Source organism: Streptomyces gottesmaniae (genome assembly GCF_031845845.1).
Taxonomy (GTDB): Bacteria; Actinomycetota; Actinomycetes; order Streptomycetales; family Streptomycetaceae; genus Streptomyces; species Streptomyces akebiae.
This window is the reverse complement of sequence record NZ_JAVRFJ010000033.1, coordinates 1-56443: the sequence shown is the minus strand read 5'-3', so window position 1 is coordinate 56443 and position 56443 is coordinate 1. Positions and strand designations below refer to the sequence as shown.

The 56443-nt window shown below is 69.8% G+C and carries 50 protein-coding genes, 1 tRNA gene and 5 pseudogenes (1 of these 56 cut by a window edge); 29 read left to right on the top strand and 27 right to left on the bottom strand.

Annotated features, from left to right (window positions below; all coding sequences use genetic code 11):
* A protein-coding gene (locus tag RM704_RS31350) for an SDR family NAD(P)-dependent oxidoreductase (protein WP_033530366.1) crosses the window boundary here: on the top strand, positions 1–490 show its 3' portion. Its footprint begins 269 nt before the window's first position; the window shows 490 of its 759 coding nt (coding positions 270–759); the start codon falls outside the window, past its left edge; its stop codon occupies positions 488–490.
* Between the two features lie 107 nt (positions 491–597).
* Here RM704_RS31350 and RM704_RS31345 read toward each other — a convergent pair whose 3' ends face one another.
* Positions 598–948: a hypothetical protein gene (locus tag RM704_RS31345; protein ID WP_033530365.1), complete on the bottom strand. Its 351-nt coding sequence runs from the start codon at positions 946–948 to the stop codon at positions 598–600.
* A 241-nt stretch (positions 949–1189) separates the two neighbouring features.
* Here RM704_RS31345 and RM704_RS31340 point away from each other — a divergent pair, with 241 nt between their 5' ends.
* On the top strand, positions 1190–1675 hold the full coding sequence (locus RM704_RS31340) for a VOC family protein (RefSeq protein ID WP_157856767.1): 486 nt from the start codon (positions 1190–1192) through the stop codon (positions 1673–1675).
* Here the strand turns inward: RM704_RS31340 and RM704_RS31335 are convergent.
* Complete coding sequence (locus tag RM704_RS31335; protein WP_033530736.1) at positions 1609–3090, bottom strand: MFS transporter; 1482 nt, start codon at positions 3088–3090, stop codon at positions 1609–1611. The genes RM704_RS31340 and RM704_RS31335 overlap by 67 nt on opposite strands.
* Before the next feature lie 61 nt (positions 3091–3151).
* Here RM704_RS31335 and RM704_RS31330 point away from each other — a divergent pair, with 61 nt between their 5' ends.
* Positions 3152–4123, top strand: coding sequence for a helix-turn-helix transcriptional regulator (locus RM704_RS31330; RefSeq protein WP_033530364.1), 972 nt, complete (start codon positions 3152–3154; stop codon positions 4121–4123).
* On the opposite strand, the pseudogene RM704_RS31325 reads toward RM704_RS31330, so the two are convergent.
* From RM704_RS31325 to RM704_RS31315, 3 genes and pseudogenes are all read right to left on the bottom strand, one after another.
* Positions 4116–4581: pseudogene (locus RM704_RS31325) on the bottom strand (PIN domain-containing protein). The gene RM704_RS31330 and the pseudogene RM704_RS31325 overlap by 8 nt on opposite strands.
* A 273-nt stretch (positions 4582–4854) precedes the next feature.
* Positions 4855–6678: a sensor histidine kinase gene (locus RM704_RS31320; RefSeq protein WP_033530363.1), complete on the bottom strand. Its 1824-nt coding sequence runs from the start codon at positions 6676–6678 to the stop codon at positions 4855–4857.
* Positions 6675–7364, bottom strand: coding sequence for a response regulator (locus RM704_RS31315; RefSeq protein WP_033530362.1), 690 nt, complete (start codon positions 7362–7364; stop codon positions 6675–6677). Before RM704_RS31315 ends, RM704_RS31320 begins: the two co-directional genes overlap by 4 nt.
* Positions 7365–7596: 232 nt before the next feature.
* Here RM704_RS31315 and RM704_RS31310 point away from each other — a divergent pair, with 232 nt between their 5' ends.
* From RM704_RS31310 to RM704_RS31300, 3 genes are all read left to right on the top strand, one after another.
* Positions 7597–8802 carry a L,D-transpeptidase gene (locus RM704_RS31310; RefSeq protein ID WP_033530361.1) on the top strand — a complete coding sequence of 402 codons (1206 nt, stop codon included), beginning with the start codon at positions 7597–7599 and terminating at the stop codon, positions 8800–8802.
* Between the two features lie 145 nt (positions 8803–8947).
* A complete protein-coding gene (locus tag RM704_RS31305) occupies positions 8948–9856 on the top strand; it encodes a L,D-transpeptidase family protein (RefSeq protein WP_311591490.1) in 909 nt (302 codons plus the stop codon).
* A 78-nt stretch (positions 9857–9934) separates the two neighbouring features.
* Complete coding sequence (locus RM704_RS31300) at positions 9935–12697, top strand: alpha/beta hydrolase (protein WP_033530360.1); 2763 nt, start codon at positions 9935–9937, stop codon at positions 12695–12697.
* A gap of 180 nt (positions 12698–12877) precedes the next feature.
* Here the strand turns inward: RM704_RS31300 and RM704_RS31295 are convergent, their stop codons facing one another.
* From RM704_RS31295 to RM704_RS31275, 5 genes are read right to left on the bottom strand one after another with little or no spacing between them, the layout of a single operon-like run.
* Positions 12878–13453: a hypothetical protein gene (locus RM704_RS31295; protein WP_033530359.1), complete on the bottom strand. Its 576-nt coding sequence runs from the start codon at positions 13451–13453 to the stop codon at positions 12878–12880.
* On the bottom strand, positions 13450–14847 hold the full coding sequence (locus tag RM704_RS31290; RefSeq protein WP_033530358.1) for a hypothetical protein: 1398 nt from the start codon (positions 14845–14847) through the stop codon (positions 13450–13452). Before RM704_RS31290 ends, RM704_RS31295 begins: the two co-directional genes overlap by 4 nt.
* Positions 14844–15677 carry an ABC transporter ATP-binding protein gene (locus tag RM704_RS31285; RefSeq protein ID WP_033530357.1) on the bottom strand — a complete coding sequence of 278 codons (834 nt, stop codon included), beginning with the start codon at positions 15675–15677 and terminating at the stop codon, positions 14844–14846. Before RM704_RS31285 ends, RM704_RS31290 begins: the two co-directional genes overlap by 4 nt.
* Positions 15674–16510, bottom strand: a complete 837-nt coding sequence (locus tag RM704_RS31280; protein WP_033530356.1) for a zf-HC2 domain-containing protein — start codon at positions 16508–16510, stop codon at positions 15674–15676. Before RM704_RS31280 ends, RM704_RS31285 begins: the two co-directional genes overlap by 4 nt.
* 2 nt (positions 16511–16512) lie before the next feature.
* Positions 16513–17073, bottom strand: a complete 561-nt coding sequence (locus RM704_RS31275; RefSeq protein WP_033530355.1) for an RNA polymerase sigma factor — start codon at positions 17071–17073, stop codon at positions 16513–16515.
* A 332-nt stretch (positions 17074–17405) separates the two neighbouring features.
* On the opposite strand from RM704_RS31275, the pseudogene RM704_RS31270 reads away from it, so the two are divergent.
* Positions 17406–17609, top strand: a pseudogene (locus tag RM704_RS31270) (DUF2191 domain-containing protein); the annotation flags it as partial.
* A gap of 510 nt (positions 17610–18119) precedes the next feature.
* On the opposite strand, the gene RM704_RS31265 reads toward RM704_RS31270, so the two are convergent.
* The 4 genes and pseudogenes from RM704_RS31265 to RM704_RS31250 form a co-directional block, all read right to left on the bottom strand.
* Positions 18120–20774: an RICIN domain-containing protein gene (locus tag RM704_RS31265; protein WP_033530354.1), complete on the bottom strand. Its 2655-nt coding sequence runs from the start codon at positions 20772–20774 to the stop codon at positions 18120–18122.
* A 50-nt stretch (positions 20775–20824) separates the two neighbouring features.
* Positions 20825–23218, bottom strand: a complete 2394-nt coding sequence (locus RM704_RS31260) for a non-reducing end alpha-L-arabinofuranosidase family hydrolase (RefSeq protein WP_033530353.1) — start codon at positions 23216–23218, stop codon at positions 20825–20827.
* 420 nt (positions 23219–23638) lie between these two features.
* Positions 23639–25189 carry a sigma-70 family RNA polymerase sigma factor gene (locus tag RM704_RS31255; protein ID WP_033530733.1) on the bottom strand — a complete coding sequence of 517 codons (1551 nt, stop codon included), beginning with the start codon at positions 25187–25189 and terminating at the stop codon, positions 23639–23641.
* A 289-nt stretch (positions 25190–25478) separates the two neighbouring features.
* A pseudogene (locus tag RM704_RS31250) lies at positions 25479–25911 on the bottom strand (RICIN domain-containing protein); the annotation flags it as partial.
* Between the two features lie 428 nt (positions 25912–26339).
* Between RM704_RS31250 and RM704_RS45650 the strand changes: the two are divergent.
* The 3 genes and pseudogenes from RM704_RS45650 to RM704_RS31235 all read left to right on the top strand — a co-directional run.
* Positions 26340–26560, top strand: a pseudogene (locus tag RM704_RS45650) (IS30 family transposase); the annotation flags it as partial.
* Positions 26559–26964, top strand: a pseudogene (locus RM704_RS31240) (polymorphic toxin-type HINT domain-containing protein); the annotation flags it as partial. The pseudogenes RM704_RS45650 and RM704_RS31240, both read left to right, overlap by 2 nt.
* Positions 26965–27226: 262 nt before the next feature.
* A complete protein-coding gene (locus tag RM704_RS31235; protein ID WP_033530350.1) occupies positions 27227–27568 on the top strand; it encodes a hypothetical protein in 342 nt (113 codons plus the stop codon).
* Positions 27569–28216: 648 nt separating this feature from the next.
* On the opposite strand, the gene RM704_RS31230 is transcribed toward RM704_RS31235, so the two are convergent.
* Positions 28217–29140 carry an AraC family transcriptional regulator gene (locus RM704_RS31230; protein ID WP_033530349.1) on the bottom strand — a complete coding sequence of 308 codons (924 nt, stop codon included), beginning with the start codon at positions 29138–29140 and terminating at the stop codon, positions 28217–28219.
* 80 nt (positions 29141–29220) lie between these two features.
* On the opposite strand from RM704_RS31230, the gene RM704_RS31225 reads away from it, so the two are divergent.
* Complete coding sequence (locus RM704_RS31225) at positions 29221–30060, top strand: NAD(P)H-binding protein (protein WP_033530348.1); 840 nt, start codon at positions 29221–29223, stop codon at positions 30058–30060.
* Positions 30061–30209: 149 nt separating this feature from the next.
* Here RM704_RS31225 and RM704_RS31220 read toward each other — a convergent pair whose 3' ends face one another.
* On the bottom strand, positions 30210–30884 hold the full coding sequence (locus RM704_RS31220) for an ISAs1 family transposase (RefSeq protein ID WP_311591524.1): 675 nt from the start codon (positions 30882–30884) through the stop codon (positions 30210–30212).
* On the opposite strand from RM704_RS31220, the gene RM704_RS45220 reads away from it, so the two are divergent.
* Together RM704_RS45220 and RM704_RS45215 are read left to right on the top strand one after the other, a co-directional pair.
* Positions 30774–31451, top strand: coding sequence for a hypothetical protein (locus RM704_RS45220; protein ID WP_498076441.1), 678 nt, complete (start codon positions 30774–30776; stop codon positions 31449–31451). The genes RM704_RS31220 and RM704_RS45220 overlap by 111 nt on opposite strands.
* 2 nt (positions 31452–31453) lie before the next feature.
* Positions 31454–32047 carry a site-specific integrase gene (locus RM704_RS45215; RefSeq protein WP_369015709.1) on the top strand — a complete coding sequence of 198 codons (594 nt, stop codon included), beginning with the start codon at positions 31454–31456 and terminating at the stop codon, positions 32045–32047.
* A gap of 902 nt (positions 32048–32949) precedes the next feature.
* Here RM704_RS45215 and RM704_RS31210 read toward each other — a convergent pair.
* From RM704_RS31210 to RM704_RS31195, 4 genes are all read right to left on the bottom strand, one after another.
* A complete protein-coding gene (locus RM704_RS31210) occupies positions 32950–33381 on the bottom strand; it encodes a hypothetical protein (protein ID WP_157856766.1) in 432 nt (143 codons plus the stop codon).
* A gap of 281 nt (positions 33382–33662) precedes the next feature.
* On the bottom strand, positions 33663–34334 hold the full coding sequence (locus RM704_RS31205) for a helix-turn-helix domain-containing protein (protein ID WP_157856764.1): 672 nt from the start codon (positions 34332–34334) through the stop codon (positions 33663–33665).
* Complete coding sequence (locus RM704_RS31200; protein ID WP_157856763.1) at positions 34334–35137, bottom strand: TIGR04255 family protein; 804 nt, start codon at positions 35135–35137, stop codon at positions 34334–34336. Before RM704_RS31200 ends, RM704_RS31205 begins: the two co-directional genes overlap by 1 nt.
* 538 nt (positions 35138–35675) lie before the next feature.
* Positions 35676–36719, bottom strand: coding sequence for a DUF1152 domain-containing protein (locus RM704_RS31195; RefSeq protein WP_033530346.1), 1044 nt, complete (start codon positions 36717–36719; stop codon positions 35676–35678).
* Between the two features lie 144 nt (positions 36720–36863).
* Here RM704_RS31195 and RM704_RS31190 point away from each other — a divergent pair, with 144 nt between their 5' ends.
* The 13 genes from RM704_RS31190 to RM704_RS31130 all read left to right on the top strand — a co-directional run bounded on the left by RM704_RS31190 (position 36864) and on the right by RM704_RS31130 (position 45496).
* Positions 36864–37604, top strand: coding sequence for a GntR family transcriptional regulator (locus tag RM704_RS31190; protein WP_033530345.1), 741 nt, complete (start codon positions 36864–36866; stop codon positions 37602–37604).
* A 279-nt stretch (positions 37605–37883) separates the two neighbouring features.
* Positions 37884–38348 (top strand): ATP-binding protein, encoded by a 465-nt coding sequence (locus tag RM704_RS31185; RefSeq protein WP_033530344.1) that lies wholly within the window; start codon positions 37884–37886, stop codon positions 38346–38348.
* Positions 38349–38413: 65 nt separating this feature from the next.
* Positions 38414–39142: a GntR family transcriptional regulator gene (locus RM704_RS31180; RefSeq protein WP_033530343.1), complete on the top strand. Its 729-nt coding sequence runs from the start codon at positions 38414–38416 to the stop codon at positions 39140–39142.
* A gap of 122 nt (positions 39143–39264) precedes the next feature.
* Positions 39265–39615, top strand: a complete 351-nt coding sequence (locus tag RM704_RS31175; protein ID WP_033530342.1) for an SCO3933 family regulatory protein — start codon at positions 39265–39267, stop codon at positions 39613–39615.
* A gap of 5 nt (positions 39616–39620) precedes the next feature.
* Positions 39621–41000, top strand: coding sequence for an FtsK/SpoIIIE domain-containing protein (locus RM704_RS31170; RefSeq protein ID WP_033530341.1), 1380 nt, complete (start codon positions 39621–39623; stop codon positions 40998–41000).
* Between the two features lie 83 nt (positions 41001–41083).
* On the top strand, positions 41084–41743 hold the full coding sequence (locus tag RM704_RS31165) for a DUF2637 domain-containing protein (RefSeq protein WP_033530340.1): 660 nt from the start codon (positions 41084–41086) through the stop codon (positions 41741–41743).
* A gap of 19 nt (positions 41744–41762) precedes the next feature.
* Positions 41763–41963: a hypothetical protein gene (locus tag RM704_RS31160; RefSeq protein WP_033530339.1), complete on the top strand. Its 201-nt coding sequence runs from the start codon at positions 41763–41765 to the stop codon at positions 41961–41963.
* The gene (locus tag RM704_RS31155; protein ID WP_033530338.1) at positions 41963–42154 is read left to right on the top strand and encodes a mobile element transfer protein; all 192 of its coding nucleotides are present in this window, start codon (positions 41963–41965) and stop codon (positions 42152–42154) included. Before RM704_RS31160 ends, RM704_RS31155 begins: the two co-directional genes overlap by 1 nt.
* A gap of 40 nt (positions 42155–42194) precedes the next feature.
* The gene (locus RM704_RS31150; protein ID WP_033530337.1) at positions 42195–42389 is read left to right on the top strand and encodes a hypothetical protein; all 195 of its coding nucleotides are present in this window, start codon (positions 42195–42197) and stop codon (positions 42387–42389) included.
* A 35-nt stretch (positions 42390–42424) separates the two neighbouring features.
* On the top strand, positions 42425–42688 hold the full coding sequence (locus RM704_RS31145; RefSeq protein WP_033530336.1) for a hypothetical protein: 264 nt from the start codon (positions 42425–42427) through the stop codon (positions 42686–42688).
* Between the two features lie 131 nt (positions 42689–42819).
* Complete coding sequence (locus tag RM704_RS31140; protein WP_033530335.1) at positions 42820–44121, top strand: replication initiator; 1302 nt, start codon at positions 42820–42822, stop codon at positions 44119–44121.
* Positions 44118–44330, top strand: coding sequence for an excisionase family DNA-binding protein (locus tag RM704_RS31135; protein ID WP_033530334.1), 213 nt, complete (start codon positions 44118–44120; stop codon positions 44328–44330). Before RM704_RS31140 ends, RM704_RS31135 begins: the two co-directional genes overlap by 4 nt.
* Positions 44330–45496, top strand: coding sequence for a tyrosine-type recombinase/integrase (locus tag RM704_RS31130; RefSeq protein WP_078937337.1), 1167 nt, complete (start codon positions 44330–44332; stop codon positions 45494–45496). The genes RM704_RS31135 and RM704_RS31130 overlap by 1 nt, the downstream gene beginning before the upstream one ends.
* Before the next feature lie 90 nt (positions 45497–45586).
* Here the strand turns inward: RM704_RS31130 and RM704_RS31125 are convergent.
* Positions 45587–45660: transfer RNA gene (locus RM704_RS31125), tRNA-Gly, on the bottom strand.
* Between the two features lie 594 nt (positions 45661–46254).
* On the opposite strand from RM704_RS31125, the gene dcd reads away from it, so the two are divergent.
* Together dcd and RM704_RS31115 are read left to right on the top strand one after the other, a co-directional pair.
* A complete protein-coding gene (dcd, locus tag RM704_RS31120; RefSeq protein ID WP_033530332.1) occupies positions 46255–46830 on the top strand; it encodes a dCTP deaminase in 576 nt (191 codons plus the stop codon).
* A gap of 2 nt (positions 46831–46832) precedes the next feature.
* Entirely contained in the window at positions 46833–47351 is a 519-nt protein-coding gene (locus tag RM704_RS31115; RefSeq protein ID WP_033530331.1) for a phosphoribosyltransferase, read from the top strand.
* 103 nt (positions 47352–47454) lie between these two features.
* Here RM704_RS31115 and RM704_RS31110 read toward each other — a convergent pair whose 3' ends face one another.
* From RM704_RS31110 to RM704_RS31085, 6 genes are all read right to left on the bottom strand, one after another.
* Positions 47455–48552, bottom strand: coding sequence for a hypothetical protein (locus tag RM704_RS31110; RefSeq protein ID WP_033530330.1), 1098 nt, complete (start codon positions 48550–48552; stop codon positions 47455–47457).
* A 248-nt stretch (positions 48553–48800) separates the two neighbouring features.
* Positions 48801–49835, bottom strand: coding sequence for a Yip1 family protein (locus tag RM704_RS31105; RefSeq protein ID WP_107072403.1), 1035 nt, complete (start codon positions 49833–49835; stop codon positions 48801–48803).
* Positions 49836–49916: 81 nt separating this feature from the next.
* Positions 49917–51416, bottom strand: a complete 1500-nt coding sequence (locus RM704_RS31100; RefSeq protein WP_033530328.1) for an FG-GAP-like repeat-containing protein — start codon at positions 51414–51416, stop codon at positions 49917–49919.
* A 205-nt stretch (positions 51417–51621) separates the two neighbouring features.
* Entirely contained in the window at positions 51622–52017 is a 396-nt protein-coding gene (locus RM704_RS31095) for a nuclear transport factor 2 family protein (RefSeq protein ID WP_033530327.1), read from the bottom strand.
* 98 nt (positions 52018–52115) lie between these two features.
* Positions 52116–53510, bottom strand: a complete 1395-nt coding sequence (locus tag RM704_RS31090; protein WP_033530326.1) for an FG-GAP and VCBS repeat-containing protein — start codon at positions 53508–53510, stop codon at positions 52116–52118.
* A gap of 91 nt (positions 53511–53601) precedes the next feature.
* Entirely contained in the window at positions 53602–55077 is a 1476-nt protein-coding gene (locus RM704_RS31085; protein WP_033530325.1) for an FG-GAP and VCBS repeat-containing protein, read from the bottom strand.
* 319 nt (positions 55078–55396) lie between these two features.
* Here RM704_RS31085 and RM704_RS31080 point away from each other — a divergent pair, with 319 nt between their 5' ends.
* Complete coding sequence (locus RM704_RS31080) at positions 55397–56209, top strand: DUF6281 family protein (RefSeq protein WP_311591468.1); 813 nt, start codon at positions 55397–55399, stop codon at positions 56207–56209.
* The last annotated feature ends 234 nt before the right edge of the window (positions 56210–56443 follow it).

Below are 56443 nucleotides of genomic sequence, written 5' to 3'. Positions count from 1 at the left end.
CGCGGGGATACTCCGCGGCACCGTACCCGTCGGCGAGGTGAGCGAGGAGGACTGGGACGCGGTGCTGCGGACCAATGTCACCGGCGTCTGGCTGGCGATGAAGCACCAGATCGCGCACATGAAAGAGCACGGCGGTGGCGCCATCGTGAATATCTCCTCCAACCTGGGCGCACACCTGCGGATCCCGAACGCCGCCGCGTACATCACCTCGAAGGCAGCGGTCTCCGCGCTGACCCGTGCCGCCGCCCTGGACCACATCCACCAGGGCATCCGTATCAACGCGGTCAGCCCGGGCGCCTCCGCCGCCCCGATGTCGCTGCGGCCCGGCGAGACCGAGGCCGACCGCGCCGAGCGGGTGAAGACGGAGAACCCGCTGGGCCGGGTCGCGGAGGCCGAAGAAGTGGCGGCCGGGGTGCTCTACCTCGCCTCGCCCTCGGCCGGCGCGGTGGTCGGCACCGACCTGGTCGTCGACAGCGGATCATCGGCCTGAGGGTTCGTAGGCTGGGGCGAAACCGCAGTTGATCGCGTTTCCCCGCTCTGAAGGGCACGCTGAGAGATCACGTCTCCAGGAAAGACTTGATGCGGATCCGGGTTCTGTCAGTGCTCGTGGACGCGGAGCGAGCCGCAGATCACGAAACCGTCATCCGACCCGTCCGAGACGAGCAGCGCGGTGAATCTGGCCCGATGCCTGTCAGGGATGTCCACGAACTCGTCGATGCCGGTGCCGGCCGTGTCGAGGGCGGGGGAGATCAGGAGTTCGGGGTACTGGGACTTCAGCTTCATGCCCAGGACGTTCAGAAACTCGATCTCCACCGTCCCGTCCACCCCGTTTCCCGGGTGTGCCCGCAGCAGGAGGCGGCGATGGGACGCCTGGTAGGACCAGAGCAGGAAGGGCCGCTTGAAGCGGAGAGGGAGTTCCCGGTCCCGGCCCACGATGTGAGGTTGCATAGCGTCACCCTACGAACGGGCGATTCCTGCGGCGTCGTCGACGCAAAAGGGACCAGGTCTTTGACCTGGGCCTTCTTCGTGCAGCGGGTGACGAGAATCGAACTCGCGCTCAGCTTGGGAAGCGACGGCGCTTGCGCGGCCGGTCCGACTCTGAACTGGGCGTATGCGCTCCGGTCTGACGTGCCGGAATGCCGGAGTCACACCGTCATTCACCGTGGTCAACCGGTCTCAAGGGCACGCTATGGGCACAGAGTCGGCTGGGCGGCGCGAGGGCTTCTCCTGGCGGCTGCCGGACCATCCAGCTCTGGAACCGAGCGGCCCGGCGAACTTCTTTGCGGAACTCCCCGGTTGGCACATCGGACACGAGGAGCCTGGAACGGCCGTCGTCGCAGCCTCCCCGCAAGGGCCGTTCTTCGCGTTCCAGCAGGCGGACGGCTGTCAAGCTCCCGTGTGGCCACCGACCGACGGCGAACAGCGCCCTGTGCTGCACTTCGACTTCCAGGCCGGCGATCTGGACTCGACGGTCGTCGATGCGGTCGCCCTGGCCGCCGCGTTCCAGCCGCAGCAGAACGTCCGGGTGCTGTTCGACCCCGCCGGGCCCCTCTGCCTGTGCTTCGACGAGGCAGTGACCGGCCGGGGCCGACTGATCAGAGCCCTGTCTCACTGGTCGCTGTGCTGGGCCCCGGCGTTGGGGAGCGCGAGCATCACGAGTGCCGCCACGACGTAGAGCACGGCGGAGACGACGAGGACGATGCCGAGTGCGTGGCCGTAGTCGGCAGGTCCCGGTGTGCCGGTCGTCGATCGGGTGACGGCGGTGAAGAAGACCGTGCCGATAACGGCGATGCCGATCGCGCCGCCGATCTGGTTGACGGTGGAGAGCACACCGCCCACGGCGCCCGCATTGCGTCCGGGGACGCCGGCCAGGACGACGTTGACGAGGACGGGGGCGGCGAGACCTAGCCCGAGTCCGCCGATGAAGAGGGCGAGGGCAAGGGGCCAGTATCCGGGGTCGTCGCCTTCCCTGAGGATCGCCCACAGGACGAGCTGGGAGGCCGCGATGGTGAGCGAGCCGGTGATCAGCAGAGCCCTCCCGGCCCTGGCGGCGAGGGCGACACCGGCTCCTGACGTGATCACCGAGCCGAGCGCGTAGGGCAGGAACACCAGGCCGGTCTCCCACGCGGTGCGGCCGGTGCCGTTCTGGAGGTGGACCGACAGGGTGAGGAAGAACGCCCCGATGCCGCCGAAGAAGAGCAGGGACGCGCTCAGGCCGATCGCGAAGGCGCGGATGCGCAGCAGAGCCGGGTCGAAAACGGGTTCCTCCCCACGTCCGGTGAGGCGGCGCTCGTAGGCGAGGAAGACCGCCAGCAGGATGGTTCCGGCGGCGAGAAGGGCGTAACTGGCCCAGGTCCAGCCCCAGTTCTCTGTCTGGGTGATCGGCAGGAGCAGAAGCAGGATGCCCGAGGCCGCGAGCAGCGCGCCCAGGAGGTCCGGTCGCGCGGTCGAGGCGGAGCGGGACTCCGGCAGCACCTTCGCGCCGATGATCAGCGCAAGGATCGAGACAGGGACGTTGATCCAGAAGATGGTGCGCCATCCGAGACCGAACAGGTCGGCGCCGACGAGGAGCCCGCCCAGCAGCGGGCCGGCGACCGACGCGAGCCCTTGGACGGCCCCATAGGCGCCGAACGCCTTGGCACGCTCCCCCGGAGCGAACGACGCCCGGATGATCCCGAACACCTGCGGGACCATGATCCCCGCAGTCAGTCCCTGCGCGGCGCGCATGCCGATGAGCATCCCCGGACCGGCGGCCAGCGCGCAGAGCGCGGAGGTGACCATGAACCCGGCCACCCCGATCATGAACAGGCGCTTGCGGCCGTACTGGTCACCGAGCCGTCCCCCGGTGATCAGGCCCGCGCCCAGGGCGAGGACGTAGGCGGCGATCGTCCACTGGATCTGAGCGTCGCCGGCCCCCAGGTCCTGGGCCACCGCCGGGGCCGCGACGGTGACGATCGTCGCGTCGAGGAGGTCCATGAAGGAAGCGAAGAGCACCACCAGGAGCGCTGCGTTCGCGCCCGCGCCGGAGACGAGCGCCGAGGAGGCGGGGGGTGCGTGGGTGCCCTCGTGAGGGCGTTGCAGAGCGGTCATGCCGGCCAAGATGACAGATATTGTGGCCACGGAGTGTCCGCTTCACGAGAGGGGATGAGCGATGGCTGCCACCTCCGCGCGTACGCTCAAGCTGCTGTCGATCTTCGGGATCGGCGCGACTCTGACCGCCGGGGAACTCGCCACCAGGCTCGGGACGTCTGTGAGGACCGTGCGGCGCGACATCGACACGCTCAGAGAGCTCGGGTACGAGATCGAGGCCGTACGCGGGGCGGGCGGAGGCTACCGGCTCGGCCGCGCCAGCCGGTTGCCGCCGATCGTCTTCGACGAGGATCAGGCGGTCGCCGCGGCCGTCGCGCTCCAGACGGTACCCACGATCCTGTCCGACATCCGCGAGAACTCAGCCCGCGCCCTCGCCACGCTGCGGCAGGCGATGCCCGCCCGCAGCCGTGCCCACGCCGAAGCCTTCACCGTCTCCGCGGCGCGCAACTACTGGGAGTTCCCCGCGGCGCCCATCGATGCCGAGATCATCCGCGTCATCGGGGGCGCGATCCACCGGCAGCACATCATCCGCGCGGACTACACGGGCGAGGACGAACCGACGACGCTCACGCTGGAACCGCACGACCTCGTCGTGTGGGCGGCACGGTGGTACCTCGTCGCGTTCGAACCGGATGCGGACCGATGGCGCGCGATGCGGGTCGACCGCCTCGAACCACGCATGCCGATGGGCAGAACCTTCGACCGCCGTGACCTCCCACACGGCGATCCGGTCGCGTTCGTCATGAGCACGCACGACCGTGGCGACACCCCGGCGGACTGGCCGTGCCGCGGCTCGGCGCTCATCGCCCTGCCCGCACCCGTCGTCGCCCGGTTCGCCCCCGGCGGATCGACGGTCGAGCACCACACCGACTCCAGCTGCCGGCTCACGCTGGGCGCGTGGTCATGGGCAGGGCTGGGAGGACTGCTCCTGACTTTCGACGCCGACGTCACGGACATCGAACCGGCAGAACTGAGGCAGGCCCTGCGCTCCTTGCGCACCCGTATCGACGAAGGGCTCACGCACGCTACGTGAGCCGGCCGGCACATGCCGGCGCTGGTGAGCGGTGCAGCAGAGTGAGCCCCTGCAACTCGGCCGTGGCGGCCACCACCAGATCGACGGCCCCGGCGCTGCGGTGGTGTGCGCGTTGAGTGTTGAGTGAGGAGCTCCTGGACCTGCCAGGCGCGGTCATGGGCGCGGTCGTCGACCGGTACCCAGCCGAAGAGCAGACGCAGGTCCTCGATACCTCGGGCGCGGTCTTCGGCGGAGCGTGCGCTGTAGAAGAACTCCAGCTCGGTGATGGGACAGGTGGCGACGACGGCCTGGCCGTGCGGCGAGCGTACGACGTTGGCGGCCAGCTCCCGCAGGATGAGCCCGGCGGCCGCCGCCTGGTCCCAGCCGTACTGCTCGGCGCCGCCGCGCAGCAGCCGGGCCAACGCGCTGGTGTCGATCAGAAACTGCGCGGCGCGCCCACACGACGTTGTAGGAGGCACCCCAGTTGTCGGCCACCTGACCCGCGCCCCGAAGCCGCCGGTCGACCACCCTGCTACGGCACAGGCCCAGGCTCCCGGACCAACGCGCCTTCCGTGAACGCGACTTCGACCTCGGTCCCGAATCGCCCCAAAGGGGTGCCGGGCATGCGGCTTCGGACCGGAGAGGGAGTCCTGTGTGGCGGCGGCGGGTGCAGCCCGTGTCGGCATACTCCGGCATCCCTTCGGCAGTTCCGTCGCGAGCGCCCCCGTCGGGCATTCCGCACGCTGCCCACCTCACGGGGTGCGTCGGTCCGTGTGCCGGGCCCGGGGAAGCCGGATGGTGAACACGCACCCCTTGCCGGGCTCACTGTCGACGGTGACGGTTCCCTCGTGTGCCTCGACGAACTGGCGGACGATGGACAGACCCAGGCCACTGCCGCCGGTGCGTCTGCTGCGGGACTTCTCCGCCCGCCAGAAGCGCTCGAAGACGTGCGGGAGGTCATTGGCGGCGATGCCGCTGCCCGTGTCCTCCACGGTGAGGACGGCCAGGTCGCCGGCTTGTCGGGCGGTGAGTGTGACGGTGCCGCCCGCCGGGGTGTGGCGGAGCGCGTTCGAGGTCAGGTTGCCCAGGACCTGCCGCATCCTCACCGGGTCGGCGTCCAGGACGAGGCCGGGATCGGTGTGGGTGCACAGGCGGATGTCCGAGGACTCCGCCAGAGTGCGGTGGGCCGACACCGTCTGGGCGACGAGGTCGTCCGCGCGTACGGGGTCGCGGTGCAGTGCCAGGGTGCCGGCGTCGGCGGCGGCGAGGTCCTGCAGATCGTCGATGATGTGCTGCAGGAGCAGTGCCTCGTCGTGCAGGGAGGCGATGAGATCCGGGTCCGGCTCGACCAGCCCGTCGCGGGTGACCTCCAGCCAGCCGCGGATGTTGGTCAGCGGGGTCCGCAGTTCGTGGGCGATGTCGCTGACCATGGCCTTGCGCTGTGTCTCCAACTGCTGGCGGCGTGCGGTCAGGTCGTTGAAGGCGGCGGCCAGGTAGCCGGTCTCGTCCTTGGTGGTGACCGCGACGCGTGTGTGCCGCTGCGGCGGCTGCTGGGCCGCGGCCGTCAGGGCTCGCAGGGGACGGACGAGGCGGATGGCGACCACGGTGGTCATGGCGACGGTGACCACGAGGACCAGCCCCGCGACGCCGACGATCTTGGCCTTGTTGGCGGGGGAGAGGTCGAAGCCCACGGGCTGTTGGCCGAGGGCGCCCAGATAGAGCCGGGCTCTGGGGGCGACGTACGGATCGAGCTGGCTGCGGCGTGCGTCGTCGACACAGCTCTGCGTCTGCCGGCCGTCGAGCCGGCGTCCGGAGTCCTGGGCCGCGGCGGTGAGGCCGGGTATGACATCGACTCCGAATCCGGCCAGGGGGTTGGCCGCCTGCCCCTTCCCGCCGTCGGGGCCGAGGCAGGGAGCGGTCAGTGCGAGGAGTTCGTCCAATGCCTTCTGCTCGGTGCGGGTAGGAGCGTTGAGCGCTCCGTCCGCGCACTGCGAGGGTACGGCCGCCTCTCCGCCGTCGGCGACGACCACGGTACGGCCGCTGGGAAGCTCCCGGACGCCGCCGTCACCCAGGTGCTTGCGCACGCACGCCAGGCGCTTCTCGGCGAGCGCCTTCACCTGTGCCCGTTCCGCCGCCGGGAGCCGGTACGGCCCCACCGCCCGCGGGTCGATCCCGGCGAGCTGGGCCCCCGGTTCGGTGGAGGTGTCGGTGTTCAGCGGGTCGACGGTGGCCGAGGCGCGGGCGGGCAGAGCGGTGCCGGGAGCGGCGGAGTCGGCGATGGTGCGTCCGTCTTCTGTCGTCAGGGCGATGCGCCGTCCCATGGTGTGGGAGAGATCGCGCACCGACGACCGCACGCCCTCCCAGTCGGGGTGGGTCGCGGCGAAGCCGCTGAGCTGCCGCAGGATGTCGGTGTCGTCGGAGAGCACCTGACCGCGTTCTTCCTGGATGGCCCGCGTGGTGGTCTGCACGGCCAGCCAGGCGGTGGCGCCCACGGAGACCACGGCGATGGCGACGGACGTGAGAAGCAGCCGCACCAGCAGGCTCTTGCGCCAGGGTATGCGGGGACCGGGCGTCACGAAGGCTGCCCGGTGAGTTTGTAGCCGACACCGAAGACGGTCAGCAGCCGGACGGGCCTGCGCGGGTCGGCCTCGATCTTCTTGCGCAGGTTCATGATGTGTACGTCGATGGCGCGCTCGGTGGAGGCACGGTCGAGCCCCCGGGTGTGATGCAGGAGCTGACGGCGCGAGAAGACCCGCTCGGGTTCCGCGGTCATGGCGTGCAGGATGGCGAACTCGCCGGGAGTGCACGCGACGGGGGTGCCGTCGCAGGTGACCTCGTGCCGTGCGGGATCGACGGTGATGCCGCCCGCGCGCAGAACCGGGGGGTCGTCGGTGGGGCGGAGGGTGCGGCGCAGCACGGTGCGGATGCGGGCGAGCAGTTCCCGTGGGCTGTACGGCTTGGTCATGTAGTCGTCCGCGCCGAGTTCCAGGCCGAGCAGGATGTCGTCCTCGGCAGAGCGCGCGGTGAGCATGAGGACGGGTATCTCTCCGTCCTGCCGCAGCACCCGGCACACGCCCAGACCGTCGACAGCGGGCAGCATCAGGTCCAGGACGACCAGGTCGGGTCTGTGGCTCCTGGCCTCGTCGATCGCGGCCCGTCCGTCGGCGACCACCACGGGGGTGTGACCCTCCTGAAGCAGCAACCGTCGTATGAGTTCGGCCTGCAAGGGGTCGTCTTCCGCGACCAGAATATGTGCGCACACGCCGCTGACTGTAAGCGTGTGTGAGCCCCGTCCAGGGCTGTGTGAGGGCCTTCCCACATCCTGACAACTTCCTGATATCCGGACGCCAGGCTGGGTTCCCGGCCTCGGTCTCGCCGGGCACCGGCGCGGCACAGGCACGCCGGACGGCGCCGAACGCCCCTGCCGCTCGAACCCGGGGCCGCCTTCCCCGACTCGGTGGGACAGGCCACTCGACGCGAACGACGGAGACCCCATGCACCGCACCCGCCCCGCCCTCGCCCTGGCCGCCCTGTCGGTCTCGGCATGTCTTCTGGCCGGTTGCGACCCCGGGCCGGCACGCGACAGCGACCGCACCGAAAGGCTGCCCGCCGCTTCCGGAACCGCCGCCCCACCGCGCATACGCCTGAACGCCACCGACGGGCAGAAGCACGTCTCCGTCAGGCGTGGTGGCCGAGTCGGGGTGGAGGCGGGGCGGATCGCCGAGGTCTCCCTGGTCACCGAGGCGGGCCGGGCCGTGCGCGGCACCCTCTCCTCGAACGGCGGGAGTTGGGCCCCCGACGCCCCCCTCGAACACGGCACCGCCTACCGGCTGACCGTCGTGGCCGCGGGCGACGGCGGTCACCGGACGACGAAGAAGGCCGCGTTCACGACCGTCGCCGAAACCGACCGCTTCACCGGCACGTTCACTCCGGACAACGGAACCACGGTCGGCGTCGGCATGCCGGTCTCGTTCACCTTCGACAAGGCGATCACCGACAAGAAGGCCGTCGAGTCCGCCATCGAGGTCAGTGCGAGCAGTGGACAGCCCGTCGTCGGCCACTGGTTCGGCGCGCGGCGCGTCGACTTCCGTCCGCAGCACTACTGGAAGGCCAACTCGACCGTCACCGTCAAGATCCGCCTCGACGGAGTCAAGGGTGCCGAGGGCGCCTACGGCGAACAGGACAGAACCGTCCGCTTCACCGTCGGCCGCAGCCAGGTCTCCACCGTGGACGCCTCCGCGCACCGGATGACGGTCGTCCGTGACGGCAAGACCTTCAAGACCCTGCCCATCACGGCGGGCGCGGCGAACTCGCCCACCTGGAACGGTCAGATGGTCATATCGGAGAAGCTGATCAGCACCCGGATGAACGGAGCCACGGTGGGGTTCGCCGGCGAGTACGACATCCCCGACGTCCCGCACGCGATGCGCCTGTCCACCTCCGGCACGTTCATCCACGGCAACTACTGGGGCGCGGACTCGGTGTTCGGCCGGTCCAACATCAGTCACGGCTGCGTGGGGCTGAACGACGTCCGGGGCGGTGACGACGCCGGTCAGGACGGTGCCTGGTTCTACGACCACTCCCTCGTCGGTGACGTGGTCGTGGTGAAGAACTCCGACGACAGGACGATCGCCCCCGACAACGGCCTCAACGGCTGGAACATGCCATGGGGCCGGTGGAAGGCGGGCTCCGCACGCTGAGTCGGACCTCGCCGTCAGCCGGCGGGACCTCGCCGTCAGCCGGCGGGACCTCGCCGTCGGCCGGCGTTCGTCCGGCACACACCCGGTCCGACTGCGGGAGTCGGAGCTGATCAGTTCCTCACATGTCTCGTCCAGGCTGACGGTCATGGCTTCCTCAACCCCTCGTCCGTCCCAACGGCGTTGGCCACGCGCGCCGTTCGGGACCGGAGCGACCACCTTCACCCGCCCGGGCGCGTACCGCCCGGTCATACCGGCCGCCGTCCTGGCCCTGTCCGTCGCACTCGCCGGATGCGCGGGCACGGCGACAGACGTCAGGCCGTCCCACGCATCGGGGCCGGCGGCGGACGGTGCAGGCGCCGCAGCGGCCGCCGCATCCGCCGTCCCCGGCACTACACAGGCCAGGCCTCCACGGACGTCCGCCGATCACCGGGCGTCCGCCGATCCCGGAGCGGCCACCCCGCCCACCCCCGCGCGGCTACCGGGCCTGGGACCGCGGACGCTGGCGGAGATCCCCGCCGACGCGCGCCAGGCCGTTGTGGTCACCGGCCGGGGCAAGAACTCCTCGGCGTCACAGGTGGTGCTGTACCGGCGCACCGGGGCGGGCTGGGAAGCGGGGGCCACCTGGCCGGCCCACAACGCCCTCAAGGGCTGGACGGACGACCACCGCGCCGGCGATCTCCGGTCGCCCATCGGCGTCTTCACCCTCACCGACGCGGGCGGACTGCTCGCCGACCCCGGCACGAAACTGCCGTACGACCAGGGGCCGGCCTTCACCATCGGCGGCACCGGCTTCGAGGGCGAGCCGCTCGCGGGCTCCTTCGACTACGTCGTCGCGATCAACTACAACCGCAAGCCCGGCACCTCCCCCCTCGACTGGACCCGCCCGCAGGGCGCGGACAAGGGCGGCGGCATCTGGCTGCACGTCGACCACCGCGGGCCCACGCAGGGCTGCGTGAGCCTGACGAAGAAGCACATGAAAGAACTCCTGCTCGCACTCGACCCGGCCCAGCACCCGGTGATCGTCATGGGCGATGCCGCATCCCTCGGACGCTGACCGAACGGTGCGGGACGACAGCGCCAGCGCCCCGGCGAACGCCGGGCGCTCGGCCAAGGACCAAGAAAGGACGGAACGTTGATGCGCGTCAGGCGCATAGGGGTCGCCGCTGCGGCGATACTCACGACCGCGCTGGGATCACCGGCACCGGCTGCCGCCCAGCAGGCGGCCGAACCCCGGCCGTCCGCGCCGCGGGTCGGCCCCGACGGCCAACTCCCCGCCGGGTGGCGGATCACCGGTGGGGCCTCGGGCAAGCAGCTGGTCTGGCGCTCCGCCGACCCGGTGCCCCTCACCGACGCCGGCGTCGCGTTCTACTCGGGAGACCGGCTCCTCGGCCGGCCGGTGGCCTCGAAGGACCAGCGCACCTTCCGGCTCGACCTGCACGCGGCACGCCTCGGGCGGGCCACGGACCTGCAGGCGCGGGCGGGGGGACGCCGACTGGACGCGTCGGGCGCCACGGCCGGCCCGGACGAGCGGCGCACCGCACCGGTGGCGCAGCCGCCGGCCGTGCTGCCGGCCAACCCCGTCGACCCCGGCAAGCCGGGCCGGTACGGGACGACGACCGGTGAATACACCTTGCCCTCGGTGCGGTTGCCCGGCCTGGACGCGCCCGTGGAGATGCGCGCCGTGGTGGTGGCGCCGAGGGGGGCTCCGGGCCGCCGGCCGCTGGCGCTGTTCCTGCACGGCCGCCACGACACCTGCTTCACGACCGACGGCGACAGCTTCGGCCAGTGGCCCTGCCCGTCCGGTTCGAAGCCGGTGCCGAGCCACCGGGGCTATCTGCGCGATCAGAAACTGCTGGCCTCCCAGGGCTACGTGACGGTGTCCGTCTCCGCCAACGGCATCAACGGGCAGGACGGGGTGGAGGACGGCGGGGCCCAGGCACGCTCCTCTCTGGTGCGCCTGCACCTCGCCCGGTGGGCCGGCTGGACGGGCTCCGGCCGGTCATCGGCTCCGGCGGTCGTGCGGAGCGCGCCTCCCGGCGACCTGTCCCGGGTGCTGCTGGTCGGCCACTCGCGGGGCGGTGAGGGGGTGAACCGGGCCGCCATGGACAGCCTCTCCCGCCCGCCCGCAGACCAGGACGGATATCGGGGCCCGGCGCGCTGGCACATCCGCGGCACCGTCCTCCTCGGGCCCACCGCCTTCGGGCAGAACCCGGTCCCCGACGTGCCGTCGATGACGATCCTGCCGGGCTGCGACGGCGACGTCGGCGACCTGCAGGGCCAGATCTACGTGGACGGCACGCGCCAAGTCAGCCGGGGCGCCGCCCTGCACAGCGCGGTCTACATGGTGGGCGCCAACCACAACTTCTTCAACAGCGAGTGGACACCGGGGCAGGCGACGGCTCCGGCGGTGGACGACGCCGCGGAACCTGACCCCGTGTGTGCTCCGGGCAGCGCCACACGGTTGACGGCCGGTCAGCAACAGGCCGCGGGCGGCACGTACATCGCCGCGGCGGCCCGGCTGTTCGTCGCGGGCGACGACCGGGTACGCCCGCTGCTGGACGGCTCGAACCTGCGCGCGCCGTCGGCGGACCCCGCGCGGGTGCTCAGCCACGCCGTCGGCGGGCACCGCACCGCCGCGTTCCTACCGAACGCCAAGGTCACCGTGGACGGCGGACGGCTGTGCTCGGCGGTGGCGGACCCCGATGCGGCGACCGCCTGCCTGGCTCCCGACGGGACGGGTGCCTCACCGCACTTCGCAAAGTGGGAGACGGCGCCCGAACCGGGCCGTCGGGCGGTGGCCCTGCGATGGTCCGCACCGGGTTCTCCCGTACGGGTGCGTTCCGCCCAGCCGGCCTCCCTCTCCGGCGCCGAGGCCCTCGCCCTGCGGGTGATCGTGCCGCCCAACACCACGGGAACGCTGCTGGACGTGACGATCACCGACGCTTCCGGCCGCCGCGCGACCCTCGGCCGGGTCCGTGTCGACGGGCTGCCGGGGAGCGACGGGACCGCCTCCTACTGGGGGCAGGAGATACGCGTGCCGCTGACCGCCGCGACCCGGGCCGGGCTGGACATGGGCCGGGTGACGACGCTGGACATCACCCCGCGCGACCGCTCCGGACGGGCCTGGCTGATGGACGCCTGGGGCTGGCGCCCCGGTACACCGGCCGTGCGCCCGGTCGCACTGCCCCGTGTGGACGTCGGCCGGCTGACGGTCGACGAGGGGGACTCCGGAATGCGGACCCACCAGGTCCCGGTGCGCCTCTCCGGCCGGGGCGACGGCCAGGTCAGGCTGTTCGTCGCCGATCCCGTCACCGGCCGGGCCACGTCCCGCCTGGTGCGGGTGCGGCCCGGTGACTCCGTCCTCGACGTGCCGGTGAAAGCCGAGGGCAACACCCGTTACGGCCAGGACACGGGGCAGGACGTGCTCGTGAAGGCGGTGCACGGCGCGGTGGTCGGCTCCCACCACGGCGGTGTGACCGTGCGGAACGACGACCCGATGCCCGAGGTCACCGTGACGCCCGTCGCGGACCGGGTCACCGAGGGACAGAGCCTCACCTGGCGGGCCGACCTGTCCACGGTCGCGGACACCGAAGTACCCGTCGTGTTCAGCTTCCTGGCGGCGGACGACGGCGCGGAGCTGTCCACCACGGACGTGGACCCGCGGTGGCTGATGGAGAAGCACGGCGAATCGCCGCTCCCGGAGCGGCCCCTGTCCCAGGTGGGAATGTCCCTGCTGTCCGCCGTCCCCGCCGGTCGGCTGAGCGCCGAGGTGGTCCTCCCCACGATCGCCGACGGGGTGACCGAACCGGAGGAGGCGGTGCGGATCCAGCTGTTCGGTTTCGAGGAGCCGCCGGTCGGCCCGGTCTTCACCGGCAGGATCGAGGACACGTCCTGAGGGGCGCCGTGCGGGACCGCGGACGCACGATGCGTCCCCACCCGCCGAAGTGACCGAAGCGGTGGGTGGTGGCCGAGGCGATCGGCCACCACCCGCCGTTGCGTCACCATGGGGACGCGAAGCACCACGGGGGACGGCGCGCACGATCACGGCCGTGTCCCGATCGGTGGCCCGGACCGGCTACCGCCTCGGTCCCGCGAAGGCGTAGACCGTGGTGCCGGTGACCGCGAGGACCAGGGCCGTCCAGGTGCCCGCCGCCGTGCCGGGCGGCAGCAGCATCCAGGTCGCCACCTGCATCGGCGCATTCGTCGGGGGCGGGGCGAAGAACGAGAACAAGAGCCAGGCGAACGGCAGCGTCCACCCGAACTGCCCGCCGGAGAGCGCCGCGCCCAGAGCGGCCAGTCCCATCAGGCCCGCGCTGTCCCGGACGACGAACGCGGCGGCGGCCATGTCCTCGCCCATCGTCTGCACTGCCAGCAGCACCGCGGCCACGACCGCGCCGGCGAGCAGCACGTGCGCCGCTCTGCGGGGCACCCAGCGGATCGCGGCCGTCCGGTCCAGCGCGAGGTCCTGCCCGCCGAGCCCGATCGAGACCGCCATCGCCCCGGTAGCGAGAACGAGCACGGCCGGCCGGGGATCCCCGGATCCCGCACCGCCGTCCCGGCCGAGCGTCCACACCGCCACCGCGCTGATCACCACCATGGCGAGCGACGCGGGTACCTGCCGCGAGCGCGCGTACAGCGTCAGCCATCTCACCGGGACGCACCGCCCTTCAGCGCGTCGAACGCCTCGCCCTTGCAGGAGAGCGCGGCGGCGCGCATCGCGTTGATCCTCGAGAGCTGCTCGGCCCGCCCAAGCGCCTTGAGTTCCTTCCACACCGGGCGGGCCGCGGCGTCGACCTCGCGGCGCACACCTGCTGACTCCATGCCGGGAAGCGGCCTGAGGTCCCCGAGGACCCAGCCCGCCGCGACGGTCTGCGCGTACTCGTCGTACCCGAAGCCGCTCCAGCCGACGGGGGTGCACCCCGGCACCATGCCCTTGGCGATCAGGGCCCGGGTCAGTTCCTCGCCCTTCGCGGCGGCGATGACGCCGTCGTCGAAGTCGATGAGCACGGTCTCGCGGGACCACTGCGGCGTGGAGCCCTCCGGCAGTACGGCGGTGTTCTCCCGGACCGACACCGGCGCCCGGCCGCCCAGGGCGCCGTGCAACAGGCGCAGTGCCTCCTTGCCGGGGCCCGCCAGGTCGGCGAGTCGCGCCTGGTGCGTCTTCGTCACGCACACCGGGCCGTCGCACACCAGCTCCGCGGCGGCCTCGTCGACGACGTACATCCGGCGCGGGTCGGAAGGGAGGACGAGCAGGGCGATCACCGCGCTCGCCAGGACGGGCGTCAGGGCGATCAGCCGGGCGCGCCAGGTCGCGGCGACCAGCAGCGCGAAGCCGGTCGCGGCCATGCCGAGCAGCCAGATCGTCTGCCCGACGTGCACGGAGGCGGAGAGCGTGACGATCACATCGCGCACCTCCTGCACCGCCGGTGACAACAGGGAGACCCGGTTCGGCTCCGTGCTCGTGATCCCCGTCGCCGTGGTCGTCTCCGTCCGGCCCAACGACATGTGCATGAGGGCCGTGAACACGAACGCGCTCATGGCCAGCGCGGGCGGGGTGAGCGCGGACGGCAGGGCCCGCCCGGCCCCCATGCCGAGCAGGGCCCCCGCGACGAGGAAGAGTGCCCCCACCAGCGAGACCGGCACCCATCCGAGGTGCGTGTACCCGGAGTTGGCGATCACCTGGACCCCGCCCGCGAGGACGAGCAGCGCGAAGGCCGAGGCCAGCGTGATCGCCGTCGTGCCCGCGAGCGTGGCCGCGCGGTGCCAGGCGGGCCGCGGCGTGCTCGTGAGCAGCTCGGACATCTTCGAGCGGTGGTCGCGCAGGCCCTGCAGCGCCCCGAGCCCCACGGCCAGCGGCCACAGGTAGAACAGCAGGGAGCGGGTCCACATCGCCAGGGGCGTCCACTGGGCCGTCCATGCCGTGGTGCCCCTCCACCACTCGGCGTTCACCAGGTACAGGAACGCCAGCGCGCTCGTCAGGACCACGCCGCCGGCCCACGGGGCGACGGAACGCCTCAGCTCGATGCGCAGGACACGGCCGTTCACCAGGTGCCCCTTTCCTGCCGGGGGTCGAGCAGCAGGGCCGAGTAGCCGCGCTCCAGCGGGCTGTCGCCCACGTGCTCGGGTCCGCCCGCGGCGGCCAGCTCGTCCGGGGTGCCCTGGAAGACCAGTCGGCCCTCGGCGAAGAGCACCACGTCGGTGCAGGCGGCGGCGACGTCCTCCACCAGATGCGTCGAGACGACCACGCAGGTGTCCGTGCCGAGCTCCTGCAACAGCTCGCGGAAGCGCAGTCGTTGGGCCGGGTCCAGGCCGACCGTCGGTTCGTCGAGGAGCAGGATGGCGGGGTCGTTGACGAGGGCCTGGGCGATCCCGACGCGCCGCACCATGCCGCCCGACAGGGTCTTCATCCGGTCGTCGGCGCGGTCGGCGAGGCCGACCCGCTCGACCGCCCGCTGCACCGCGGCGGGGACGTCCGCCTTGGGAACCTCCTTCAGCCACGCCATGTACTCGATGAACTCGCGCACCGTGAAGCGCTTGTAGTAGCCGAACTCCTGCGGCAGATAGCCGATCCGGCGGCGCAGCGCCCGGTGTTCGCCGAGGCCTCCGGCGGACTCGCCGAGCAGTTCCAGGGTGCCCTCGGCGGGGCGCAGCACGGTGGCCAGCGCCCGGATGAGGGTGGTCTTGCCGGCCCCGTTGGGTCCGAGCAGGCCGTGCACGCCGGTGCCGAGCGACAGGTCGAGCCCGTCGACGGCCATCCGTTTCCGACCGACTCTCACCTTCAGCCCCGTGGCCCGGATCTCCCAGGCGTAGGGCGTCGGCGCGAGGTCGGCCGCGGTCACCGCGGACATCACGTGTGGTTCCTTCCCGTTGGTCATCGATGGGCTCCCAGCACGGAGTACGCGCCCCTGCGGGCGATCACGACACCGATGCCGAGCGTGAGGATCAGCCCCCATACGGGCAGACCGTCCGTGTGGAGGGCGAAGGGCGTACGGCTGGTGGCCAGGGTCGGTGCCGCGACCACGGCGGCCCACACCGCGACCAGCGCGAGGGCGGCGCGGGTCACGCCGACGACGCCGCCGAGCGCCAGGGTCGTCGAGGTGAACGCCAGGCAGGGCAGCAGCCACTGGGCGGCCGTCACCCCTGTCACCCATCCGCCGACGAACAGCGTGGGCACGACGAGGACGAGCACGGCCACGGTGCGCCGCAGCACCAGTTGGAGCCCGGCCCTGGGCACGGAGGCCGTCAGCTCGTACGCCGGGTCCAGGCCACGTGACCAGGACGCCGCGACAGCGAGGACGGGCAGGACGGGGGCGAGCAGCAGCACCAGCGACACCTCGCCGGGGCCGGAGCCCTGTCCGGCGCCGGGGTCGGCGATGTCGAACAGCAGCGCGAGCAGCGTCACGCTCACGACCATGGCCAGCCACGGCACCATCGTGGGCGTCAGCCACCTCGACAACCGTGCCGACCAGCGCCGGCGGCGGGGCATGGTGACGGTGGTGGCCAGCCGTGGTTCGAGGTCGGACCACACGGTGCCGACCAGCGTCGCCACGGCGGGCGCCCCCGCCGTGGTGGCGGTCGACAACCGGTCCCGGCAGCTCCGGCAGGCCTCCAGATGGGCCTCCAGGGCCCACACCTCGTCGGCGGCGATATCCGTGTCGCCGCGCGCGTAACCGTCGATGAGCCGCGTCGACGCGTGTTCCACGCTCATGCTCATGCCAGCGCCCTCCGCATCTCGGTCCGGGCCCGGCGGGCACGGGTCTTGACCGTGCCCTCGGGCACGCCGAGCAGCACCGCGGTCTCCCGGACGGACAGCCCGTCGAGCACCATGGCCTGCAGTACCGCTCTGAGTTCGGGCGCGAGGCGCCGCAGCGCGTCCCCGACGTCACCGCCGACGGTCGCCGCGAGGGCCTCGTCCTCGGCGGCGGGCGCCACGGGCCGCGCGGCGGCCGCGGGCGGGGGTTCCGCATGGTGGGCCCTGCGCCGGAACGCGTCGACCAGACGGCGGGCGGCGATCGTCCACAGCCAGCCGACGGCGCTCCCCCCGACGGAGGCCCCGGCGAACGCGCCCGCCGCGCGCCACACCGCCAGATACGTCTCCTGCATGACCTCGGCGACGATCTGCTCGTCGGCGCAGCGGCGCCGCAACCGCACCGCCAGCCACGGCGACGTACGCCGATACAGCTCCTCGAACGCCGCCCGGTCACCCCTCGCCACGAGCCGGACGAGACGCTCCTCGTCCAGCTCACCCGGTGCCTTCCTGACTGATCTCACACCCGCCAGACGCCCGGCGCGTACGGCAGGTTTTCCCATCGGTGTGATCCCCGTCATACGCGGCGACTCCGAAAGCTCCGGCACGACGGCGTCCCGCCGTCGGCACCGGCGTCACACGGGAGTCAGCATTGCCACTGCCCCCGTGCCCGGCGCGCCGTGTGCGTTCCCGGGGCGGGGTCATGAGGTGGGACGGGCGCAGGTGACCGCGTCGTCACTCGAGTACCAGCCCGTCTCCGGTGCACAGCCGGCGAGAAGGAGGCAGGGGCCGGAGCTGATCTGGAGTGTCCGTCGCTCCTGCACATGCCGGGATCCGAGACTCAGGTGCTGCGACCGTGACCCAGATCGACATCGATGACGATGCCTTGGAGCGCGCCATGGCTCTCTCCAAGGTCAGGCCCAAGAAGGAGGCGGTCAATCTCGCTCTGCACTTCTACGCCGAGCGGCAGGAGCCCGCGGCACGCATCGGCCGGCACTTCGAGCGTGCGCGTGAGTGGGGTGCCGTAGAGGACGCCGAGCGCCCGCACCGGGCGGAGAAGTGCCCAGTCTTCGAGCGTGTGGCGGAGCGAAAGGTGCTGCAGGGCTGGTGGCGCAAGAAACCCCAGGTCGTTGACCTGGGGTTTCATCATGGAGCGGGTGACGAGGATCGAACTCGCGCTCTCAGCTTGGGAAGCGACGGCGCTTGACTGGTCCATCTACCTCTGACCTGCGGAGATGCGCTGTGTCGACATGGTTGTTCCGGTCGGATCACACCCCTGTTGACCGTCCTTGACTGCTCTTAAGGGCACGCCAAGGGCGCGGAGCAGTAGGGCGTCGCGGCAGGGATCAACGGTGTCGCTTCCATGTGCTGGATGCCTGGACTCCCATGTCGGCTGGACGGTGCTGTCGCGAATGCACATGGCTGCCGTCTCTCGGAGTTCGTCCTCGGCTCGCCCGGACAGGCCGGTGCTCGGAGGCCGGTGCCAGGAGCTGGTCAGGACGAAGCGATTTCCCTCTGCCTTGGCGGGGCCGCGGGCCGCTGTGGCCGCGGCCCCGCTCGGGTGTTGGGGTCAGGACGGGTCGCCGTACTGGAGGCCGCGTCCGTTGGTGCCGACGTAGACGCGGCCGTACGTGTCGGGGTCGCCGGTGATGACGCCGGTGCCGCCGATGGCGCCCCACTGGTGGGCCTCGTCGTTGACGCGGAGCCAGGTGGCGCCCTTGTCGGTGGAGCGGAAGACTCCGGTGACGTCCTTGACCGTGCCGATCAGGTACAGGGCCTGGTAGTTGGTGCCCGGCTTGGCCTTGCCGAAGCCGAGGGCGGAGGCGGACTGCACCGTCTTGAGCGTGGTGAAGGTGCGGCCGCCGTCGGTGGAGTGCAGCAGGCCCTTGCCGCCCCCGGCGATCCACAGGTCGCCGGCGATGCCGGGGACGGCCGTGAGCTTGCCGGTGGGCAGGTTGGTGGCGCGGGCGGTGAAGGTCGCGCCGCCGTCGGTGCTGGCGTGGAGCGTGCCACCGGACAGGGAGTAGAAGGTCTTGGCGGAGGAGCGGTCGGCGACGACCACGGCGTCGGTGCCCAGGCCGTTGACCCTCGACCAACTCGCCCCGTTGTCGGTCGAGCGGTACGGGGCCTGACCGGCCTCGGTCCAGACGATGGTGGAGCCGTCCGCCGCGAGCGCGACACGGCCGTCCTGGGCACTGGCCACCGGCTCCGACTTGAAGCCGTTCCAGCTGGTGCCGCCGTCGGTGGAGTAGGCGCCGTCCTGCTCGCCGCCACGGCCGACGCGAACCATCAGCGCGGGCTTGGACTGGGCGAAGTCGATATCGGTGCTGTTGGCCATCAGCGGGTTCTTCAGCCGCCCGGAGGGCACCTTGGTCAGGTCGTCGTGCCGGAAGCCGCCCTGGTCGCCCATGGAGGTGATGACGGTGGCGCCGCCGGGAGGGGCGATCGCGTCCAACAGCGCGGTCTCCTCCAGCCCTCGGGCGCCCATGCTCCAGTGGCTGGTGCCGCCGCTGTCGGAGGCATTGGCGTCCTTGCTGCGCAGGATGCCGTTGCCGGTGCCGTACAGCACATGCCCGGAGTTGAAGGGATCGATGGCCAGGGTGGTCATCCAGTGCCCGGTGTGCGTGCCGACGTAAGGAGCCGCGGAGGCGTTGCGTACCGATTTGTCGGCCAGTGCCTTCCACGTCTTGCCGCTGTCGGTGCTCCGGTAGATCTCGTCCTCGGGCCACCAGCGGCCGAGGGTGGTGACCATGACCGTGGACGGCTTGCGCGGGTCGACGGCCAGACCGGAGAAGCCGTAACCGCCCTGGGACGGGGAGACGTTCTTCCACGCTCCGCTGCCCGGCGTGTACTTCCACACCGACCCCGCCGTCACACCGTTGGGTCCGAGGTTGTCGGTGTACGTCAGGTACAGCGAGCCGTCACCGGAGAGCACGCCGTGCTGCGGCAGCTGGCCGGTGGGCTGCCCGGCGACGGCCTGCCAGGTGCCGCCGCCGTCGGTGGAGCGGTACAGGGAGGTGGACCTGTCGCCGACGCCGACGTAGACCGTCTTGCTGCCGACCGGGCCGTACGTCACGAAGGAGATGCCGCCGCCGCTGCTCGCCCCGTTCTTGACGGGGAACGAGGAGACCTGGCTCCATGTGACGCCGTGGTCGGTGCTGCGCCACAGGCCGTTCTTGCGGGTGCCCAGCAGCAGGTTGGCGTTGTTCGCGGGGTCGACCACCAGCCGCTCGCCCGCCCCGCGGCCGTCCTCGTTGGCGCCCAGCTTGAAGGGCAGGTCGGTGCGCTTGAAAGTGCGGCCCTGGTCGGTGGAGCGCAGGATCGCGCCGTTGCCCGCCCAGTCGTTGGTGTAGGTGCCCGCCCCGAGGTAGAGCCGCTTGGGGTCGACGGGGTCGGTGGCCACCGAATCGATGCCCAGCAGGTTCCAGTCCTTCTCACCGATCCAGTCGGTCAGCGGGATCCACTGCTCGGCCGCGGTGTCCCAGCGGTAGGCGCCACCCATGTCGGTGCGCGCGTACAGCAGCCCCTTCTCCTTCGGGTTGAACACCAGCCCGGTGACGTAACCGCCGCCCACCACCTGGGCGTTCTTCCACACGTACGGCCCGGCCGCGGCCGTGGTCTGCGACGCATCGCCGGACCCGGCTGCCGGGGCCTCGGCCATCTTCACCAGCTTCCACTGCTGGTTGGTGCCGCCGTGGCCGGGATACTGCTGGACTGCCGCGCCCGCGGCCGTGGAGCCGCCGGAGACGTCCAGGACCAGGCCGCTCCTGCGGGAGGTGAACGTGACGGCCTCGGCGCCGCTCACGTCGTCGATCCGCCACTCCTGGGAGGTGGCGGAGCTGTCGGTCTGCTGCTCGGCGGGGGCCTTCGCGGCGGTCGAATTGCCCGCGATGCCCAGCACCTTGCCGCTGTTGCGGTTCACCAGCTCGTAGTAGCCGTCCCCGGCGGGTTTCAGCTTCCACTGCTGGTTGGCGGTGCTCTGGTCGGTCCACTGCTGGATGCGGGTGCCGTCGGCGGTGGAGAAGGAGCTGACGTCCAGCACCTTGCCGCTGCGTACGGAGACCAGCCGGTAGTAGGCGTTGGCGTCGACCGTCGCGGCCTGCGAGTCCTCCTGTACGAACAGGAAGTACGGCACGACGAGGGCGGGCACGCCGAGCACCAGGCCGGTGGCGGTCCAGCGACGGCGATGACGCCCGCGGCGCCCGCCGTTCGTGGGGTTGTTCATGGGGGTGAGGTTCTCCTTGTATGTCACCGTGTCGCCGTGGATCGGGCAGGTCAGCGCTTCAGAGTGAGGACACCCGGCCGGTACGGCAGCTTCACGTAGTCGGTGCCGTCCGAGGAGGGGTTCCTGCCCTGGTAGAGGAACTGCAGGTTGCAGGGGTCGATGCTCATGGTCTGGTCGGGGTTGGTGCGGACCAGGTCACCGTGGCTGATGTCGTTGGTCCAGGTGGCACCGCTGTTGGCCTTGCCCGCGAAGGGGCTGGACTCGCTGCCGGCCTGCTCGGCCCACGGGCCGTTGAGGCTGGAGGCCGTGAACGAGCGGAAGTAGCGCCCGCCCGCACCCATCGCCTCGACGATCATGAGGTACTGGTTCTGGCCCTGGACCTTGTAGACCTCCGGCGCCTCGAACAGCCTCGCCTTCGTGTCGCTCATGACCGTCGTGTACGAGGAGCCGAAGCTGCCCGGGAAGTTCCCGAGCGGCATGGCCGACTTGTAGATCTTGCCGTTGTCATCGGCGAAGAACAGGTACATGTTCTGGCCGTCGGCGATCACGGTCGGGTCGATCGGGGTGCCTTCCGAGCCTGCGGGGAGGCTGCCGGTGAACAGCTCCTTCGGCGCGGACCAGCCGCCCGGGTTGGTGGGGTCGCTGGACGTGCGGTAGCTGAAGGGCCAGGCGGTACCCCACCCGTTCGAGACCAGCACCCAGATGTTCTTGGGCGCGAAGTAGAACAGTTTGGGCGCCACCGCGGACCCGCTGATGTTGGTCTGGGTGGCCGTCGCCATGTCCGACCAGTTCGTGAACGGACGGAAGGTCATCGCGCCCCACTGCGATCCGCTGGAGGTGGTCGCGTAGACCAGGTGCTTGCCGTTGTACGTCACGGTGGTGAAGTCCTTCAGCGCGACCGACCCGTTCGCCGGCTGCGCCAGCGGGCCCGTCGAACTCCACTTGTACGTCGACGGAAGCGTGCACGTGGTGCCGCCCGACCCGGATGACCCGGACGACCCGGACGGGGCGGTCCACTTCTGGTTGTCGGCGGACGCGCAGGAGTACAGCTGGATCTTGGTGCCGTTGGCCTTGGCCGCGCCGACGGCGTCGAGGCACAGCCCGGACTGGACGCCGGTGATCGTGCCGTTGGTGTTGATGTTCCACTGCTGGTTGGCGCCGCCGTTGCAGTCCCAGATGACCACCGCGGTGCCGTTGGTGGTGCCTCTGTTCTTGGCGTCCAGGCACTTGTCGCCGTAGATCTTCAGCTGCTTGCCGGAGGTGTGGGTCCAGCGCTGGTTGGTCTGTCCGTTGCAGTCCCACAGCTGCGCCGGGGTGCCGTTGGCGGTGGAGAAGTTGTTGATGTCGATACAACGACCGGAGGCAAGGCCCTTGATCTCCCCGGTAGCGGTCGTGCCGGTCGTCCCGCCGGTGGGGGTACCGGGGGCGGCGGCCTTGAAGGCGTCGACGACGGCGGTGTAGGCGGCCTTGGGCTTGCCGTTGTTGTCGAACAACAGCGGGTTCTCGCCGGTGCGCCAGGAGTCGCTGTCCCGCACGCCCCACACCGTGATGCCGGTGCACCGGGCCACGGACAGACAGGCCTTGACCGCGTTGGCGTAGTGGGTGGGCGATGCCTGGGCGATGTCCAGCTCGGTGATCTGGACGTCGACGCCCAGGGCGGCGAAGTTCGACAGGGTGGTCTGGAAGCTGGACGGCGGGCCGCCGGTGCCGAAGTGGCTCTGGAACCCGACGCAGTCGATCGGCACGCCGCGGGACTTGAAGTCCTTGACCATTGTGTAGACGCCCTGGGTCTTGGCGTCCGACCAGTTCTCGATGTTGTAGTCGTTGTAACAGAGCTTGGCCGACGAGTCGGCCGCGCGGGCCGTGCGGAACGCTTCCTCGATGAAGCCGTTGCCCAGCACCTTCTGGAACACCGAGCTGCGGAGCTGACCGCCGGCGCCGTCGGCGAACGCCTCGTTGACCACGTCCCAGGCGTAGATCTTGCCCTTGAAGTGGGTCATCGTGGTGGTGATGTGGCCGTTCATCACGCTGCGCAGCGTGTTCGCGTCGCCGATCGAGCCGACCCAGGACGGCAGCTGCGAGTGCCAGACCGTGGTGTGGCCGCGCACGCGCTGGCCGTTCGCCCTCGCACGGTCGACGATCCGATCGGCGGGGCCGAAGTCGAACTTGCCGCGGGACGGCTGGACGGCGTCCCACTTCATCTCGTTCTCCGGGGTGATCATGTTGAACTCCCGGTCGGCGATCGCGGTGTACGCCGAGTCGCCGAGCCTGCCGGCGGCCACAGCGGTGCCGAAGTACCTGCCCGAGGGGGCCGCCTCCGTACCCAGTGGTGCGGCTCCGGCGGAGTTCGGGAGGATCGTCACGACACCGGCGACCACCGCCGCGGCCGAGAGTCCGACCGCCCATGTCCGGCGACGCCGGCCGAGCCGGTGCAGGCCCTTCATGATTCTCCTCGGGGGCCGCGGGGCACCCTGGGTGCCGTGATCGTGCGCGCATCGGCCGCTGCGGCCTGATCCGCCGCGGCGTGGGTGCGGTGCAGGACGTGGGGCCGTTCCCGCGTACCGGTCGCCCGGGGTTCGTGGGTGTGTCGCGTCATTGCAGGGGCTTTCGTCAGGGGATACGTCAACGGTGGAAGTCGGGGAACCTCCCGCGCCGGCACGTCATGGTGAGCGGCGGGAAGAGCACCCCACGAAAGGGAGGCTCCCGAACGCGCGCTCTCGTAACGGAAAAGTCGCGCCGTCCGGACGATCGCTCAGTGAGGTATCTCGCGGGCAAAAAGCGTTATGCCGAGCCCCGCGGTCTGGTCGCCCCTGCTGAAAGGGCATGCCGCACCCGGCTCGGTCCCCATGCTCAAGCAGCGGGTCTCAGGCCCCTCGGGCCCAGGCCCTGCGCACGATGAAGGAAGCCTGGCCGGCGAAGGCCCGAGTGCCGTCGGAACCGTCGAGGAAGATGCCACCGTCGCGGTGGCGGATGACCGATCCGGGATAGTTGTGCGCGTGCAGGGTCACCGACCCGGCGACCGCCCCGGGGCGCGCGCAGAAGGTGGCGTCTTCGCGGAACAGTTCGCTGTCGTCGTTCGTGCTCAGCCGTAGCCGCAGGTAGTGATGGCGCAGATAGCGGCCGTCGGCGGCGCGGAAGGTGACGCACCGTGTGTCGGCCAGCCCCCGGACGACCGTGAAGGTGACCCGCTGCCGTGCCTGCGTGCTGCCGGCCGAGGAGACCGGGCCGAGCGTCGCGAAGTCGCCGGCATACGTGAGGTACAGGGCGGGCTGATCCACGGACTCCAGCGAGTGCGCGCCCAGCGGAACAACGTCGGCGGTGGCGGACGGACTCGCCGGGGACGGCCCGGCCGAGGTGGTGGTGCGCGACGGGGTCGGCGTGGGATGGCCGGCCGTGGGAGCGGCGGTGACGCCGGGCGCCCGAGGCGCCGGTTCGGGCCAGGCCACGTAGGTGGCGCCGCCGGCGATGAGCACGGCGCCGGTGGTCAGGCCCGCCAGCGGATGAGCGGTCGCCGCGTAGAGCTTCCCGATCAGCGAGCTGTGTACACCGGCTGCCTCCGTCGCCGTGCCGACGGCGACGGGTGCCGTGGCCAGCCCGGCGGTGCTCGCGGCCGTACCCGACAGCAGGCCCTTGGCGGCCAGCGCGGACATGAGTCCGGCGGGGACGGCCAGCGGCGCGAGGCTGAGGAGCAGCCGTTCGGACGGAACCCGTTCCGCCGTCGTCGCCATGCAGAGCGGGCAGTCGCGGGTGTGCCGCGCGATCCGCTTGCGCCACACCGATGTACGCAGACCGTCCCAGTCGACGACCGTCTCGTCCAACTGCGGACAGCGCGGGTCGGCCTCCAGCGCGGCGACGATCGTCCGGCTCACTTCCAGCTGCTCGCGCATGCGCTGCAGGCGGACCCCGACGTGGGCGACCGTGAGCCCCGTCGCGGCGGCGATGTCGTCACGGCTCAGCGAGCCGGCGCATTCCTGCCACCACAGCGACAGCAGCACCCGATGATCCGGGTCGAGCCACCGGCCGGCATCGACAGCCTGCCGGCGCTCGTCCGACACATGCAGACGCAGGATCGTCACGTCCTCGGGTTCGGCGTGGAGATCCGGTATGTGGCGCGCCTCGTCGATGACCGTGGTCCGGTCGGCGAAGGTGCGTTGCCGGTGCCAGTGGGTATTGATCTGGCGGAGCGTGATCGACACCAGCCAGGACCGGAAGCTCTCCGGGGCACGCAGAGCAGGCAGGTCGCGCACCACGCGCAGCAGGGTTTCCTGGACCACGTCGTCGACGTCGGCATGACCGCTCAGCGCTCGCCCGACGATGTTGTAGAGCAGTGGCAGGTACGCGGCGATCAGCTCCTCGCGCGCCCGATCGTCACCGGCCTGCGCCGCGACGACCAGCTCCGCGTGGTCCCCATCCATGAACTCCACTCCACTTTCCTCTGTCTGAGGAGCGATCCGCCGAGTACGGCGCCTCACCCCAGCGTCGGCAAGATATGCGGCCAAAGCCTGCGCCTCCGGTCGACGGGCCGACCCGTGCCGGCTTGAAGGGCCTGGTACGGCGGGTGCCTTCGGGTAGCCGGCGGCCGACTCGTGGACGGCCCGTTCAAGACCGACGATCTCGGAGGCAGTTGGTCGCGTACCTGCATTCATGGACGGTTGACTGAGGTTGTTGCGGCTGAGCAGGGTGTCGGGGTGGGTGCCGAAATCTCGGATACCGGACGACCGCCGCGCCCTCGGCCGTGGAGCCCTCGGAGACGTCCAGGACGTAGCCGCTCCCGCGGGAGGTCGAGGTGCCGGCGTCCGAGCCGCTCACCTCGCTGCTCCGCCACTCCTGCGAGGTGGCGGAGCTGTCGGTCTACTGCTCGGCGGCGGCCCCCTGGGCGTTGGCGGTGTTCTGGTCGGTCCACTGCTGGATCCGGGTGCCGTCGGCGGTGGAGAAGCGGTTGACGTCCAAGCACCTTGCCGCCGCGCACGAGAACCAGCCGGTAGTAGGCACCGCCGTCGACCGTCGCGGCCTGCGAGTCCTCCTGCGCGAACAGGAAATACGGTACGACGATGGCGGGCACGCCGAGCACCAGGCCGGTGGCGGTCCAGCGACGGCGATGACGCCCGCGGCGCCCGCCGTTCGTGGGGTTGTCCATAGGGGTGAGGTTCTCCATGCATGCTGTGACCGGAGGAAAGCGGGATTACGGCCGCCGGAACTGGCCGGATCCGCTCCCATGTCGTCACAGACTCCTCACAGGGTTGCCTTGAGCCGGGACCTTTTTCGGGTCACCTCGTGGTGAGGTGGACGTTGATCAGCGTCCACGATGGCGTTGGTGCCGGGTTGGAGTGTCGCTGGCGGGTGCGGGGAAGCGGCAGCAGGCGTTGTTCGGTCGTATCGCAGGCGGATTCCCTCGCCAGGCCGGCCGTTGGTCGCGTGGCGTGAGGACCGCGTCCGGTTCAGGTTCAGGTTCTGGTTCCGGTTCTGGTTCTGGTTCTCGCAGGCGATCGCGCGGGGGCTGAGTTCGAAGGACACGGCGGCTGAGATCGAGATCTTCCGGCCGTGGGGACTCGCTGGTTTCGCCATGGGCCACAGATTCCGCCGGGGAAGGGCCGGAACAAACCTCACCGGCAGGATCGCCGCTGGTCGACGGCATGGAGTCCGGAGCAGATCGCGAACCGGCTGAAGGCCGATTTCCCCGATGGTGACTCCATGCGGATCTCGCGCGAGGCCATCGACCAGGCCCGTTCATCCAGGGCCGAGGGGCCCTGGAGCGAGAGCTGGTCGCCTGCCTGTGCCCCGGCCGGTACGACCAAGGACATCGAGGACATCAAGCTCGGTGACAGGGTTCTCGCGACCGACCCGGAGACCGGGAAGACCAGCGCACGCGAGGTCACCGCGACCATCGTCACCGACTCCGACAAGCACTTCACCGAGCTGACGATCGCCACGGAGAACGGCGAAGAACATCTCACCGCGGCCTACGAGCACCCGTTCTGGTCGGTCTCGGAGCACGACTGGATCGGCCGACGACCTCAGGCCGGGCATGACCCTGCGCACCGACGAGGGCCGTACGGCCGAGGTCACGGCCACCCGCCGGTACACGGATCACGTCCGCACGTACAACCTCACCGTCGAGGGCGTCCACACCTATTACGCGCCGGCGGGCAGGACGCCTCTGCTGGTGCACAACTCCGACGACGTGTGCGGTGTGTGGAAGGGCGAGTTCGACAAGCTGCCCAAGGGCAAGCAGAGCCACGTCCGCGAGATGGACTCCGCGGAGGACATGCGGAAGGCGTTCGACCGCTGGACCACCGGAGCCGAGAAGCTTCCGGCGCGCGGGCCGAAGATCCCCGACGTCTACAAGCTGCAGGACGGCACGGTGATCCAATGGCGGAACGCGTCCAGGTCCGGTGGAGAGACGATCGACATCTTTCCGTCGGGAGGCAAGGGAATGAAGGTGCGTCTGCCCGGTGAATGAGCAACGGATCCGTCATGAGCTGCTGGAGGAAGGGCTCGACGACTGGCTGCCGGTGGACCGGCTGGTCGGCCTGGCGGGAGAGCTGTCCGAGCAGTCCGGCGAAGCCCACCGGGACCTCACCGGACGGCTGCTGGCCCAACTGGTCGGCGGGGGTCTGTTGCGGGTCGGTGATCTGGGGGAGACCGGATTCGAGGCCTGGCCCGGCGACGCCGATGCCGTGGTGCGCAAGGTCCTGGAGGCGCTCGACGCGGTCGCCTGGGAGCCCGCCGGCGGTGTCTGCTGGCTGGCGAACACCCCGGTCGGCGACCGTGAGGTCTCCGGCACCGGACGGTAGGTCCGTCTGAGAGGGGCCCTCGTCGGGATCTTCCCGGCGAGGGCCCCTTGCTGTCGCCCCGCGGTGGACCTGGAGTAGGCCCACGCCGGACCCACTGAGGGCGGCATCCCGATCGGCGCCCCGCTGTACGGACCCCACGGCACACTGCTGGACGCCGAAGAACGGTGGGCAGGCGCACGTGTGAACGGGCTCTGCGCTCGGATCGGCTCGTTTGCACACCCTCGGCCCGGGACCTCTTTGGCCCGGGCCCAGCCTTCCGGTGACGAGGTGATGCTCTCGAAGTCCCGGTCAGGCCACGGCGCGGGAGACAGGACGACGAGTCCCGCACCGATGGTGGGCAGCACGACCCATTCAGACATTCCTATGCCGTCCGGCAACTGCCCATGCAGCTCGGTTGCGCGTTCGACGGCTTCCGTCACCTCCTGAGGTGGCATCTGTCGTGCTCCGGGCCGTGCGTTGTACCCCGTCTCGCAGGGCTTCGGCGTAGTCGCGTGACGTCCGGTTTGTGGTGACTGAGTGCTTCACCTGGCGGCTGCGAGCCCTTCATCTGGCGCGTTCCTGTGCCGGACATCGAGCGCGAATGCCTGCTTCTTCCTCATCGAGCACCACGGTCTTCGTGCCGTTGCAGGCGGCACCGGTTCCCTTGTCTCATTTCCCGATCCTCTGGGTCGGCGCTGTGGCACGGTGCTCTGTCGGAGTGGTGCCGCGGAGGCGTTTGAAGGCGACGCTCAGCGCGAACGTGTTGGCGTAGCCGACCTTTCGGGCGATCGAGCCGACCGTGGCCTGTGTTTCGCGCAGCAGGTCGGCTGCCAAGTCGATGCGCCACGAGGCGAGGTAGGTCATTGGCGGTTGGCCGACTTGTGCGGTGAAGCGACGGGCGAGCGCGGCGCGGGACACTCCCGACTTGGCCGCCAGGTCCGCCACGGTCCACGGGTGGGCCGGATCGTCATGGAGAAGTCGCAGAGCATGGCCTACCACTGGGTCCTTCATTGCGCGATACCACGGCGGTGCGTGCGCTTCGGACTGGTCGAACCAGGCCCGCAACGTGGAGATGAGCATCAGATCCAGCAGCCGGTCGCGCATCACCTGCTGTCCGGGTTTGTCCCTGACGATCTCCTCGGCCACCAGATCCAGCAGCGGGCGGTGATGGTCGGCGTCGGGGATCACCAGCACGTCGGGCAGCGCGTGGAGCAGCCGTTCACTGATCTCGCCCCGGCCGGTGTAGGCGCCGCTGAGAAGGAGGGCTGAGCTGTCCGGACCTTCGTCGGTCTCGGCGTCGTTGGCGCCGCGAAGACAGTAATCGGTGCTGTTGATCACGACCTGCGGTGGGGTGGCCGGGTCGTCCGCGACCGTATACGGCGCCCGGCCGCAGATGATTGCGATGTCTCCGGTGCCGACCGGCACCGGCTCGCCCTCCGCCGGGACGATCCATGCCTGGCCGCGCAGCATCGTGGCCAGCGTCAGCGGTGAGCCGCTGGCAAACCGCAGGGACCACGGCCGGTTCATGACTGTCCGCCGGAACAGGGCACCCCGTGCCCTCACCCCGTCCAGCAGTTCGGAGAGCACATCCACGCCCCTACTGTAGACGTGTAGACATCGAAGTGAGTCTCCGAGCCATGGATCGTCTCGCGAGAAGCGTCTTGACTGGCCTCATGACCAAGCATCCGATTTTGGTAACTGGCGGCACGGGCAAGTCCGGCAGCCGGGTCGTGTCCCAGCTGCGAGCGCAGGGGGCTTCGGTCCGCGTGGCATCGCGCTCCGGCGAGCCGCAGTTCGACTGGCTCGACCGCGCCACATGGGACTTCGCGCTGGAGGGCGTGAAGGCGGTGTACCTCGTGCCGATCGACGGGGAGCTTCTCACCCGCCCCTTCATCGAGCGTGCCGTCCATCTCGGTGTCGAACGCGTCGTACTGCTGTCGGGGCGCGGTGTGGATGTGCCGGGATACTCCGGCGAGGCCAACATTGCCGGCGCCACCCACGTGGACGGTGAGAGCGCGGTGCGCGACAGCGGTATCACGTGGACGATCCTGCGACCCGCCTGGTTTGCACAGAACTTCAGCGAGGGTATCTTCCTGGGCGCGATCCTCGCCGGTGAGCTGAGGCTGCCGGCAGGGGACGGCGCGGCCTCCTTCATCGATGCCGAGGACATCGCCGCAGTCGCGGTCGCAGCACTTGCCGAGGACGGCCACGGCGGGCAGACCTACGAACTCTCCGGGCCCCGGGCCCTGACCATCGCCGAAGCCATCGCCGAGATCTCCCAGGCCACCGGCCGTGACCTCCGCTACGTTCCGCTGTCCCCCGAAGAGTTCGTCGCTGAACTCACCGGGCAGGGATGGCCGTCCGCCGAGGCGGAGGACTACGCGGAGGCGGTGAGCCCGATCCGGCGCGGAATGGACAGCTACATCTCTGACGGAGTACAGCGCGCACTCGGCCGGCAGCCGCGTGACTTCTCCGACTACGTGAAAGCGTCCGTCGGAGCGTGGCGCGACTGACCACAGAACCGCATCGCCAACAACAAAAGCGATCCGCTGACCGCCTGCCGCCCAGAACGCCAACCTGGCTCACACCCCCATACGAGAGCCGGAGGGAAGGAGAGCGACGACATCAGCATCAACGAGCCGAACCCGAAGCACCGCAGTGATCATCCGAGGCCGAGGAGTACGAGGGGGCGATGAGGGTCGCGGGCGTTGTGGCGGAGGCCGGCTGCGATGTTCTTCGCTCCGGCTGCCCGTAGGGCTCCTATGGCGAGGTTGCGCCAGGTGGCCATGGCGCGAGGTGTGTTACCGGTCCGCACCTGCGAGGCGTCCTCGGCGAAGGTGGTGTCGCGGATGTAGTGCAGGGCCTCGATCGTCCAGTGGCCGCGGACGAGTCGAGCGAGCTGGGCCGGCGTGGCCTGCTCGGCGGACAGGCTGGCGACGGCGTAGACGGTCTTGACGGTGGTCTTGCCGGTCTTGCGATCGGTGCGGCGACGCTTGATCTGGACGGCCTGGCGGGCGCCGGGGAAGAGGAGGTTGTTCACGGTGGCGACCTTGATCCGACGCATCTCCGAGCGGCCGTGGCCGACGCCCTTGGTGCGGCCCTGAAGCGGGATGTCCTTCCAGGGAGAGGCCTTGAGCTGTCTGCGCAGCTTCTTCTGGTTGCCCTTGACGATCACGATGTAGTGGGCACCCCGGCCCAGTAGGTAGTCGGCGTGGTCGCGCTGGGTGTGCATCGCGTCGCTGGTGACCACGACTCCGGCCAGGTCGTCGACGGTGTCCAGCAGCGGCTGGAAGCAGGTGATTTCGTTGGTCTTCTCGCCGACGTCCAACTGGGCCAGGACCAGGACCAGGCCGGTAAGGGCAGGCGCCGCCGTTTCGGCGCGATCAGACGGCTTCCGTCCGGCCGGTACCAGGCTCGCTATCCGGGCCCTGACGGCGTCATGCGTCCGGCACCCGTCACCTTCGAGACGGCCGCCGATGCCGACGACTGGCTTGCCGAACGGCAGACGGAAATCCGCCGGGGCGAATGGCGCGGCCCTGAGGCGGGCGCGGTGAGCTTCCGGGCCTACGCCGACAAGTGGGTCGACGAACGGGAACTCGCACCGCTCACCCGTGACCTCTACCGCTACCTCCTCGACAAGCACCTGTTCGCCTTCGCCGAGCTGGACTTGGACGAAATCACCGCTCCGCGCGTCCGCGAATGGCGGGCCGATCGGCTGCGGACCACGAACGCCAAGACGATGACGGCCAAGGCGTACCGGCTCCTCAAAGCCATCATGGAAACAGCCGTGGACGATGAGCTGATCACCCGCAACCCGTGCCGATCAAGGGCGCGGGGAAGGAGAGAGCGGCTGAGCGGCGCATCGCCACCGTCGCCCAGGTCGACGCCCTCGCCGAAGCGGTAGGGATGCGGTGGCGACTCATGGTCTACCTCGGCGCGTACGGTCCGCTGCGGCCGGAAGAGCTGGCCGGCCTCCGCCGCCGAGACGTCGACCTCGACAACCTCCGCGTCCGCGTCCGCCTCGCCGAGCCGGAGCGGATGAACGGCCGACGCGTCCAGGGCGACACCAAATCCGAGGCGGGCACCAGGACTGTGATTCTTCCCGCGTTCCTCCGCCGGGAGCTCCGCTGGCACCTGGAGAGCTACGCCGAGCCGGGCCCGGACGGGCTGATCTTCGTCGGGGAGAAGGGCGCTCCCTTTCGGCGCAGCACCTTCGGACGGAAGTGGCGGCGGGTGCGGGATGCCGGAGGGCTTCCGGTTCTACGACCTACGGCACACCGGGCACACGCTCTCCACGCGGTCCGGGGCCACGCTCAAAGACACCATGGTTCGCGCCGGGCAGTCCTCGGAGAAGGCGGCGCTGATCTACCAGCACTCAGACGACGAGCGGCAGGAGGTGGTGGCCGCCGGGCTGGATGCGACCGTGCGGAAGGCGCGCGCTGCCACCAGGGACAGGGGCCCGACGAGCCTTCTGGCACGAATCTGGCACGCGGCGAATGATCACAGCGGACAGCAAAAAGGCCCGGGTCTCTGACCTGGGCCTTAGTCGTGGAGCGGGTGACGAGAATCGAACTCGCGCTCTCAGCTTGGGAAGCTGCGAGCACTTGTGGTTGGTTCGGTAGCTGACCTGGGCGAACGGTCGAGCCATGGCGTCTTCGGGCTGGGCTGTCTTCCCCGTGATTCCCCGCTGTTCCCCGCTCGATCTGGTGCGCTTGTGGTGCGGGCGGGCGACGGGCCGTCGTGGGTGCCGAAATTGGTGTGCGGCGGGTCGTGGCGGTCGGCACGCTGGGTCTATGAGTCGTTGGAAGTTTTACGACAACTGGTACGCCGATCTGGCCGGCCTCTCTGTCGAGCAACTGAGGGAGCGTCGGGCCTTCGCCGCTGAGAGGGCTGAGGGCGCAGTGGCGTGTGGCATGGGTCGCAACCCCAAGGCTGGGCGGGAGTGGAGGCAGCGGCTTCGTGCTGTCGATGACGAACTGCTAAGGCGGGGTGTCCAGGGGGCGTAGCCATCGTGTAAGCCGTCTGAGCCGCAGCCGACGACAATCCGCCACGATGGCGGGTGCGGCAACCGATCACGCGTGCGTGTGCCTCGCCGCACCCCCGCCAGCCTGAGCCACGCTGTCGGACGTCGACCGGAGCAGGTCTCGACGGCGGAAGCGCATGGGCGACTCCTTGCTCGATGACCTCTTCGTCCCGAAGTAACTTGGGCGGCCGCTCAGCCTTAGGCCGGTGTGCCTCTCACCTGCTGCGACGGTCCACAGGTGTGCGCTGGTGTCCGTCGCTGTCTGTGGGCGTTGTCACGCAGTTAGACACTCGCCCCGTTAGCCCTGACCTCCGATGCAGCTTCCCACCTGTAGCCCAGTGTTGCGCCAGCCCACGTTTCTAGGTGGGCTGGTGAGGGATTAGCTATAGAGAGACATGTAATGCTGCCGGACTTCTCGGCGAATGCGACTGTGCTCTCGAACGTTTTTGAGCGCGTCTCTACGGCCAGCGCTGTCTTCGTCAAGCCATGACTGGTACTGCTTCACTGCCTCGTCAATGATTGCGGACGAATCCCCGTCTTCCGCAACTGAGGCTAGCGCTTCCTCAGCCCATTCCTCCTGTAGTTCCAGCTCGATGAAGGTCGGTGCCATTTGGCTGTGGAATCGGTCGAGCGACAGCAGCAAGCGGGTCTGAGTGAAGACCATCCGTTGCTGGAGTATGAGAACACCGTCATCGCTTAGGGCAGCCACACGATTTCGAGCCGTCAGATTGGCAGAGCTCACAGTGACGAACTCAATCATGTCGCCCATGTGATTGGCGGTCCCTGGCCCATGCAGTTCAGGCAGCGGCATGATCCTATAGCGCCTCGTCCAGTCCGACGACCTCATCGAGTACTCACTTACCGGAATCACCGTGATTCGATCGCGCATTACTGCCCCTCGTCTCATATTGCAAGGGTGCATTACGATCTGCGCGTACTGTGGATCTTCACTGAAACCAGGAAGGGGGACGTCCGAAAAGACGTCCCCCTGCATGAGAGGGCGTGCCAGGGAGGGTTGTTCCCCCCAACACGAATAAAGTAGTTCAGTCGAACTCGGCGTGCAAAGTTCCCCCATTAGGACAGTCGTCCTCCCTAGCGGCTGCCTCCTCGCTCACGGAAGGCTAGCTGTCCATCTGCGGCAGTGAAGACCTCAATGTCGGAACGGCGGGTGTCGCGCCACTGAGGGTCGATCTCATCCAGCACATGTGCAGGATCTCGCCGTTGGCCAGCGATCTCCAGCAGGGCAATCATATGCCCGCTGGCGTAGAGTTCAACGGCTCGGACTGAGTACTCGGCTGGCAAGGCAAGATCCATTTCCAGCCACTGGGCGGGATCCTCGATACTTGACTCTTCGAGGAGATCAAGGAACGCAGCTAGTTGGGCCAGGAGCCTGCGCTTCTCCGGTGTGGCATCTCCTCCTGTCCGCCACTTGCGAACCGCTGACACGCTCACGCCCACGAGTCGAGCGATGTCGGACCATGCCATGCCTCGCTCGACTGCCAGCTCCTGAAGCAGAGTTGGCACACCACGCTTGGCCTTGACGGCTGCACGGGTACGGAGATCATCCCTCGTTGCCTGATTGTGGATCTCTGCGATATCTCCGCCCAGCGCGTTGACTTGCGTTCGAAGCGTCCCTGCTTCTGTGCGGTAATACGCAGGACTAGCGATTGCGGCCGATGGAGTTCCTTGCTTCGGCCTGTAATCGCGGATCATTCCGCTGGTGCTCTGTGATGAGAGCGCACTGTGAGATGATTCTGCGGTCATTATTCCCCCCTGAATAGGTCGCGCAGGCGATCTGTAATGGCAGCTTGGAACATCTTCCCTGTCGGTTGATGGAGCCTTTTAAGGGTCTCCTCTAGAAACTGAGTGGTGAAGCTTCTAGACTCTTCCGGAGTGCCGCTCTGCCAGAAGCTGTCGAAATCAAGAACGAAGAACTTCCCCGTCTCGGGAAAATTTGTACGGCGTAGTGGTGAATTGCTTACAATCGGAGGTCCATCGACTGCCGCGTACTGGAACTGAAGGTATGTGGAGTCTCCCGTTTCGAAGACTGAGACCCCTTGGCTAGATTTGAGTGGGCCAACACCTGGGTTAAGCTGTGGCAGCAGCGTTGGGGCTACCCAGTTGCTCCATTGAGATGCGTCCTCGATCTCATGTGGGACCCGGATTTCATCAATGTAGCGAATGCCTACCCGCTCTATAGCGGGGATCGCTTTTTCATTCGCGATTGCAGTTGCCACCCGCAACATCAGGTCGAGGAAGTCGGGGAAGTCCGAGTAGCGCGTTGTTTCGATTGTGAATGCTTCAGGGGAAATTACCGCAGAGCGTGTACTGGCGTGGTTGAGGTACCGGTAGACCTCGGTGCTCTGTTTCTTGTTGATTCCGCCTTCGAAGCTGAACTCCAGGGTCGCGCGCTGTTCGGTCTTACGGATCGGTAGCTCGTCCTCTAGTGCGAGCTGGATACGATCAAGAGTGTCGGCTTGCCTCAAGCGCGGCGAGTAGGGATAGCGGACCTCGGCAGTCACCAGCGCCAAGGGGGCGTTGCTGTAGACCTCTCTGCGATCGTACATAGGGCACATCACCACCTTCTTGGCTTTCTGACCTGGACCTTTACCGCAACGTGCACCAGAAGTGCACCCAGACTGTAACCATAACGCGCACCAGCGTGCTTGCGTAGAGGTAGTGCTGCACCCGTATGAAGGATGGTGGCTGACTTGCTGCGACGGTGGTTCGGAGTTGCAGAGGGCGACAACTGCTGCTCAGTGCTGCGGGACCGGGTCCATCGGGTCGGCGTAGCGGCTTTGGGCTGGAGCTGCTTTGGGGCGAGTGATCATGGCCCCGTAAGCTTCCGGCGAGTCGGGCAGTCTGTGGACCTGCCCGTTAAAGCACGACGTTGGGGCCATGATCTTAGAGGCTCGCCCCAAAGTGGCTGCCTAAAGCCGTGGAGCTGACCGCCCCAGCCACAGAGGGTGTCTCCCACTTCTTGCCCGCAGCTCGCGAGCGCGCCGCCGGGCGCGGCCAGCCGGGGCGCAGACAGGAGGCAGGCCGCGCCGCAGAGGCGGCGCGCGCCCGCGCCGTGCGCGGGCCTTGAACCCGTGAAGAAGGTTGTTACTCAGCAGGGGCTGTGATCCGCCACAAGGGTGCGTCGTACTTCTCCGGACGGCTGCTGATCAGCAGTTGGCGCAGGTCCTCGCGTAGGGAGCCGTTGAGGTTCAGTGCCTCGGTGATGCGGCGGAACGTCGTGTGGGTGACTCCGCGGCTTCGGGCCTCGGCCTCGAACTGATCGAGTTGGGTCAGTACAGCTTCCGGGTTGAGCTTCGTCGGTGGCTGGTCCTTGAGCCATGTCGCCTTGTTGCGCTCGTAGTCGATCTCCGAGTACCCGCAGATTTCGCGGCTGTGTGCTTCTGCCTCGTCCAGGGTGGCGGTCGTCGTGATGGCACGGGCCAGTTGGTTGCGGCTCAATGCCTCGTCCAGGTCGACTTCATGGACGGTCGGGCCTTCGTCGGTGAGAGGGACGGGAAGGCCGGCGTCTCGCATCTCGCACGTGCCGCGTACACCTCGGGCCGTAGCCGCCAGCATCCCGGTTGCCTCGGATGGGTGCCACTCCAGGACCGAGCCGACCGGCTCGACGTCCTTGGCCGTGAAGGTATGGACGAGCGGGCCGAGCATCCCGCGCAGCACATCGGGAGGCAGTTCGCCGTCCAGACCGGGGCCTGCCACCAGGAGGCGGATCGGTGCGTTCACCTGACAGCACGCGGCGAGCGTGACGGCGTCGGCGAGCGGGCTTTTCAGTGTCGGCTCATCACCTCGGGCGAGGATGTCGCCGCCAACGTCCAGGAGATCGATCGACTCCGGAGACAAGTGGCTCACTAGCTCTTCGAGCTGGCGGGTGATGCCCTCGACTCCGTGGCGCGGGTCGATCAGTGCAAAGGTGTGCGGGAGCTCTGCCGCTAGGCGCGGGAGTGTGGAGCCTGCTGGAGCGATCGGACGGGCCTCGGCCGGCACTGCCCAGACAGCTGGAGTGAGGCGTTGGAGGCCGGTGAAGTTGTCCGGTCCTCGGGGGCCCGGAACCGGGTCGATCAGTAGGCGGTCCCACGCGTACGTGAGGATCACCGCCTGGTCCTCGTCGCCGTAGAGGGCGGCGTGAAGCATTGCGGCGGCGACTGCGTCGCCCCCTCCTCCTGCTGCGACGATCAACCGCTTCATGCGGTTCAGCGTACGGGGTCGAGGGTTGACCACTCACTCTATAGTGGCTACTGGCCATAGCCACTTGGGCTGGGAAGATGAGGAGGAGACATGCCTCAGATCGAAGAGGCTCAGCCGAAGTATCTCCAGATCGCGCACTACATCCGTGATCAGATCCTTCGGGGCGACCTGCGGCCGGGGGACGAGGTGCCCTCGGAGCGGCAGTTGGCTGCGAACTGGAAGGTGTCCCGTCCTACTGCTGCGCGGTCGTTGGAGGCGCTGAGCCATCAGGGGCTCGTCGAGAAGCGTCAGGGATCAGGCACGTACGTGCGCAGCCTGGAGGGAAACCGGCGGGCGCGTGAGCTGTACGGGCGGGCTCGGCAGACTGGGAAGATCTACACGCCCGGTGAGTACGCGGTGATCACCTCGGCCGGTTGGATGGAGGCCCCGGATCACGTTGTTGAGGCTCTGGGCCTGGTCAAGGATCTGCGGGCTGTGCATCGGCGGCGGGTGACGAACAACCAGGACGGGCCGATCACGCTGTCTACCTCGTGGTTCGCTCCGGACGTCGGCCACCGCGCCCCGAAGCTCCTGGAGCCGGAGCGGATCCAAGAGGGGACGCTCATGTACGTCGAGAACATGACGGGGCGCCAGGGGAGTTACGCCGAAGACCGCATGTGTGCTCGCAGTGCGACGGAGGAGGAGGCGGCAGACCTCCAGCTGCAAGCCGGGTCTGCGGTCCTGATCGTTCATCACGTCGTCTTCGACCTCCAGGACCGGCCGTTGGAGTTCGCCGAAGCCACATACCCGCCGCATCGCTGGGCGTTCGAGCAGGGCTACCCGCTCACCTGATGGCCTGGGAGTTGCGTCGAACCGCTTGCACAGTCCAAGTGGCTAATGCCACTATCCAGGAAGTGGCTAAGGCCACTTGGATTCGGAAGGGGGCACGGAGTGACGAGTCAGCGGCCGGACCAGGGCGCGCGTGCAACTTGCCGGGGGTGTCGGGGGCGCGGTTGGAAGCGCGTCGGCTCCCGTACGGCTCTGGCGCTCTCGATGGCCAATGACCGCGTCCGTGCCACGTCGAAACGACGCTGCCTCGACTGCGACGGCAGCGGCAAGGAGTGAGTGCGGATGGCCTACTCGATCGACCGCTATCCCTCTGCGGACTCGCCGCGACTCGGTGCCATGACCTTGCACCCCGTCGGGGAGTCCGTGCCTCGGGCTCGGCGCTGGTTCCGGAAGTTCATCGCCCCGTACAACCCGGCCTGCTCGATCGATGACTGTGTGTTGATGATCTCGGAGCTGGTGACCAACGCGATTCTCTACGGGCGGGCTGACGAGACCTGGATGGTGCGCGTTGCGTGGTACCGCGTGGAGACGTCACTTCGGGTGGAGGTGCACAATCCGGGGTTCCCGGCGAGTGTGCGCATGCGGAAGCCGGACGCCAGCGATGCCCATGGGCGCGGGCTGCTCCTGGTCGACTCCATCGCCGACTCGTGGCACTCCGGTCCTAGCCGCTTCGGCGGGACGGTTGTCTCGTTCACCATGGCCGATGCCTGGTCGCCTGATGAGGTCTTCGGGCCCGTTCTGTTCTGACGGGCCAGTTGTCGCTAGTCTGGTTGACCAGTTGACTTGGCCAATCTCGACAGGCGGCGGCGTTCATGGCGTATGAAGTGGAGGCACCGAAGTACGTACGCCTCGCGCAGACGATTCAGCGCCGCATCGAGGGCGGCACCTATCCGCCTGGCACTCGGGTGCCGAGTGAAAACCAGCTGGTGCAGTCCTTCGGGATGTCTCGCCCGACCGTCGTGCGGGCCCTGGAACTGCTCAAGCGGGACGGCTGGCTGGAGTCTCGGCAGGGGTACGGCACGATCGTCCGGGGGCGTCCTGAAGTTGTTGAGCAACAGGACCGGCGGGGGCGAGAGGTCCTGAAGCGCGACGAGTCGCGGTCCTCCGGGCGCCTGGTTGAAGTCGCTGAAGTGCCTGTTCCGGCGCGGGTCGCCTCCGCGCTCGGGCTTCCGAAGCGAGCCAAGGTCCTCATGCGGTGTTTCCTGGCGGAGGAGGACGGTGAGGCGGTGGAGTTGGTCTCGACGTACTTCCCCGCTGGCCTAGTCGAGGGGACCGAGCTGGCGAGCACCGATGCCCTGAGCGGCAGCGTGCGCGAGCATGTGGAGGCTCGGAAGAAGGTTCGCTATGACCACGTGACGGAACGGGTCTCGGCCCGACTGCCTGAGAGTGGTGAAGCCGAGCTTCTGGGCTTGCCGGACGGTGTACCCGTGCTCAGCGTCCTGGTCATCGCGTGCGATGCGTCCGGGCGGGCGCTGCAAGTCTCTGACGTGCTGCTTCCTGCCGATCGTCAGGAACTCGAAGACACCTATCGCTTGAACTGACGCCTGATCCAGGCGAGTTCGCCTACAACTCCACTTGACAAGTCAACCTGTCATCTCTAGCTTCGAACTTGCTAAGTCAACTTGTCAGGTGGCGAGTTGATCGACTCAAAGGAGAAACCTCTGTGCGTGTGATCCGCATTGACGCCTCGACCGCCACGATCCTGCTCACCGAAGCGCCGGCGCCGAAGGTGCGCGACCGGCAGACCGGTGAGATCGCCAAGGATGCCGTGAGCGGTGAGGCACTGATGACGGTCGGCGTCGTCTTCATCGACGAAGGCGAGTCGTCCCTGATCCAGGTCACCATTCCCGAGAGCGGGGTGACCGACGGGCTGACGGTCGGTGCTCCCGTCTCGCTGCCGGGGCTCATCGCCCGGCCGTGGGAGAGCGTGTTCAACGGCCAGCAGCGGCACGGTATCGCCTACCGGGCCACCGCCGTGGCTCCCGGTGCCTTCCCGATGGCACAGGCGGGCTGATCACCGTGACCGACCTGGTGACGCTGGCCGAGTGGGGTGCGCCGCTCGCTGCGATAGGCGGCGGCGCGCTCTACGCCCGGCACGCCCACCCTGCGGCGTACTGGTCCACAGTCGGGCTGCCGGTCTCGGTGGCCCGGCTGCTGGCCTCGTACTCCTCGACCATGGACGCGTGCGGCCTGACGGTCCCACCGTCCCGGTGGCGGGCGCTGGCCGTCAAGGCGACCACCCGGCGGGAGATCCGGCCGGTGCCGCCTCGGCGGGGCATGATCCGGCCCACCTCGACCGGCCTGCGGCTCCGGCTGCGGCTCGCTCCGGGTCAGGAACCTGCGGATGTGGCGGCCTCGGCCGAACGCCTGCGGCACGCCTGGGGCGTTCACGCCGTGTACGTACGAGACGTGAAGCCCGGGGTCGTGGAACTGCGGCTCGTCGGCTTCGACGTCCTGCGGAAGGTCCAGATGCCTCGCCGTACCGGATCCGGGCCGCTTCGGGTGCCGGTGGCTCTGCGCGAGGACGCGACGGCCTTCGTGCGGGACTATCGGGCCGTTCCGCATCAACTTGTCCTCGGCGCCACGCTGTCGGGCAAGTCCATGTTCCTGCGCAACCTGCTCACCGGGCTGGCTGCTCAGCCGGTTGTCCTCGTCGGGATCGACTGCAAGCGCGGCGTCGAGCTGGCGCCGTTCGCGGCCCGGCTCTCCGCCCTGGCCACCGACCCGGTACAGGCGGCCGAGTTGCTGCCCGTGCTGGTGAAGGAGATGGAGGACCGCTACGACCTGATCAAGGCCCGGCAGGGTATCGGCCCGGGGACCCGGGATGAGCTGATCACCTCGGACATCTGGGGCCTGCCGGACGACGAACGCCCGGCTCCCGTCGTGCTGTTCATCGACGAGGTGGCGGAACTCTTCCTCGTCGCCACCAGGAAGGAGGAGGAACGGCGAGACGAGATGGTCACCCAGCTCATCCGCCTCGCCCAGCTCGGCCGCGCGGCCGGTATCTATTTGGAGGTCTGCGGGCAGCGCTTCGGCGCCGAGCTGGGCAAGGGCGCCACCATGCTGCGGGCCCAGCTGACCGGCCGGGTCTGCCACCGAGTCAATGACGAAGCCTCCGCGAAGATGGCGCTCGGGGACATCGCCCCTGAGGCGGTATACGCGGCCTGCGGCATCGCGCCCGAGCTGCCCGGCCTCGCCGTCGTCGGCGACACGTCCGGCGGCTGGTCCCGCATCCGCACGCCTCACCTCTCCCTCGCCGAAGCGGCGGCCATCTGCCGCGAGACGGCCCACCTCGCACCCGACGTGCCTGCGCTCGTGCCCTTCCGCCCCTACGTCCCGCCCGCGCCCGTGGAGGCGTCCGGGCCGCCCGTAGCAGCTCCTCGCCCCGTCGCCGAGTAGCCGCACCCGCTACCACGGTCGGCGCGACCGTCCCGCGCCACGTCCCTACCCCACCCATGCCTGAAACCGGAAGGAGTCGCGCCGTGCGTGCCCTGCCCGTCCGTGTGGACGCCGTACTCGTCCAGGCGCTCATCGCCGCCGCGCTGTCCTTCGCCCACCTGCACGACCTTGCCTCCGCCGCCGGCCAGGACGGCTGGAAGGCGTGGGCCTACCCGGTCTCCGTCGACCTGCTGATGGTGGCGGCCTGGCGGCGGCTCCGCTCGGGGGAGGCGAAAGCCGCCGGGTGGTGCTGGTTCCTCGTCGCACTGGTCGCCTCCCTCGGCGCCAACGTCGCCACCGCCGGACTGCTCGACCTGGACCACGTGCCCGCCTGGCTGCGCATCCTCGTCGCCGGCTGGCCCGCGGTCGCCTTCCTCGGCGGAACGCTCCTCGCCCACGGCGCACCCAAGACACCCCGCGCCATGGCCGACACCGAACCGCCCTCGACGGTCACGGACTCGGCACCCCAACCGCCCGCCACCGAGGTGGATCCGCCCGTGGCGGTGGCCGAGCTGCCATCCGCCGAAGCCGGATCGGCTCCGCCCTCACCCGCCCCCGTACCGCCCGCTCTCGTCGCCCTCGCCCGCAAGGTCGCCGACGAACACCACGCCCGAACCGGCACCCCCATCGACACCTCGACCCTTCGCGCCCGGCTCGGGGTCCCGATGCCGCTGGCCGAAGCCATCGCCGCTCAACTCACCTGACCCCGGAGGACTTTCCACCTTGCGACCGTCCACGCTCCGCGCACTCAAGCGTGCCGCTGAGCTGACCCGACAGAACCGCCTCACCGAAGCCGTGCTCATCGCCGAACCGGTGATCCTCACCGCCGACAGCTACGAGGGCGACGAGATCTTGCGCTGGATCGCCGACCACGTCACCGCCTTCACCGGCGAAACCCCCAACGACCAGAAGGAGAACCCCTGATGCCCGCCAACCGCCGCTTCCGCAACCTCGTCCGCATCGGTCCCGTCCAGGTCGGCACCTACTACGACGGCCGTGGCCGTGAGAAGCACACCGCCGCCTGCACCGCCCCGCGCTGCGGCTTCTCGACCGACTACGACAGCCGGGCCGCCGCCGAGCTGGCCGCGCGCACTCACCGCTGCGCCGTCCGCTGATCCAAGACAACACACGAGACGACACACCCGAGGAGATCCCGTGACCGTCTCGCTGCCGCTCGTCTTCGTCCTGGGCGTCATCGCCTGGGCCGCGATCAGGTTCCTCGGCGTCCGCCTGTGGGTCGCCGTCGTGATCGCGCTGTTCGGCTTCTGGCTCTCGCACACCGTCCTCGCCCCGGTCATCGAGTCCGGCACCCGCTCCGGGGTCGACGTCGTCAACGGCAACCGCGACTGAGCCAACGACCGCAAGCAACCGCAAAGGAGACCGCCGTGTTCCGTCCCAAGCTGCCCGACACCCCGCACGTCCCGAGCATCGCCACGCACATCCCGCAGAACCACGGCCCGGTTCCGACTCACTCCGCCGGCCGCCCGATCGCCCCGTTCGTGGGCGTCGGTGTCGGCGCGGTCGCCGCCGTGGTCCTCGTGGGTGTCGTCCTCACCGCGCTCCTGGCGGCGGTCGCCGTCTCGGCCATCTCCGTGGCCATCGCCGCCGTCGTCCTGCGCTCCCTCGTCAACAACGCGCACAAGCACTGACCGGCCGCCGGGGCGGCAACAAGCCGCCAAGCATCCCGCCGCCCCGGGGCCCTCCCTCCCAACCGCCGAAACAGCCGAAAGGAACACCCATCATCACCCGGCAGACTCCGCCCCCGCTGGCGGAACTCTCCATGCTCGCCTCACTCGGCACCCTGCCCGAACTGGCCCGCCAACTCTCCGGCCTGGGCGGCTGCACCCACCCCGTACGCCTCGACGGCCACCGCACCGAGTACGCCGTCGACACGACGACCGGTGAGGTCGGGCGCGTCCTGCACCACCTCGACTCGACCGCCCTCCCCGCCGGAAACCTCCTCGTCCGCTGCAACAACCGCCGTGCCACCCGTTGCGCGGCCTGCGCGGAGGTCTACCGCCGCGACACCTTCCACCTGATCACCGCCGGACTGCGCGGCGGCAAGGGCACCCCTGAGCAGGTCGGCACGCACCCGCGGGTCTTCGCCACCTTCACCGCGCCGAGCTTCGGACCGGTCCACAACCGCCCCTCCAGCGGACGGCCCTGCCGCTGCGGTGACCGCCACGACGACACAGCCCCGGTCCTCGGTACGCCCCTCGACCCGGACACGTACGACTACGAAGCGGCCGTGCTCTGGAACGCCCACGCCGGGGCCCTGTGGCGCCGCTTCTCCATCTACCTCCGCCGCGAGGTCGCCAAGCTGGCCGGCCTCACCCAACGCGCCTTCCGCGACCACGCCCGCATCTCCTTCGCCAAAGTCGCCGAGTACCAGAAGCGCGGAGCCGTCCACTTCCACGCGGTCATCCGCCTCGACGGCCCCGAGGGCGGCGACACCTCGCCCCCGACCTGGGCCACGGCCGAGCTGCTGAGCGACGCCATCCACGCCGCTGCCACCGCCGCCCGCGTCGGCGGTCCGACTGTCGACGGACGGGCCCACACCTTCACCTTCGGCCGTCAACTCGACGTCCGCCCGATCCGCTCCGCCGACTTCGACGGCGGCCAGGAGCTGACCGAGCGGGCCGTAGCGGCGTACATCGCCAAGTACGCCACCAAGGGCGCTGAGACCGCGACCGGCACCCTTGACCGGCCGATCCGCTTCCTCGCCGAGCTGGCCGGGGCCCGGATCACCGACCACGCCCGCCGCATGATCCGCACCGCCTGGACCCTCGGCGCTCGCCCCGAACTGGCAGACCTCCGCCTACGCGCCTGGGCGCACATGCTCGGCTTCCGCGGCCACTTCTCCACCAAGTCCCGCCGCTACTCCACCACCCTCGGCGCCCTCCGCGATGCCCGCGCCGACTGGCGCCGCGCACAAGCTGCCCCACCCGCACCTCAGGACGGCGAAACCACACTCGTCCTCGCCCACTGGGTCTTCGCCGGTACGGGCCTCAGCGCGGGCGAGACCTGGCTGGCCGCATCCCTCGAACCCGCCCCCGGAACGGAAGGAGAGCCGACCACATGAACGACCGCTACCTGTCCGTCGACCAGGTCGCCGAGCTGCTGGGCACGACCGCCCGCTTCCCTCGGCGGCTCATCGAGGAGCGGCGCATTCGCTACGTGAAGGTCGGCCGTCATGTCCGCATCCCCGAGAGTGCCCTTCACGAGTACCTGGACTCTCGGACCGTCGAGCCGATCCGGCTCCGCCGTACCGGACTTCGGAGGGCTGCCTGATGGCCAACAAGAAGGGCAGACGTCGCCGCTTCGGAGCCGTGCGGCAGTACCGGTCCGGGAAGTGGACGGCGTCCTACCTTGCTCCCGATAACGAGCGTGTGCGTGCACCCGAGACCTTCGAGACGAAGAAGGACGCTGAGATCTGGCTGTCCCAGGTTGAGGCGGATCTCAGTCGGGGCGACTGGCGTGCTCCCGATGCGGGCGCCGTGAACTTCCGTGAGTACGCCGAGAAATGGGTCGAGGAGCGGGAGTTGGCCGTTCGCACGGTGGACCTGTACCAACACCTTCTTCGGCTCTACATCCTCCCGACCTTCGGCACGCTCGACCTGGACGAGATCACCGCACCTCGCGTCCGTGAATGGCGGGCGGAGCGGCTGCGGGCAACGAGCGCCAAGACAACCGTCGCCAAGGCATACCGGCTGCTCAAGGGCATCATGGAAACGGCCGTCGATGACGACCTCATCAGTCGCAACCCGTGCCGGATCAAGGGTGCGGGCAAGGAGTCCGCTGCTGAGCGGCGGATCGCCACCGTCGTCCAGGTCGACGCGCTCGCCGAAGCGATCGGTATCCGCTGGCGCCTCATGGTCTACCTCGGGGCGTACGGGCCGATGCGGCCCGAAGAACTGGCCGGCCTCCGGCGCCGAGACGTCGACCTCGACAACCTCGTGATCTGTGTCCGTGTCGCCGAACCCGAGCGGACCAACGGCAAGCGCGCTCCCGGTGCCACCAAGTCCGACGCGGGCGCCCGCCTCGTCGTCCTTCCCGCCTTCCTGGAGAAGGACGTGAAACGTCACCTCGCCTGGTACGCGGAGAAGGGGCCCGATGGACTTCTCTTCGTCGGAGAGAAGGGCGCTGCCTTCCGCCGCACGTCTTTCGGCCGGAAGTGGCGTCGTGCCCGTGCCGCTGCGGGGCTGCCGGACGGCTTCCGCTTCTACGACCTTCGCCATACCGGGCACACGCTGTCCACGCGCTCGGGCGCCACGCTCAAAGACACCATGGTTCGGGCGGGACAGTCCTCCGAGAAGGCCGCGCTGATCTACCAGCACTCCGACGACGAGCGGCAGCGCGACTTGGCGGCCGGTCTCGACGAGATGGTGCGCGCGGAGCGTGCGAAGAACCACACGGGCGACTCCGCGCACCACAAGGAGGAGGCCACCGGTACCTAGCCGAGTCCTTATGGTGCGGTTGTGGTGCGCCACCCGCGCACCGGTCTAGACAACAAAGAACCCCCGGGTCTCTGACCTGGGGGTTTCGCATGGAGCGGGTGACGAGAATCGAACTCGCGCTCTCAGCTTGGGAAGCTGATGTTCTACCATTAAACTACACCCGCGTAAGACGCCGGTTGGTGCCGGTGTCGGAACGCTTGGTTACTTTACCTCATGTCGGGCCCCGCGCGCTGAAGCCGTGGGGCCCGGTGGTGTTTCCGGGGCGGGGATGGGGCTGCGGGGCGCGGGAGTTGGGGCGTACCGTGGAGGCGCGGAAGAGGGTCTGGGTGGGGCTCGGAACGGATCGGAGTGCCGCCTGGAGGGGCGTCCCGTTCATCCCGTAATGTGGCGCTTCGTCGTCAGGTCGACGTAGGTCGACAGCCAGACGCGGCTCTTGGGGAAGGGACTCTTGGACTTGATGGAGCGCACCGTCGTCCGTTGTGCCGATGGGCACGTGTTCAGCACCGCTTCGTTCCCGATGCAGCAGGCCGAGCGCCTCGGCCCCGGTCGGCTCATGCGCTGCCCACGCTGTGCGCGGCTGCGCAGTGTCGTGCCGGTGGCGTTGGAGAGGCGGTAGTCACAGTCGCGGCCACGGCTGCGGCCCTGTCACGGCCGTAGCCGTGGCCGCGGCCGTATGTGAGCCGTAGCGGCGCAGTGTCGAGGCGCGCGGAGTCCGTCCTGATGGTGGGCGGTCCGCGCGTCTTGCGTATCCTCGGGGCGTGCTTCTCTCAGACAAGGACATCCGGGCCGAGATCGACGCCGGTCGGGTGCGGATCGATCCGTACGACGAAACCATGGTGCAGCCGTCGAGCATCGACGTGCGTCTCGACCGCTTCTTCCGGGTGTTCGAGAACCACCGGTACCCGCATATCGATCCCTCCGTCGAACAGTCGGACCTCACACGGCTCGTCGAACCCGAGGGGGACGAGCCGTTCATCCTCCACCCCGGCGAGTTCGTGCTCGCCAGCACCTACGAGGTCATCTCGCTCCCCGACGACCTCGCCTCGCGGCTGGAGGGGAAGAGCTCCCTGGGCCGGCTCGGGCTCGTCACCCACTCCACCGCCGGGTTCATCGACCCCGGCTTCTCGGGGCACGTGACCCTCGAACTGTCGAACCTCGCCACGCTCCCCATCAAGCTCTGGCCGGGCATGAAGATCGGGCAGCTGTGCATGTTCCGGCTCAGCTCGCCGGCCGAGTTCCCGTACGGCAGTGAGCGCTACGGCTCCCGCTACCAGGGGCAGCGCGGGCCGACGGCCTCCCGGTCCTTCCTCAACTTCCACCGGACGCAGGTGTGAGCATGGCGAGCGTGCCCCCGGTCCGGGAGAACCTCACCTACGAGGCCTTCGGCACCGCCGTACGCGAACTGGCGCAGACCATCGCCGACGACGGGTACGAGCCCGACATCGTGCTCAGCATCGCCCGCGGCGGGGTCTTCGTCGCCGGCGGGCTCGCGTACGCCCTCGACTGCAAGAACATCCACCTGGTGAACGTCGAGTTCTACACCGGCGTCGGCACGACCCTCGACATGCCCGTCATGCTCGCCCCCGTCCCGAACGCGATCGACTTCTCCGACAAGAAGGTCCTGATCACGGACGACGTCGCCGACACGGGCAAGACGCTCAAGCTCGTCCACGACTTCTGCCTCGACGCCGTCGCCGAGGTCCGGTCCGCCGTGATCTATGAGAAGTCCCACTCCCTCGTGAAGTGCGAGTACGTGTGGAAGCGGACTGACGAGTGGATCAATTTTCCGTGGAGTGTCCTGCCTCCAGTACACAAGTCGGGCGAGGCGGCCAAGGCGAACAGGGAAGCGCTCTGAGCCGACCCTGCGGCACGACAGCCCCTCGACGGTCGGCGTCGAGGGGCTCCTGACCCACCGCGGCTGATGACCTACCGGTCACCCCGGTCGGTCGTCGTGGGACTCACGACCGTGTGGCGGTTCCGCATTCCGTCTCGGCGGACTCCCGCATGCGCTCGTCCATGGAGGTGCTGCGGTCGTACGGGTCGACCGCCGGGCCCTCTCCCGAGGGTGAGGTCGCGCGCTCCGCGCCGAACGCGGGGGTGAAGTAGCCGGTGAAGGTGTCGCAGCCGCCGTTGGTGGTGTCGACCTTGTAGGAGACCAGGGAGAACGTACCCGGCTCGGTGATGATCTTCGCCGGGTCGTCCCAGCTCATCACGACCTCGCGGCGCACGATGGTGCGGACGACCTCGTCGCTTCCCGCCTCGGCGCGGACGACCGGATAGACGTACGTGACATCGGTGGTCACCTCGACCGCGCCGCGCTTGCCCTCGCGGTACGTGATCCGTCCTCGTGCCTTGACCACATCCCCGACCAGCCGGACCTCCGAGTCCTCGAACCGGCTGAACAGCAGCAGGGGGTCGTTCTCGCGGCTGGGCGCGCGGAACGCGGTCGCCAGGAAGTCCTGGACGTCCTGCTGGTGGGGGTTGATCAACGCGATGGCCTGCTTCGGGCGTTCACCGCGCAGCACACCGGGATCCAGACTGGACGCGGCGAGGAAGTCCCGGCTCTCCTTGAGCGCCCGCGTGACCTGCGCCTTGCTCATCCAGCCGGTCGCCCGTGCCTCGGGCAGGCCGATCGCGGCCTTCCCGTCACCCCACCGGGCCGCCGGCGACCCCCTGAACGGCTCGTCCAGGGTGGGCTGTCGGGCTGCCGCTTCGGTCGGCGGCGGTTGATCCGGACGTTCCGACTCCACGGCGAGCGGCGTGCTCTCGCCGCCTTCGCCCGCGAACCATCCGGCCACCCGCCCCGGGTCCAGCGCCACGACCAGCAAGGCGGCCGCGACGATCAGACCGAGCACGTACCAGCCCTTGCCTTTTCGCGGTCGGGCCGGTGAGTGGCTCCGCCACGGCTCCGGCCTGGCGGTCTCCTCCCGCAGCCGCCCCGCCACCATGCGGGCCCGCGCCGACGGTTCCTCGGGCGCGTCCTTGCTCCCCGCCTCGGCTTCGCGGAGGAAGCGCTCCCACTCCTCGTCCGATATGGACTCCCCACCCTTGCCCACCCCGGGCCCCGCCCTTCTCGTTCGCCCGGCCCCACCCCAGGACCGGTCATTTTTCAGCATCATCACACAGCTCAACTCGGCCCACTCCAGCCGCCGTCGGCGACCGGCCCGCGACGGCCGGACGTCGGACGCCGGACGCCGGAAAGGGAGGAGGGGCTCCCGGCCTGTCGGCCGGGAGCCCCTCGCTCATCGTGTTGCTCGGGCCTGGAAAGCGCCCACCACGCGCCTGGAACGCGCCTGGAACGTGCCTAGAACGTGCCCAGCTTGATCAAGGACAGGATCGCCACCAGTTGGATCGCCGAGGCACCCAGCGCCTTCGGCCACGGGAGGTCGTGGGACTTGGCGACCATGATGGTCAGGAGGGCGCCCGCGGCGACCCAGGTGATCCAGCCGAGGATCTGGACGAACGAGGCGTCGCCGCCCGCGAACATCGCGACGACCAGGCGCGGCGCGTCCGTGAGAGTCATGATCAGCATGGAGAGGCCGACCGTGGGCTGCCAGGCGCCGTCGCCGCCGAGCTGGCGGGCCAGGGTGTGGGTCACCACGCCCAGGACGAAGATGCTCACCACCATCGTCACGCCGGTGACGAGCACGATCGGCACGGCGGCCGAGAGCGTCGCCTTGATCGCTTCCTCGCGGGCGCTGTCGAAGCCGAAGACGGCCAGCAGGCCGTACAGGAACGTCACGATGAGGGCGGGGCCCCACACCGCGTAGTCGCGCATCACCAGGAAGGTCCGGTTGGGGCTGGTGACGATGCCCTTGAGGAGCGCCTTCCAGGGCAGCCGCGGGCCGAGCGGCGCCGCCGGGGCGTTGCCCGCGCGGTAGGTGTCGCCCTGTTGGTACGGGTCCTCGCCGACGGCGAACATCTGTGTGTGCCCCGGGTTGTTTGCGGCGTACGGGTCCACGCCCTGGGGGTGCCCGCCGTCGTCCCCGAAGTACTCCGGCTCGCCGTGTCCGCCGTGCCCGCCGCGGCCCCCGTGGTTGCCATGGGTGCCGTAACCACCGGGGTGTCCGCCGCCGTGCGTCTGGGGCCAGCCGCCCTGACCGCCGCGCCCGCCGCCGTACGGCGGTCCTGGGGGCGTCTGGGGGTAGCCGTACGACGGGCCGCCGGCCTGCGGGGCCTGCTGTCCGTACGGAGGGTTGTGCGGTCGCGCTTGAGGAGCGCCGTTGTCCCGGCCGCGTCCGATCCTGAATCCAGCCACGTCATCGAACGTACCTGGTCCCGGACGGCCGCGTGCCGGGCCGGGGCCAACCGGCCCGGCTTTGCGGCCGAGCTGTGACATCCCCTAAGGGATCGTCAGGGATGCGTGAGGGGTCGGCCCGACACGGCCCCCGCGCAGGTCGGCGGCCGTGTCGGCGGGTGCTCAATGGCTGCTCGTGTACCTGCCGTACGACAGGGCCGACGACGGCGACGGCAGGCCCAGGTTCTTCGGGGTGAGGGCGTAGGAACCGGTGACCGAGGTCTTCGGGAGGACCCAGACGCCGCCGGACCTCGCGTTCTCGCCCGGGGCGCCGACGGCCGTGTCCGGGGTGCCGTCCTTGTCGTAGTCGCCGGTGGCGACGGCCGCGCCGAAGGCGTCGTTCGTCTCCGCCGCGCCGGGGACACCGGAGCGGTCCTGGTGGTACGGCACGGAGGACGCCTCGCCGAACTCGTCGACGACGCCGCCGGCGTGGCTCAGCAGCAGGGTGGCCGCGCCGGCCGCCGCGCGGCTGCCGATGGCCTCGCCGGGGGCGCCCGCGACCAGGTCGTCGCGGCCGTCGTCGTTCCAGTCCAGCACGGCGAGGGAGGCGCCGAAGCGGTCACCGTCCTCGGCGACGCCGTACACGCCGACGGTGTCCTGGTTGAGGGTCTGGGAGCGCAGGCCGAAGGAGCCGTTCTTGTCGCCGTACTCGATGTGGATGCCGCCGCCCTTGGCGTACGACTCCGGGCCGCACGGGTCGTCGATGTTCTCGTCGGCTATCTCACGGCACTCGCCGAGGGCCAGGTCGTCGAGGCCGTCGCCGTCGAAGTCGCCGACGGCGAGCGCGGAGGCGGCGCCGTTGTCGGAGTTCCAGGTGTTGGCCATGCGGCGCTCGGCCTCGTCCCACGACCACAGCCGCACATGCGACTGGGTGTAGGGGGCGTTGATCGTGTGGTAGGCGAGGGCGAGGTCGTCCGTGCCGTCGGCGGTGAAGTCGCCGGTGGCGAGGACCGGGGCACGGCCGCCCATCGGGGTGGCGAGGACGGTGGTGACGACCAGGTCCTCGCCGTTGTCGACGGCGGCACGCATGGCGACCCTGTCCCGGCCGCCGACCACCAGGTCCCGGCCGCCGTCGCCGGTCAGGTCCGCCGCCGCGACCGACCAGCCGTACGCCGAGTTCCCCGACGGGCCGGTGAGGGCGGTGGACCCCGGGCCCGTGCCGGTCCGCGCGCCGCCGACGACGGTGACCGTGCCCGCGTCCGCGCCCCGACCGGTGACGTCCTCGCCGGGCGCGCCGACGATCAGTTCGGCGAGGCCGTCACCGCTCAGGTCCGCCAGCAGCACGGCCGCGCCGAAGCGGTCGCCCGCCTCGGGGCTGCCGGGGACCTCGGCGGTGGACTGGCTGACCCGGATGCCGCCGTGCCGTCCGAGGCCCTTCGCGCCGCCCCAGACGAGGTGCACATAGCCGGCCTTGGCCGCGCCGTTCACGGTCGCGTCGGGGACGCCGACGGCGAGGTCCGCGTAGCCGTCGGCGTTGAAGTCGCTGGTCACGGCGGTGGGGGCGGTGGGCGCGGTGCGCGGGGCGGCGGTCGCGGCCGGCGCGAGGGTGAGGGCGAGGGCCGCCGTGGTGGCGGTGGCGGTCGCCACGGTGGCGGCGGCCAGGGCGTACGTCCGTCTGTGCACGGGGGGCTCCAGGTGGGGTGGCCGGATGTCGGGGGCGTGGCTGGTTCACCTGTGTGACACCTGGAGGCCGTGCGTGGTTGTAGTGCCGGAGGCCCGGAGGCCCGGAGGCCCGGAGGCCCGGAGACCCGGAGGCGCGGAGGCGCGGAGGCCCGGAGGCCCGGAGGCCCGGAGACCCGGAGGCGCGGAGGCCCGGAGCCGGGAGGGGCTAGGACCAGAACTCCGCCTCCTTGTCCATGTCCTCCTGGCATTCGTCGATGTCCGTGAACTTGTCGCCCACGATCCGGAAGACGAGGCAGCCGTTCTGCTCGATCCGCTTGCCGCCCCGCTCGGCGGTGTAGCGGTGCACGGAGACGGCGTGACCCCGGCCGTCCACGCACACATGGCTGAGGGTGACGTCGAACGTCCCGCCGGTCTCCTCGAAGAGGCGCTGGTACAGGCCGATGATCGAGTCCTGCCCCTTGTGGTCGCCCGACAGCAGGTGGCTGCCGGGGACGTGGTGCGTGCAGTCCGAGGCCATCAGGGAGCGGAGGGTGTCCATGTCGCCCCGGGTGAAGGCGTCGTAGCCCTTGCGGACGAGCGCTGCGTTCGGGTGTTCGGCCATGGTGATCGCCGGCTTTCCGCTGCTCGTGGAGTTTGTCCCTATAAGGGAATTATCTTCGCAAGCCTGGGCCCGCGCATCACCCGGGGGCGGTCACGGTGTCACTGGAGCATGCCGCGGATCGTGTCGCCCTCCACCGCCGTCGCCCCGGCCGTCGTCACGCCCTTCGCGGAGCCGCGCAGGACGAGCGAGCCGGTCTCCCCGATCACGTGCAGGTCGGCCTCGCCGTCCCGGTTCGTGTCGCGGAGGCGGATGGTGTGGCCGAAGTACTCGCCCGCGGAGAGGTCGCCGGGCACGCCCGCCGTGTCGCGGGCGAACCACTGGGAGTTCTTGCCGGTCAGGCCCGACGAGCCGCCGTAGAGGACGTGGACGCCGCCCGCCTGCTCGCGGCTGCCGATGGTCTCGCCGGGGGCGGCGATCGCCAGGTCGCGGTAGCCGTCGCCGTTCACGTCGCCGGAGGTGATCGCGTCGCCGAAGGCGTCGTACGACTCCGGGGTGCCCGTGATGCCGGTCGTCGCCTGGGTGAAGCGGGCCGACTTCGACGGGCCGGTGGAGGTGCCGTACCAGAGCGTCACGCGGCCCTTGGTCCTGTCGTACACCGGTGTGCCGATGGCGATGTCGCCGTCGCCGTCCTTGTCGAAGTCGGCGATGACGCCGTCGCCGCCGCGCTCGGCCTGGCCGCCGTTCGCCTTCACGGACTCGATGCGCAGGGTCTTGCCGGGGTACAGCTTGGTCTTGCCCCCGGAGACGAACCAGGCGTCGGAGGCGAGGATGGTGTCGGTGACGACGTCGCCGATGACGACGAGGTCGGTCTTGCCGTCCTTGTTCACCTTGCCGGAGATCAGGGCGGTGGCGTAGAAGGGCGAGTCGCTCTTGTCCAGGACCGTCACCGCCCCCTTCACGCCCGACTTGGTGATCGCGCCCCGGTAGACGTACGCCTTCCCGGCGCGGACGAGGGCCAGGTCCGGGTGGCCGTTGCCGTCGAAGTCGCCGGTGGCGAGGTCGACGGCCTCGCCGGAGGAGCCCTTCGGGCCCTTGAACGGGACGGTGGTGCCGCCGGAGAGGCCCTTCGCGCTTCCCCAGAGGACCGTCACCGTGCCGTTGTCCCTGGCGCTGCCGACGTCCTCGCCGTTGGCGGAGACCGCGAGGTCGCCGTACCCGTCCTTGTCGAAGTCGGCGGCGGTACGGATCTCGCCGAAGAAGTCGTCCGACTCGTCGGCGCCGGGGACGCCCGCACTGGCCTGGTCGACGAACTGGGTCTTCGTGCCGGGGCCGCCGTCCGCCGTGCCGAAGGTGACCAGGACGCCGCCGCCGTCGCTGTAGCGGGTCTCGGTGCCGTACGAGAAGGCCGCGTAGTCGCGGTGGCCGTCGCCGTTGAAGTCGTCCGCGTACTTGGCGGGGGCGGCGGCCGCGGGGGCCGCCGGGAGGGTCGTCAGGAGGGCGGCGGTGAGGGCCGTCGTGAGGGTGGTCGTCAGGAGGGCGGTGCGGCTGCGCACGGGGCTGGCTCCAAGGGGTGGGAGGAGGGAGGGCCCGCATCCGGGGTGGATGCGGGCCCGACTCTGGTGGTGCGGGTGGCGGTCGCCCGGGTCAGTTGGCCGCGTTCGCGCCGAAGACCGGCTGGCCGGAGGTGGAGACGCCGACCGCGGACGGGGCGATGGAGCGCGAGCCCGTCGTGGTGATCTTCGTACCGTCGGAGGGCAGGTAGAGCAGGGAACCGTTGAAGTCGTTCTCGCCGTACGCGCCGACCGTCAGGTCCGCCTTGCCGTCGTTGGTGAGGTCGGTGAGCTTCACGTCGCTGCCGAGACGGTCGTCCGTCTCGTCCGAACCGGGCACGCCCACGGTGGACTGGGCGAAGTACTGGTAGCCGGAGGTCGTGTTCAGACCGGATTCCGTGCCGTACAGGATGGTCAGGGCGCCCGCGTTGACGACACCGCCGAGGTTCTCGCCGGGGGCGCCGACCACCAGGTCGGTCTTCCCGTCGCCGTTGACGTCGCCGAGGGACAGCTCGCTGCCGAACCAGTCGCCGCGCTCGGAGGAACCGGGCACGTTGCCGCTGTTCTGCGTCACCGCGACCGTGGTGCCCGGGCCGCCGGCGGTGCCGTAGACGACGTGGACCTTGCCGCCGGTGGACGACTCGGGCACCGAGGGCTGGCTGCCGTCCTTCGACGGGTCCCAGTCCTGGCCGGTGACGATGTCGCCGTAGCCGTCGCCGTTGATGTCGCCGATGCCGGTGATGATGCCGCGCTTCAGCTCCTGCGCGCCCGAGGCGCTCAGGCCGGAGGCGCTGCCGGGCACGTACCAGTTGGTGTTGTAGTGGTAGTCGCCGTCGGTCTCGTAGCCGTTGACGACGAGGTCGGTGCGCTTGTCGCCGTTGACGTCGCCCGCGCTCATCACCAGCGTGCCGGTGCCCTGGCCGGAGAGGATGTCGGTGGTGAAGCTGTAGCGGCCGCCGTACGTGCCGGACTTGCTGATGCCGCCCTTGAAGACGTACACCCGGTTCGACGAGGAGCCGACCGCGAGGTCCTCCGTGCCGTCGCCGTCGAAATCGCCGGACGCCAGCGCGGTGCCCCAGTAGTCGTGCGAGGAGACCGCCGGGTCCTTGACGGTGGTGGCGCCGGACAGGCCGTTCGCCGAGCCCCAGACGATGAGGACCGTGCCGCCGTCGGTGTCGCCGTCGACGTCCTCGGCCAGCGCCGACACGGCGAGGTCGTCGTAGCCGTCGCCGTTGTAGTCGCCGTACGCGCTGACCCAGCCGAAGGCGTCGTTCTTCTCGGCGCTGCCGGGGACGCCGGTGGTGTTCTGGCTGATCGTGGCGCGCTTCGTCGAGGTCACGCCGCTCGCCGAGCCGTAGAGGGCGACGATCTGGCCGGCGCCCGTCGCTCCGCCGACGGTGGCGTTTCCGGCCGAGTACGCGACGTCGCCGTAGCCGTCGCCGTTGAAGTCGGCCACGGGCTGGTGGACCGAGTCGGCCGCCGTCGCCGTCACGGCCGAGAAGGTGAGCAGACCGCCCGTCAGCGCGGCCGCGGAGGCCGTCGCGAGGGCGAGTCGCAGATGCTTGTGCATGCGGGAATCTCCTGCTGCATGCGGACGTCTGGCAGACGTCCGCAGTCAATGGGGTGCCCTTTCTGTCCGCGTTCGCCCTGGGTTATCCGGGAGTTCACGGGAAAGTTGGCGAACAGGAGACCGGTGGGGTGGCGGGAGGGTTGTACGGCAGTTCGAGATTTTTCTGGGACTTGTGGGGCGGAGGGGCAGTGAGGGAAGGAGGGGGTGCCGTCGAGGGGTCTGGGGCATCGGGCGGACGGGTCCACCGAACGTTCCGCGGTGGACGTGCGTCTGCGGTGTGAGGCGAGACGGACGGTCCGTCGAACAGGTGGGAGACATCATGCTGAGCGGTGCCCGTGTACGGATCGCCCTGGCCGTCCTGGCGGCGGTCCCCCTGGCCGTCGGCTGCGCGGCACTGGAGACGGGCGGTACGAGTTCCCCCTCGTGCGTGTTCGCCGTGGAGTTCGGCGCCCGTGAGTACTTCGACGTGGGCGGGATCGACTACGAGCTCGGCGCCGAGGTGGGCACCGCACGGGATCTTGTCTGCCACGACCAGGGCGGTGGCGAAGAGGACCAGGTACCGGTCGAGGACCTGGCCTCCTACACGGCGTACGCCGTCGAGGGCGTCGACACCGAGGACGCGATCGCGATCCGCGAGGCGCCGGGGGGCGGGGTGCGCGTCCTGGTCAACACGATCGAGGACGAGGGGACGAAGGCGGCGGTCGAGCGGGTGTTCGGGGGGAGCGATGCCGCCGGCGGTGACACCGCCGGCGGTGGTGACAGTGGTGACAGCGGTGACACCTCCGGCAGCGGTGACAGCGGCGCGGGGGCGGGTGTGGGGAAGTGCGCGATCGTCGTGGAGTACGAGGACGAGCACTACACCGACCGCGGCGACGTGGAGTTCGAGCTGGGCGCCCGGGCGGGGCAGGCCCGTGGGGTGCCCTGCGGGGACACACCCGGCGAGGTCGACGCCGCGGCCGAGCCGGCCGTGTTCGAGGCGTACGCGATCAAGGGGCTGGACCCGGCCGACGCGGTGGCGGTCCGCCTCGCGGAGGACGAGGAGCCGTTCTTCATGGTGCGCGTGACCGACGACCTGCCGCCGGAGATCGAGAAGCTGCTCGCGGCCGAAGAGCGCGAGGCGAGCGGGCGGTGAGTGGACGGTGAGCGGGCGGTGAGCGGGCGGTGAGCGGGCGTTGACGTGACGATGCCCCCGGTCCGGGAGGGACCGGGGGCATCGTCGTGCCGGCTCTGTATCGGGTGCCGTGCCGGGTGGTTACTTCACCGGCTGCGGCTCCGGCTCGCTCTCCGTCTCCGCCGTGCCCGCCGGGGGCTCGTCGTCGTCCGGGATGGGGGTCTTGACGGACTCCAGCAACAGCTGGGCGACGTC

Excerpts from the sequence above, each read along its gene's own strand:
- RM704_RS31345 (WP_033530365.1), bottom strand. The coding sequence starts at position 948 with ATGCAACCTCACATCGTGGGCCGGGACCGGGAACTCCCTCTCCGCTTC.
- RM704_RS31340 (WP_157856767.1), top strand. The coding sequence starts at position 1,190 with ATGGGCACAGAGTCGGCTGGGCGGCGCGAGGGCTTCTCCTGGCGGCTG.
- RM704_RS31335 (WP_033530736.1), bottom strand. The coding sequence starts at position 3,090 with ATGACCGCTCTGCAACGCCCTCACGAGGGCACCCACGCACCCCCCGCC.
- RM704_RS31330 (WP_033530364.1), top strand. The coding sequence starts at position 3,152 with ATGGCTGCCACCTCCGCGCGTACGCTCAAGCTGCTGTCGATCTTCGGG.
- RM704_RS31310 (WP_033530361.1), top strand. The coding sequence starts at position 7,597 with ATGCACCGCACCCGCCCCGCCCTCGCCCTGGCCGCCCTGTCGGTCTCG.
- RM704_RS31305 (WP_311591490.1), top strand. The coding sequence starts at position 8,948 with ATGGCTTCCTCAACCCCTCGTCCGTCCCAACGGCGTTGGCCACGCGCG.
- RM704_RS31285 (WP_033530357.1), bottom strand. The coding sequence starts at position 15,677 with ATGACCAACGGGAAGGAACCACACGTGATGTCCGCGGTGACCGCGGCC.
- RM704_RS31280 (WP_033530356.1), bottom strand. The coding sequence starts at position 16,510 with ATGAGCGTGGAACACGCGTCGACGCGGCTCATCGACGGTTACGCGCGC.
- RM704_RS31265 (WP_033530354.1), bottom strand. The coding sequence starts at position 20,774 with ATGAACAACCCCACGAACGGCGGGCGCCGCGGGCGTCATCGCCGTCGC.
- RM704_RS31260 (WP_033530353.1), bottom strand. The coding sequence starts at position 23,218 with ATGAAGGGCCTGCACCGGCTCGGCCGGCGTCGCCGGACATGGGCGGTC.
- RM704_RS31255 (WP_033530733.1), bottom strand. The coding sequence starts at position 25,189 with ATGGATGGGGACCACGCGGAGCTGGTCGTCGCGGCGCAGGCCGGTGAC.
- RM704_RS31225 (WP_033530348.1), top strand. The coding sequence starts at position 29,221 with ATGACCAAGCATCCGATTTTGGTAACTGGCGGCACGGGCAAGTCCGGC.
- RM704_RS45215 (WP_369015709.1), top strand. The coding sequence starts at position 31,454 with ATGCGGTGGCGACTCATGGTCTACCTCGGCGCGTACGGTCCGCTGCGG.
- RM704_RS31210 (WP_157856766.1), bottom strand. The coding sequence starts at position 33,381 with ATGCCGCTGCCTGAACTGCATGGGCCAGGGACCGCCAATCACATGGGC.
- RM704_RS31205 (WP_157856764.1), bottom strand. The coding sequence starts at position 34,334 with ATGACCGCAGAATCATCTCACAGTGCGCTCTCATCACAGAGCACCAGC.
- RM704_RS31200 (WP_157856763.1), bottom strand. The coding sequence starts at position 35,137 with ATGTACGATCGCAGAGAGGTCTACAGCAACGCCCCCTTGGCGCTGGTG.
- RM704_RS31195 (WP_033530346.1), bottom strand. The coding sequence starts at position 36,719 with ATGCTTCACGCCGCCCTCTACGGCGACGAGGACCAGGCGGTGATCCTC.
- RM704_RS31190 (WP_033530345.1), top strand. The coding sequence starts at position 36,864 with ATGCCTCAGATCGAAGAGGCTCAGCCGAAGTATCTCCAGATCGCGCAC.
- RM704_RS31185 (WP_033530344.1), top strand. The coding sequence starts at position 37,884 with ATGGCCTACTCGATCGACCGCTATCCCTCTGCGGACTCGCCGCGACTC.
- RM704_RS31180 (WP_033530343.1), top strand. The coding sequence starts at position 38,414 with ATGGCGTATGAAGTGGAGGCACCGAAGTACGTACGCCTCGCGCAGACG.
- RM704_RS31155 (WP_033530338.1), top strand. The coding sequence starts at position 41,963 with ATGCCCGCCAACCGCCGCTTCCGCAACCTCGTCCGCATCGGTCCCGTC.
- RM704_RS31140 (WP_033530335.1), top strand. The coding sequence starts at position 42,820 with ATGCTCGCCTCACTCGGCACCCTGCCCGAACTGGCCCGCCAACTCTCC.
- RM704_RS31135 (WP_033530334.1), top strand. The coding sequence starts at position 44,118 with ATGAACGACCGCTACCTGTCCGTCGACCAGGTCGCCGAGCTGCTGGGC.
- RM704_RS31130 (WP_078937337.1), top strand. The coding sequence starts at position 44,330 with ATGGCCAACAAGAAGGGCAGACGTCGCCGCTTCGGAGCCGTGCGGCAG.
- RM704_RS31115 (WP_033530331.1), top strand. The coding sequence starts at position 46,833 with ATGGCGAGCGTGCCCCCGGTCCGGGAGAACCTCACCTACGAGGCCTTC.
- RM704_RS31105 (WP_107072403.1), bottom strand. The coding sequence starts at position 49,835 with ATGTCACAGCTCGGCCGCAAAGCCGGGCCGGTTGGCCCCGGCCCGGCA.
- RM704_RS31095 (WP_033530327.1), bottom strand. The coding sequence starts at position 52,017 with ATGGCCGAACACCCGAACGCAGCGCTCGTCCGCAAGGGCTACGACGCC.
- RM704_RS31085 (WP_033530325.1), bottom strand. The coding sequence starts at position 55,077 with ATGCACAAGCATCTGCGACTCGCCCTCGCGACGGCCTCCGCGGCCGCG.
- RM704_RS31080 (WP_311591468.1), top strand. The coding sequence starts at position 55,397 with ATGCTGAGCGGTGCCCGTGTACGGATCGCCCTGGCCGTCCTGGCGGCG.